The organism is Streptomyces lothianensis (assembly GCF_047779955.1).
Taxonomy (GTDB): Bacteria; Actinomycetota; Actinomycetes; order Streptomycetales; family Streptomycetaceae; genus Streptomyces.
Genome location: NZ_JBLMKT010000028.1, coordinates 173015 through 230142 on the forward strand (window position 1 = coordinate 173015; position 57128 = coordinate 230142).

48 protein-coding genes (2 of these 48 running past the window's edge) are annotated in these 57128 nt (G+C 71.4%); 18 read left to right on the forward strand and 30 right to left on the reverse strand.

Annotation, left to right across the window (positions count from 1 at the left end; translation table 11 throughout):
- Positions 1-984: the 5' portion of a diaminobutyrate--2-oxoglutarate transaminase family protein gene (locus ACLF6P_RS08760; RefSeq protein ID WP_415949347.1), read on the reverse strand. The gene continues 378 nt to the left of window position 1, outside the view; only the first 984 of its 1362 coding nucleotides appear in the window; it begins with the start codon at positions 982-984; its stop codon lies off the left edge, out of view.
- A gap of 458 nt (positions 985-1442) precedes the next feature.
- On the opposite strand from ACLF6P_RS08760, the gene ACLF6P_RS08765 reads away from it, so the two are divergent.
- Positions 1443-2666 (forward strand): trypsin-like serine peptidase, encoded by a 1224-nt coding sequence (locus ACLF6P_RS08765; RefSeq protein WP_415949290.1) that lies wholly within the window; start codon positions 1443-1445, stop codon positions 2664-2666.
- Positions 2667-2822: 156 nt separating this feature from the next.
- Positions 2823-4025 carry a trypsin-like serine peptidase gene (locus ACLF6P_RS08770; protein ID WP_415949291.1) on the forward strand — a complete coding sequence of 401 codons (1203 nt, stop codon included), beginning with the start codon at positions 2823-2825 and terminating at the stop codon, positions 4023-4025.
- A 97-nt stretch (positions 4026-4122) separates the two neighbouring features.
- On the opposite strand, the gene hflX is transcribed toward ACLF6P_RS08770, so the two are convergent.
- The 6 genes from hflX to miaA all read right to left on the reverse strand — a co-directional run bounded on the left by hflX (position 4123) and on the right by miaA (position 12595).
- Positions 4123-5634 carry a GTPase HflX gene (gene hflX, locus ACLF6P_RS08775; protein ID WP_415949292.1) on the reverse strand — a complete coding sequence of 504 codons (1512 nt, stop codon included), beginning with the start codon at positions 5632-5634 and terminating at the stop codon, positions 4123-4125.
- 241 nt (positions 5635-5875) lie between these two features.
- Complete coding sequence (locus ACLF6P_RS08780) at positions 5876-7348, reverse strand: M1 family metallopeptidase (protein ID WP_415949293.1); 1473 nt, start codon at positions 7346-7348, stop codon at positions 5876-5878.
- 235 nt (positions 7349-7583) lie between these two features.
- Positions 7584-9761, reverse strand: coding sequence for a RelA/SpoT family protein (locus ACLF6P_RS08785; protein ID WP_415949294.1), 2178 nt, complete (start codon positions 9759-9761; stop codon positions 7584-7586).
- A gap of 175 nt (positions 9762-9936) precedes the next feature.
- On the reverse strand, positions 9937-10881 hold the full coding sequence (gene dapF, locus ACLF6P_RS08790; RefSeq protein WP_415949295.1) for a diaminopimelate epimerase: 945 nt from the start codon (positions 10879-10881) through the stop codon (positions 9937-9939).
- Between the two features lie 94 nt (positions 10882-10975).
- Positions 10976-11539, reverse strand: coding sequence for a hypothetical protein (locus tag ACLF6P_RS08795; protein WP_415949348.1), 564 nt, complete (start codon positions 11537-11539; stop codon positions 10976-10978).
- A gap of 105 nt (positions 11540-11644) precedes the next feature.
- Positions 11645-12595: a tRNA (adenosine(37)-N6)-dimethylallyltransferase MiaA gene (gene miaA, locus ACLF6P_RS08800; protein ID WP_415949296.1), complete on the reverse strand. Its 951-nt coding sequence runs from the start codon at positions 12593-12595 to the stop codon at positions 11645-11647.
- 180 nt (positions 12596-12775) lie between these two features.
- Here miaA and ACLF6P_RS08805 point away from each other — a divergent pair, with 180 nt between their 5' ends.
- Positions 12776-13144: a hypothetical protein gene (locus ACLF6P_RS08805; protein WP_415949297.1), complete on the forward strand. Its 369-nt coding sequence runs from the start codon at positions 12776-12778 to the stop codon at positions 13142-13144.
- A 309-nt stretch (positions 13145-13453) separates the two neighbouring features.
- Here the strand turns inward: ACLF6P_RS08805 and ACLF6P_RS08810 are convergent, their stop codons facing one another.
- The 6 genes from ACLF6P_RS08810 to ACLF6P_RS08835 form a co-directional block, all read right to left on the reverse strand.
- Positions 13454-14155: a class III extradiol dioxygenase subunit B-like domain-containing protein gene (locus tag ACLF6P_RS08810; RefSeq protein WP_415949298.1), complete on the reverse strand. Its 702-nt coding sequence runs from the start codon at positions 14153-14155 to the stop codon at positions 13454-13456.
- Positions 14156-14338: 183 nt separating this feature from the next.
- The gene (gene miaB / locus ACLF6P_RS08815; protein ID WP_415949299.1) at positions 14339-15838 is read right to left on the reverse strand and encodes a tRNA (N6-isopentenyl adenosine(37)-C2)-methylthiotransferase MiaB; all 1500 of its coding nucleotides are present in this window, start codon (positions 15836-15838) and stop codon (positions 14339-14341) included.
- 276 nt (positions 15839-16114) lie between these two features.
- Positions 16115-17059: an amino acid ABC transporter permease gene (locus ACLF6P_RS08820; protein WP_415949300.1), complete on the reverse strand. Its 945-nt coding sequence runs from the start codon at positions 17057-17059 to the stop codon at positions 16115-16117.
- On the reverse strand, positions 17056-17724 hold the full coding sequence (locus ACLF6P_RS08825) for an amino acid ABC transporter permease (RefSeq protein WP_415949301.1): 669 nt from the start codon (positions 17722-17724) through the stop codon (positions 17056-17058). The genes ACLF6P_RS08820 and ACLF6P_RS08825 overlap by 4 nt, the downstream gene beginning before the upstream one ends.
- Before the next feature lie 129 nt (positions 17725-17853).
- On the reverse strand, positions 17854-18678 hold the full coding sequence (locus ACLF6P_RS08830) for a glutamate ABC transporter substrate-binding protein (protein ID WP_415949302.1): 825 nt from the start codon (positions 18676-18678) through the stop codon (positions 17854-17856).
- Positions 18679-18745: 67 nt separating this feature from the next.
- Positions 18746-19522: an amino acid ABC transporter ATP-binding protein gene (locus ACLF6P_RS08835; RefSeq protein WP_415949303.1), complete on the reverse strand. Its 777-nt coding sequence runs from the start codon at positions 19520-19522 to the stop codon at positions 18746-18748.
- Between the two features lie 282 nt (positions 19523-19804).
- On the opposite strand from ACLF6P_RS08835, the gene ACLF6P_RS08840 reads away from it, so the two are divergent.
- Positions 19805-20494 (forward strand): response regulator transcription factor, encoded by a 690-nt coding sequence (locus ACLF6P_RS08840; RefSeq protein ID WP_415949304.1) that lies wholly within the window; start codon positions 19805-19807, stop codon positions 20492-20494.
- A 9-nt stretch (positions 20495-20503) separates the two neighbouring features.
- On the forward strand, positions 20504-21907 hold the full coding sequence (locus ACLF6P_RS08845; RefSeq protein ID WP_415949305.1) for a sensor histidine kinase: 1404 nt from the start codon (positions 20504-20506) through the stop codon (positions 21905-21907).
- A 126-nt stretch (positions 21908-22033) separates the two neighbouring features.
- Here the strand turns inward: ACLF6P_RS08845 and ACLF6P_RS08850 are convergent, their stop codons facing one another.
- Positions 22034-23029: a TAXI family TRAP transporter solute-binding subunit gene (locus tag ACLF6P_RS08850; protein ID WP_415949306.1), complete on the reverse strand. Its 996-nt coding sequence runs from the start codon at positions 23027-23029 to the stop codon at positions 22034-22036.
- 284 nt (positions 23030-23313) lie between these two features.
- Here ACLF6P_RS08850 and ACLF6P_RS08855 point away from each other — a divergent pair, with 284 nt between their 5' ends.
- Complete coding sequence (locus tag ACLF6P_RS08855; protein WP_415949307.1) at positions 23314-25080, forward strand: FAD-dependent monooxygenase; 1767 nt, start codon at positions 23314-23316, stop codon at positions 25078-25080.
- A 13-nt stretch (positions 25081-25093) separates the two neighbouring features.
- Here ACLF6P_RS08855 and recX read toward each other — a convergent pair whose 3' ends face one another.
- Both recX and recA read right to left on the reverse strand, forming a co-directional pair.
- Positions 25094-25786, reverse strand: a complete 693-nt coding sequence (gene recX / locus ACLF6P_RS08860; protein ID WP_415949308.1) for a recombination regulator RecX — start codon at positions 25784-25786, stop codon at positions 25094-25096.
- Between the two features lie 3 nt (positions 25787-25789).
- On the reverse strand, positions 25790-26914 hold the full coding sequence (recA, locus tag ACLF6P_RS08865; RefSeq protein WP_415949309.1) for a recombinase RecA: 1125 nt from the start codon (positions 26912-26914) through the stop codon (positions 25790-25792).
- Positions 26915-27240: 326 nt separating this feature from the next.
- Between recA and ACLF6P_RS08870 the strand changes: the two genes are divergently transcribed.
- The 5 genes from ACLF6P_RS08870 (at position 27241) to ACLF6P_RS08890 (ending at position 33896) form a co-directional block, all read left to right on the forward strand.
- Complete coding sequence (locus ACLF6P_RS08870) at positions 27241-28479, forward strand: sensor histidine kinase (RefSeq protein WP_415949310.1); 1239 nt, start codon at positions 27241-27243, stop codon at positions 28477-28479.
- A gap of 20 nt (positions 28480-28499) precedes the next feature.
- The gene (locus tag ACLF6P_RS08875; RefSeq protein ID WP_415949350.1) at positions 28500-29213 is read left to right on the forward strand and encodes a response regulator; all 714 of its coding nucleotides are present in this window, start codon (positions 28500-28502) and stop codon (positions 29211-29213) included.
- A gap of 230 nt (positions 29214-29443) precedes the next feature.
- The gene (locus tag ACLF6P_RS08880; protein WP_415949311.1) at positions 29444-30715 is read left to right on the forward strand and encodes a cytochrome ubiquinol oxidase subunit I; all 1272 of its coding nucleotides are present in this window, start codon (positions 29444-29446) and stop codon (positions 30713-30715) included.
- Positions 30716-30727: 12 nt separating this feature from the next.
- Positions 30728-31624: a cytochrome d ubiquinol oxidase subunit II gene (locus ACLF6P_RS08885; RefSeq protein ID WP_415949312.1), complete on the forward strand. Its 897-nt coding sequence runs from the start codon at positions 30728-30730 to the stop codon at positions 31622-31624.
- A gap of 136 nt (positions 31625-31760) precedes the next feature.
- A complete protein-coding gene (locus ACLF6P_RS08890; RefSeq protein WP_415949313.1) occupies positions 31761-33896 on the forward strand; it encodes an MMPL family transporter in 2136 nt (711 codons plus the stop codon).
- A 50-nt stretch (positions 33897-33946) separates the two neighbouring features.
- On the opposite strand, the gene ACLF6P_RS08895 is transcribed toward ACLF6P_RS08890, so the two are convergent.
- Both ACLF6P_RS08895 and ACLF6P_RS08900 read right to left on the reverse strand, forming a co-directional pair.
- The gene (locus tag ACLF6P_RS08895) at positions 33947-35191 is read right to left on the reverse strand and encodes an AI-2E family transporter (protein ID WP_415949314.1); all 1245 of its coding nucleotides are present in this window, start codon (positions 35189-35191) and stop codon (positions 33947-33949) included.
- Positions 35192-35264: 73 nt separating this feature from the next.
- Complete coding sequence (locus tag ACLF6P_RS08900) at positions 35265-35459, reverse strand: DUF3046 domain-containing protein (RefSeq protein ID WP_415949315.1); 195 nt, start codon at positions 35457-35459, stop codon at positions 35265-35267.
- Positions 35460-35539: 80 nt separating this feature from the next.
- Between ACLF6P_RS08900 and ACLF6P_RS08905 the strand changes: the two genes are divergently transcribed.
- Entirely contained in the window at positions 35540-36601 is a 1062-nt protein-coding gene (locus ACLF6P_RS08905; protein ID WP_415949316.1) for a hypothetical protein, read from the forward strand.
- Positions 36602-36703: 102 nt separating this feature from the next.
- Here the strand turns inward: ACLF6P_RS08905 and ACLF6P_RS08910 are convergent, their stop codons facing one another.
- The 3 genes from ACLF6P_RS08910 to ACLF6P_RS08920 are packed head-to-tail and all read right to left on the reverse strand — an operon-like array spanning position 36704 to position 38825.
- Positions 36704-37012, reverse strand: coding sequence for an AzlD domain-containing protein (locus ACLF6P_RS08910; protein ID WP_415949317.1), 309 nt, complete (start codon positions 37010-37012; stop codon positions 36704-36706).
- Positions 37009-37743 carry an AzlC family ABC transporter permease gene (locus ACLF6P_RS08915; protein ID WP_415949318.1) on the reverse strand — a complete coding sequence of 245 codons (735 nt, stop codon included), beginning with the start codon at positions 37741-37743 and terminating at the stop codon, positions 37009-37011. The genes ACLF6P_RS08910 and ACLF6P_RS08915 overlap by 4 nt, the downstream gene beginning before the upstream one ends.
- Complete coding sequence (locus ACLF6P_RS08920) at positions 37740-38825, reverse strand: helix-turn-helix domain-containing protein (RefSeq protein ID WP_415949319.1); 1086 nt, start codon at positions 38823-38825, stop codon at positions 37740-37742. Before ACLF6P_RS08920 ends, ACLF6P_RS08915 begins: the two co-directional genes overlap by 4 nt.
- A gap of 61 nt (positions 38826-38886) precedes the next feature.
- On the opposite strand from ACLF6P_RS08920, the gene ACLF6P_RS08925 reads away from it, so the two are divergent.
- From ACLF6P_RS08925 to ACLF6P_RS08950, 6 genes are all read left to right on the forward strand, one after another.
- Positions 38887-39666 carry a MerR family transcriptional regulator gene (locus ACLF6P_RS08925; RefSeq protein WP_415949321.1) on the forward strand — a complete coding sequence of 260 codons (780 nt, stop codon included), beginning with the start codon at positions 38887-38889 and terminating at the stop codon, positions 39664-39666.
- Positions 39663-40046 (forward strand): VOC family protein, encoded by a 384-nt coding sequence (locus ACLF6P_RS08930; protein ID WP_415949322.1) that lies wholly within the window; start codon positions 39663-39665, stop codon positions 40044-40046. Before ACLF6P_RS08925 ends, ACLF6P_RS08930 begins: the two co-directional genes overlap by 4 nt.
- Positions 40047-40206: 160 nt before the next feature.
- Positions 40207-44991, forward strand: a complete 4785-nt coding sequence (locus tag ACLF6P_RS08935) for an ATP-dependent helicase (protein ID WP_415949323.1) — start codon at positions 40207-40209, stop codon at positions 44989-44991.
- A 129-nt stretch (positions 44992-45120) separates the two neighbouring features.
- Positions 45121-45918, forward strand: coding sequence for an Fpg/Nei family DNA glycosylase (locus tag ACLF6P_RS08940; RefSeq protein WP_415949324.1), 798 nt, complete (start codon positions 45121-45123; stop codon positions 45916-45918).
- Between the two features lie 110 nt (positions 45919-46028).
- Positions 46029-46796: an SDR family NAD(P)-dependent oxidoreductase gene (locus ACLF6P_RS08945; protein ID WP_415949325.1), complete on the forward strand. Its 768-nt coding sequence runs from the start codon at positions 46029-46031 to the stop codon at positions 46794-46796.
- 469 nt (positions 46797-47265) lie between these two features.
- Complete coding sequence (locus ACLF6P_RS08950) at positions 47266-47544, forward strand: DUF1876 domain-containing protein (protein WP_415949327.1); 279 nt, start codon at positions 47266-47268, stop codon at positions 47542-47544.
- 69 nt (positions 47545-47613) lie between these two features.
- Here ACLF6P_RS08950 and ACLF6P_RS08955 read toward each other — a convergent pair whose 3' ends face one another.
- The 9 genes from ACLF6P_RS08955 to ACLF6P_RS08995 all read right to left on the reverse strand — a co-directional run.
- Positions 47614-48084, reverse strand: a complete 471-nt coding sequence (locus ACLF6P_RS08955) for a Dps family protein (protein ID WP_415949328.1) — start codon at positions 48082-48084, stop codon at positions 47614-47616.
- Positions 48085-48263: 179 nt separating this feature from the next.
- Complete coding sequence (locus tag ACLF6P_RS08960; protein ID WP_415949329.1) at positions 48264-48662, reverse strand: helix-turn-helix domain-containing protein; 399 nt, start codon at positions 48660-48662, stop codon at positions 48264-48266.
- 109 nt (positions 48663-48771) lie between these two features.
- Positions 48772-49320 (reverse strand): CinA family protein, encoded by a 549-nt coding sequence (locus ACLF6P_RS08965; protein ID WP_415949330.1) that lies wholly within the window; start codon positions 49318-49320, stop codon positions 48772-48774.
- Positions 49317-49985, reverse strand: a complete 669-nt coding sequence (pgsA, locus tag ACLF6P_RS08970) for a CDP-diacylglycerol--glycerol-3-phosphate 3-phosphatidyltransferase (RefSeq protein ID WP_415949331.1) — start codon at positions 49983-49985, stop codon at positions 49317-49319. Before pgsA ends, ACLF6P_RS08965 begins: the two co-directional genes overlap by 4 nt.
- Entirely contained in the window at positions 49982-51466 is a 1485-nt protein-coding gene (gene rimO, locus ACLF6P_RS08975) for a 30S ribosomal protein S12 methylthiotransferase RimO (RefSeq protein ID WP_415949332.1), read from the reverse strand. The genes pgsA and rimO overlap by 4 nt, the downstream gene beginning before the upstream one ends.
- Before the next feature lie 213 nt (positions 51467-51679).
- Positions 51680-52549, reverse strand: a complete 870-nt coding sequence (locus ACLF6P_RS08980) for a helix-turn-helix domain-containing protein (RefSeq protein WP_415949333.1) — start codon at positions 52547-52549, stop codon at positions 51680-51682.
- 216 nt (positions 52550-52765) lie between these two features.
- Positions 52766-55552: a DNA translocase FtsK gene (locus ACLF6P_RS08985; protein ID WP_415949334.1), complete on the reverse strand. Its 2787-nt coding sequence runs from the start codon at positions 55550-55552 to the stop codon at positions 52766-52768.
- Positions 55553-55779: 227 nt separating this feature from the next.
- Complete coding sequence (locus ACLF6P_RS08990; protein WP_415949335.1) at positions 55780-56463, reverse strand: response regulator; 684 nt, start codon at positions 56461-56463, stop codon at positions 55780-55782.
- A 289-nt stretch (positions 56464-56752) separates the two neighbouring features.
- Positions 56753-57128 carry the 3' portion of a HAMP domain-containing protein gene (locus tag ACLF6P_RS08995; RefSeq protein ID WP_415949336.1) on the reverse strand. 5231 nt of this gene lie beyond the right edge of the window, so the window shows 376 of its 5607 coding nt (coding positions 5232-5607); its start codon lies off the right edge, out of view; the stop codon is at positions 56753-56755.

A 57128-nucleotide genomic window follows, 5' to 3' on the forward strand; every position in this document is an offset into this window, starting at 1 on the left:
CATCCGGGCGCCGAGGGAGGCGGCGCGTTCGGCAAGATGGTTCTCGCGTACGTGGGCGAGGGTGGCCGCGCCCGCGGCCATGGCGAGTTGGTTGCCGCGGAAGGTGCCGGCGTGGGCGCCGGGTTCCCAGACGTCGAGGTCGTCGCGGTACACGAGGACCGCGAGCGGCAGGCTGCCGCCGATGGCCTTGGAGAGCACCATGACATCGGGCACGATCCCGCTGTGCTCGACGGCCCAGAACGCGCCGGTGCGCCCCACACCGGTCTGCACCTCGTCGGCGATCAGCGGGATACCGCGCTCGGCTGTCAGTGCCCGCATCCGCCGCAGCCAGCCGTCGGGCGCGGGCAGCACCCCGCCCTCGCCCTGCACCGGTTCCACGATCATCCCGGCCGGCAGCCCCGTGCCCGACTTGGGATCGTCGAGCAGGGAGGCGGTCCAGCGGGCGGAGAGTTCGGCGCCCGCCTCGCCGCCGGTGCCGAAGGGGCAGCGGTAGTCCTGCGGGAACGGCAGCCGGGTGACCCGTACGTCCTGGGCACCGCCGGAGGCTTCCAGGGCGCCCGCGGTCATCCCGTGGTACGCACCGGTGAAGGCGAGCAGTCCGCTGCGTCCGGTCGCCGTGCGGGCCAGTTTCAGCGCGGCCTCGACCGCGTCCGTCCCGGCGGGACCGCAGAACTGCACGCGGGCGCGGTCGGCCAGTTGCTTCGGCAGCGTGGCGAAGAGTTCCGTGGTGAAGGCGTCCTTGACGGGGGTGGCCAGATCGAGGACGTGCAGCGGAGCACCCGAGTCGAGCACCTCGCGGATCGCTTCGAGCACGACCGGGTGGTTGTGCCCCAGCGCCAGGGTCCCCGCTCCGGACAGGCAGTCGAGATACCGCCGGCCGTCCGCGCCCTCGATGGTGAGCCCCCGTGCCCGCACCGGCACGATCGGCAGCGAGCGCGCGTATGTACGCGCGGCGGACTCGCGAGCACACTGGCGCCGCAGGATCCCTTCGGCGCCATGGGCCGCGGCCCCTTCATCGAAGGAGCCCTGCCGTACGACGGACGCTCCCTCCCCGGCTCTCCGTGGCGGCGCGTCGGCGCTCACCGTCGGCTCGGTCACGGCCACGGCGTTCGGTCCTCCCCTGGTGCGGCGTACGGAAACGGACGGAACGGGCCTCCCGTACGGCGGAAGACGACGGCAGACCGCGGATGTCCGTGGTGGGAAGGGGAGTTGAACGCGGACCGCGCACCCCCCGTAGGTACCAACGACGCACCGGGCGCGGGATCACGGGCGCGAAGAAGATCCTTGCCGTGACGGAACCGTTGCGGATCCGTCGGAAGTCCCCAACGGCACCGGCATAAGGTGGTTGCCGCCCGATCCGCCGAGGGGGGTCGGTCATGAGAGACGTACACAGCGAGCCGTACAACCGCCCGCAAAGCTTCCATTCAGGGGGAGATCCGGATATGCGACCCATACGCCCGTTGCACGCCGTACGCGCGGAAAGGGGCACGGGCAGAGCCGCACGCCGTCGCAGCACCCCCCTGTCCGCCCTCGCGCTCTGTGCCGCCCTGGCACTGACCGCCACCGCTTGCAATGGTGACGACGACGGTGGCGATGCGGGCAACAAGCCTCCGTCCAGCAGCGCCGACGGCGGCATCAGCATCCCCGACGGCGTCAAGGACCGGCTCAAGGAGCACGGGATCGACCTCGACGCCTGGAAGGGCGGCGCCTGGAAGGACTGGGACAAGGACGACTGGCTGCGCGAGGCCGGGGACTTCATCAACCCGATCATCGAAGACCTGTGGGACGAAGACCGCATGCGGGATGCGGACAAGCAGCCCGCGAAGCCGGTCGAGGACGACATCTCCGGCGACCAGGGCAAGACGGACCCGACCCCGGCTCCGGTCGAGGCGAAGCCGCTGAGCACGCCGTACACCGAGGCCTCCCCCGCCACCGGCAAGCTCTTCTTCGACGGCCCCGAGGGCTCCATGGTCTGCTCGGCCACGGTGGTCGAGGACCCGGCCCACCCGGGCAAGTCCAACCTGGTGTGGACCGCGGGGCACTGTGTGCACGCCGGCGCGGAGGGCGGCTGGTTCCGCAACATCATGTTCGTGCCCTCGTACAACAACCAGGGCAAGTCGGCCGCCGATCTCCAGGGTGCACCGCGCGAGGAGATCGCCCCGCACGGCCTGTACTGGGCCGACTGGGCGCAGACTTCGCAGCAGTGGATCGAGACCGGTGGTCCGACGGGTGGCGCGGGCGCCCCGTACGACTTCGCGGTGCTGCATGTGAAGCCGGAGAACGACAACGGCAAGTCCCTGGAGGAGACGGTGGGAGCGTCCCTGCCGGTCGAGTTCGACGCGCCGGCGGTGGCGAGCATCGACTCGATGACCGCCACCGGCTACCCGGCCGCGCCGCCGTACGACGGTCAGCGTCAGCTCTCCTGCGCCGACAAGCCGGGCCGGTTCTCGCTGAACGCCGAGGACCCGACGATGCACCGCATCGGCTGCACCATGACGGGCGGTTCGTCGGGCGGCGGCTGGGTCGCCAAGGGCAAGGACGGCAAGCCCGCGCTGGTCTCCAACACCTCGATCGGCCCGGTGACGGCCGGCTGGCTGGCCGGTCCCCGGCTCGGCTCCGAGGCCAAGGGGATCTATGACGCGGTGAGTGAGAAGTTCGCGGGCTGATCCTGAGGATCGGCCGGTGACCGGTCCCCCGCTCCGGCGGGGGACCGGGGCTCCGGCGTCCCACAGCCGGAGCCATCCGCCCATTGAACTGACGCATTCATGACACATACCGATTCCGCCGAAGCATCACGCCGAACCAACGGGGGTCACACCATCATGCGTTCCACCCGACCAACCGCCCTGCGGCTCGCCGCAGCAGGCCTCGTCTCGGCCCTGGCCCTGACGGCCTGCAACAGCGGGGACGATCCGAAGGCCGCCGACAAGCCGTCCGCGTCCCAGGGCTCCGGGCAGGGCTCCGACAAGGGCTCGGACGAACTGCCCGAGATTCCCGCCGAACTCACCGACCGGCTCAAGAAGCACGGCATCGATCTCGACGAGTGGAAGCAGGGCGGCTGGAAGGACTGGGACAAGGAGACCTGGCTGCGCGAGGCCAAGGACTTCGTCAACCCGGTCATCGAGGGCCTGTGGAAGCCGGAGCGGATGGCGAAGGCCGAGGACCCGGTCCAGACCATCGACACCAAGGCCGCCTCCGGGAGTGACGCGGGGGTGACCGATCCGCAGCCCCGCCCGGTCCAGGCCGTGGAGGAGGACAAGCCGTACTGGAAGCACGCGGCTCCCGTCGGGAAGATCTTCTTCGACACCCCCGAGGGTTCGGCCGTCTGCTCCGGCACGATCGTCAAGGACCCGGGCAACCCGGGCAAGTCCAACCTGGTGTGGACGGCAGGGCACTGTGTGCACGCCGGTGCGCAGGGCGGCTGGTACCGGAACATCGTGTTCATCCCCGCCTACAACCGCGAGGGCAAGTCCCCCGAGCAGCTGCAGGGGGCGCCCGCCGAGGAAGTCGCGCCCTACGGCAATTACTGGGCGGACTGGGTGTCCACCTCCGGTGAGTGGATCAACGGTTCCACGGCGGCTTCGTCCGGTGGCTCGTACGAGTACGACTACGCCGTGATGCACGTGAAGCCCGAGCGGGGCGGCAAGTCGCTCGAGGAGCGGGTGGGCGCCGCGCTGCCCGTCGACTTCTCCGCTCCGTCCGCCACGCAGGTCGGCACGATGGGGGCCTGGGGCTACCCGCAGGCACCGCCGTTCAACGGCGTGCAGATGTTCAAGTGCCTCGACAAGCCGGTGCGGCTCTCGCTGACGCGCACGGCGCCGACGATGTTCCGGATCGGCTGCACGATGACGGCCGGCTCGTCCGGCGGCGGCTGGTTCCACGTCAAGGCCGACAAGAAGACGTACCTCGTCTCCAATACCTCCATCGGCCCCGCCGGCAGCTCGGGATGGCTCGCCGGACCGCAGCTCGGTAAGGGCGCGGAGCGGATGTTCCAGCAGATGAGCAGGAAGTACGGCAGCAGCTAGTGCCGCGTCAGGGGCACCAGCAGTCCGCCCATGACTGAGGCCCGCCTCCCCGGAGGCGGGCCTCAGTCATGGCCGACGGTCAGTTCACGGCCGGTGGTCAGTGACTGGCCGGGACGAACGTGGAAAGTTCCGCGGCCAGCTCCTCGTGGACCAGGGCCTTGAGCCGCGTGCCCTCCTCCGTGTGCTCCTCCGAGAGGACCTCGCCCTCGGCATGGGCGCGGGCGATGAGGGCGCCCTGGGTGTACGGGACCAGGGCGTCGATCTCGACCGACGGACGCGGCAGCTCGGCGTCGATGAGGGCGAGGAGCTTGTCGATGCCCTCTCCCGTACGGGCCGAGACCGCGAAGGCGCGCTTCTCGATCCGCAGCAGGCGCTGCAGGACGAGCGGGTCCGCCAGATCCGCCTTGTTGATCACGACGATCTCCGGTACGTCGGTGGCGCCGACATCCCGGATCACCTCACGTACCGCCGCGAGCTGCTCCTCCGGCGCCGGGTGCGAGCCGTCCACCACGTGCAGGATGAGGTCGGACTCGCCGACCTCCTCCATCGTGGAGCGGAAGGCCTCGACCAGGTGGTGCGGCAGATGACGGACGAATCCGACGGTGTCCGCGAGGGTGTAGACCCGGCCGCTCGGCGTCTCCGCCTTGCGGACGGTGGGGTCGAGGGTGGCGAACAGGGCGTTCTCCACGAGGACACCCGCCCCCGTGAGCCGGTTGAGGAGCGAGGACTTGCCCGCGTTGGTGTAGCCCGCGATCGCGACCGAGGGCACCTTGTTGCGCTTGCGCTCCTGGCGCTTGATGTCGCGGCCCGTCTTCATCTCCGCGATCTCCCGGCGCATCTTCGCCATCTTCTCGCGGATCCGTCGCCGGTCCGTCTCGATCTTGGTCTCGCCGGGGCCACGCGTGGCCATGCCGCCACCGCCGCCGCCGCCCATCTGCCGGGAGAGCGACTGTCCCCAGCCGCGCAGCCGCGGCAGCATGTACTGCATCTGCGCGAGCGCCACCTGCGCCTTGCCCTCTCGGGACTTGGCGTGCTGGGCGAAGATGTCGAGGATCAGGGCGGTCCGGTCGACCACCTTGACCTTGACGACGTCCTCGAGGTGGATGAGCTGTCCCGGGCTGAGCTCACCGTCGCAGACGACGGTGTCGGCCCCGGTTTCGAGGACGATGTCGCGCAGCTCGAGCGCCTTGCCGGAGCCGATGTACGTGGCCGGGTCGGGCTTGTCGCGCCGCTGGAAGACACCGTCGAGCACCAGGGCACCCGCCGTCTCGGCGAGGGCGGCGAGCTCCGCGAGGGAGTTCTCCGCGTCCTGGAGGGTGCCCGTGGTCCACACACCGACGAGCACCACGCGCTCCAGGCGGAGCTGGCGGTACTCGACCTCGGTGACGTCCTCGAGCTCGGTGGACAGGCCCGCCACACGACGCAGGGCGGCTCGCTCGGAACGGTCGTACTGCTCACCGTCCCGCGCGGAGTCGATCTCCTGGCTCCAGGCGACGTCCTCTTCCATCAGGGCTTCGGCCCGAAGTCCTTCGGGGAGGCTCGGCGCGAGGTTGTTGCCTTCGGCGTGCTGCGGGTCCTGCGCGTCCTGGGAAGTGGAAGAGAAGGTCAAGTGGATCCTTTGGTCGAGATGGATGCGGGTGCCCCTGAGCGGGCGGCCCCGCGCTTATTGTCAACGATTGCCGTGGCCCCAGGATTCCCAGGGGCTCCGTGCGCCCTCGGCCCCGGGATGCCCGGGGCCTCGTACGCCCTCGCTCCCGGGATGCCCGGGGGCTCGGTGCGCCGTCGACGGGATCGATGGTGGCACGGCACGGGCCGTCTCGTCATCCGGCTTTTCCTCGGTACCGGGCACCTCATCCGGCCTTCTCGGCCGTCCACTCCGGGTGCCCCGGCATCGGTGGCGTCTTCTCCCCGTACAGCCACGCCTCGAAGAAGGCAGTGAGATCGCGGCCGGAGACGTCGGAGGCGAGGGCGATGAAGTCGGTCGTCCTCGCCACGCCGTCGGCGTGCAGGTCGACCCACATCCGCTCCAGGCTCTCGAAGGCCCGCTCGCCGATCTCCTGCCGCAGCGCGTACAGGACCAGCGCGCTCCCGTCGTACACGACCGGCCGGAAGAGGCTGATCTTCTGCCCGGGCGAAGGCGGCTCCGGCGCGGCCGGCGGGCCGCCCGCGGCGCGCCACCGGTCGGACTTCGCATAGGCCCGGCGCATCCGGTCCTCCAGGCGCAGCCCCGCCTTCTCCTCCGCGTACAGCGCCTCGTACCAGGTGGCATGGCCCTCGTTGAGCCACAGATCGGACCAGCGGTGGGGGGTGACGCTGTTGCCGAACCACTGGTGGGCCAGCTCATGGACCATGATCGACTCGACGTACCACTCGGGATAGCCGCGCGAGGTGAACAGCGCGCGTTCGAAGAGCGACAGCGTCTGCGTCTCCAGCGCGAAGCCCGTCTCCGCATCGGCGACGAGGATCCCGTACGTCGCGAACGGGTAGGGCCCGATCCTCCGCTCCATCCAGGAGATCTGCTCCGGCGTCTTCCGCAGCCAGGGTTCCAGCTCCACCCGGTCCGCCTCGGGCACCACATCCCGCAGCGGCAGCCCGTGCGGCCCTTCGCGCCGTACGACCGAGGAGCGGCCAATGGCCACCTGGGCGAGTTCGGTGGCCATGGGGTGCACGGTGCGGTACGTCCAGGTCGTGGCGGACCCGGAGTTCTCACGGCCGGCCGGCAGCCCGTTGGCGACCACGGTGTACGCGCGCGGTGCGGTCACGCGGAAGGTGAACTGCGCCTTGTCGGAGGGGTGGTCGTTGCTCGGGAAGACCAGGTGTGCGGCGTCCGCCTGGTTCGCCATGACCAGCCCGTCGCCGGTGCGCACCCAGCCGCCCTCGTAGGGTTCGTCGGGGGTGGGGTCGCTGGTGTGGCGGACGGTCACGCGCAGCGGGCTGCCGGCGGGCAGAGGGCTGCCGGGTGTGATGATCAGGTCCTCGTCCATGCTCCGGAACCGGGCCCGTGTCCCGTTGACCTCGACCGAGCGCACCTCGCCCTGGGCGAAGTCGAGATTGACCCGCTCCAGCGGCTCGGTGGTCACCGCGTCGATCTTCGTCACGGCGTCGAGCGGCGCGGTGCCGGTGCCGCGGTAGGTGAGCGCGATGTCGTAGGCGCGGACGTCGTAGCCGGGGTTGCCGAGGTGCGGGAACAGCGGATCGCCGATGCCGAGCGGCGCGGCGGGTGAGGGCGCGCTCGCGGCGAGCAGGGACAGCGAGGCGGCCGCCAGGAGCGCGGCCTTCGGGCCGGACCTGCGGCCCGGCTTGCGACGGAACGTGAGCAGCATGGACCACGGCTACCAGCGCGCGGCCCGCACGTGGCGACGGCGCGAGCGACACCCACCCGAACGGGGTGCGGAGGAAGGCACCGGGTCGACGCGTTCACGGCGGGCCCACCGGTTCAGGCGGATCCACGGGGCTTCAAGCGGATCTACGGGTCTTCATCTTCAAGCGGATCTACGGGTCTTCATCTTCAGGGGGATCTACGGGTCTTCAGGGGGATCTACAGGTCGGCTGCCCGACTCACGAGGTGGCCGCCGCCTGATGCTGCGCCCGGCTCACGTCGTACACGCCCCCGACCTTGCGCATGGCCCGCATCAGGCCGGGAAGCCGTGCGGCGTCCGGGAGTTGCAGCGTGTACGTATGGCGTACGCGGCCCTCGACGGGCGGGTCGACGGTCGCCGAGACGATCGCCACGCCCTCCAACGCGATGGCCTCGGTCAGATCGGCGAGCAGATGCGGCCGCCCGAAGGATTCCGCGGTCAGCGTCACCCGGCACTGCGCCGAATCGACCCAGCGCACGCCGACGGGCCCGCGCCCGACCGCGGCCATCCGGCCGACGGCGGGACAGCCGGTGCGGTGCACGGTCACGACATTGCCGCGGACCGCGAAGCCCGTGATGGCATCGGGCGGCACCGGTGTGCAGCAGCCCGCGAGACGCACGGTGGCGCCGGGCAGCTCGGCCACGGCGTTGGCGGCGCTGTGCCGTGCGCCCGCGACGGTGAGCCCGGGCCGGGGCTCGGCCGGTTCACCGGTGGGGGGTCCGTCGGGGTGTGCGGCCAGCCAGCCCTTGATGGCGATACGGGCCGCGGGCGTACGGGCGTGATCGAGCCACTCCGGATCGGGCCCGGAGCCGGCTTCGCGGGGGGCGAGCAGGATCTGTACGGTGTCGCCGTCGCGCAGGGCGGTGCTGAGCGCGGTCAGCCGGTCGTTGACGCGTACGCCGATGCAGCAGTGCGCGCCCTCGCCGTACTGCGCATAGGCCGCGTCCACGCAGGTCGCGCCCGCGGGCAGACCGAGAGTGCCGCCCTCGGCGCGGTAGACGGTGATCTCCCGGTCCTGGGCGAGCTCTTCGCGCAGCGAGCTCCAGAAGGTGTCGGGATCGGGCGCGGACTGCTGCCAGTCGAGCAGCCGGGACAACCAGCCGGGGCGGGTCGGGTCGGCGCGCTCGCCGTCGGCGCCTGCGGCCAGGGTCCCTCCGGTCGTCGCACCCCCGCCGTCGCCCTCCGGTCCCCCTGCGCCCGCCCCCGCGCCGCCGGGGAGCGCATCGGCCTCAACCGAGGGCGCGTAGGGATTGCCGAGCGCCACGACGCCCGCCTCCGCGACCTTGTGCATCTGCTGCGTACGGATGAGGACTTCGGCCACCTCGCCGCCGCGCCCCACCACAGCCGTGTGCAGCGACTGGTACAGGTTGAACTTCGGTGCCGCGATGAAGTCCTTGAACTCCGAGATCACCGGCGTGAAGCAGGTGTGCAGTTCGCCGAGCACCCCGTAGCAGTCGGCGTCCTCGCCCACGAGCACGAGCAGGCGCCCGAAGTCGGCGCCGCGCAGCTCGCCGCGCTTCATCCGCACCCGGTGCACCGAGACGAAGTGGCGCGGTCTGATGAGGACTTCGGCCTCGATCCCGGCCGCGCGCAGCACTTCGCGTACGTCGTCGGCGGTGGCGGCGAGCGGATCGGCGCCGCGCTCGTTCTCGACGATCAGGGCCTTCGTCCTCGCGTACTCCTCGGGGTGCAGGATCGCGAAGACCAGGTCCTCGAGTTCGGTCTTGAGGGCCTGGACACCGAGCCGTTCGGCGAGCGGGATCAGTACGTCCCTGGTCACCTTGGCGATCCGCGCCTGTTTCTCGGGGCGCATCACGCCGAGGGTGCGCATGTTGTGCAGCCGGTCGGCGAGTTTGATCGACATCACGCGTACGTCGTTGCCGGTGGCGACGAGCATCTTGCGGAAGGTCTCGGGCTCGGCTGCCGCGCCGTAGCCGACCTTCTCCAGCTTGGTGACGCCGTCGACGAGATAGCAGACCTCCTCGCCGAACTCCGCCCGCACCTGGTCGAGGGTCACCTCCGTGTCCTCGACCGTGTCATGCAGCAACGACGCCACCAGGGTGGTGGTCTCGGCGCCGAGCTGGGCCAGGATCAGGGTCACGGCGAGCGGATGCGTGATGTACGGCTCACCGCTCTTGCGCATCTGCCCGCGGTGCGAGGACTCGGCGAGCACATAGGCGCGGCGCAGCGCGTCGGTCCCGGCATCGGGGTGGTGGACGCGGTGTGCCTCGACCACATGGGCGATCGCATCGGGCAGCCGGTCACGCGCGGGCGAGCCGAGGAGCGCGGCCCAGCCGAGCCTGCGCAGGTCGAGCCGGGGGCGGCCGCGCCTGCGGGGCGCGCCCGGGCTCATGGGGCCTGTCGCCTCTGCACTCATGGGCACCTCCGGCTGCGTCGACCGGCACCCTCGGGAACGGGGCGACGTATCCATGGTGCGGACACTGATCCGGGGACCGCGCCGTCCGGGCCGGTGCTTGATGCTACCGACCCCATCACGCGGTGCTCACCGGCTCTCGCCGAGCGTGAAACGGATCACCCATTCGAGCGAACGTTCAGGCGTCAAGGGTTTCGAACCATTCAGAACTGATCTCGCCTTCGGCGACGATCGCCGCGGGCCCGGTCATCTCGATCTCGCCGTCGACCCCCTCGGTGATCACCAGGCGTCCGCCGGGGACATCGACGGTGTACGTGACGGGGGCACCCGTGACGGAGGGGTCGAGGCCGTCGCGGCGGGCCGTGGCGACGGCGACCGCACATGCCCCCGTGCCGCAGGAGCGGGTCTCGCCGACGCCTCGCTCGTGGACGCGCAACGCCACATGGCGCTTGCCGCGGTCGACGACGAACTCGATGTTCACGCCGTCCGGGTAGACCTCGGCGGGGGCGAAGGGCGGCGGGGTGAAGAGGTCGCCGGCCTGGTCGAGGTCGTCGATGAAGGCGACGGCGTGCGGATTGCCCATGTTCACATTGCGGGCGGGCCAGCTGTGTGCTCCGACGGTGACGGTGGCCTGCTCCTCGGGGAAGGCGGCCCTGCCCATGGCGACCGTGATGGCGGCCTCCTCGGCACCGTCGGTGCCTTCGCCGTCCGCGGCGCCCCGGTCGTCCCGGCTGCCCTGGCCGTCCCGGCTGCCCTGGCCGTCCTTGGCGATGTGCACGCGCTTGATGCCGCCGCGGGTGGCGACGGCGAGGTCACCGGCCTCGACATGGCCGGCGCGCCGCAGATAGTGGGCGAAGACGCGGACGCCGTTGCCGCACATCTCGGCGACGGAGCCGTCACCGTTGCGGTAGTCCATGAACCACTCGGCCTCGCCCGCCAGGTGCGCGGCCTCGGGGTGCGCGGCCGAGCGCACCACGTGGATGAGCCCGTCCCCGCCGATTCCGGCCCGCCGGTCGCAGAGCGCGGCAACGGCGCGCGGGCTCAGCGCGATGGCATTGTCCGGATCGGGCACGATCACGAAGTCGTTCTGCGTTCCGTGACCCTTGAGGAAGGGGATGCTCATTCCTCGATGGTACGCAACCGCCCCGCAGACCGGGCGCGGACCACCGCAGCCCACCGCGCCGACAGCTTGATCCCGGAAAGCCGGGGCACGCCCCCTAGCGCAGCCGCGCGACCCGCCATACGGCCAGCACGGCCAGCACGCCGACGACCGTGGTGTACGTGAGCACCACCCGCCAGTCCGGGCGGTTCCCGGAGCCGCGGGCCGGGAGCCCTGGCCAGGTGTGGCCGACGCGGCGGGCCGCCATGACACCCCAGCCGGCCGCGCAGCAGCTGATCAGCAGCCCGAGCATGGCGACCACGGCGCCGCCGTCGTCGAAGGCGAAGGCGAGCGGGAAGGCGAACATCAGTGAGCCGAGCGTGGCCAGGACCACGATCGGGGCGATCTGCCAGATCCGGAGCTTGCGCTGCGGGCGCAGCTCCACCTCGACCTCGGAGGCGGCGAGCGCGGCGGCTTCCTCCTCCGGGTCGGGCCCGTCGGGAACCACGGTGTCGCCCGTGGTGTCCTCCGACTCGTGCAGCCCGTCGCGCCCCTGCACGGACAGCGCTTCGGCGCCTTCGGGGTGCGTCTCGGAATCCGGACGCTCCTGAGCTCCGGGGCTCATCTGCCCTCGCCCCTGCCCCTGCTCGTCGTGTGCGGTGTCGCGAGGGCCGGCCTCCATCGCCACGTGCCCTCCCAACTGGCTTTCACGGTCGATCGAAGCTTGATGATGGCACGGGCGGTCACGCCCCGATGACCGCCGGAGCGTCCCGATGCCATCACGTGATCAGGCTGTAACCGCTCGTTCGATCAACGCCAGTGCATGGGTCGGGAGTTCCCCGCGATCACCGGCCGCCCCGCTGAGCCAGTGCACACGCGGATCGCGCCGGAACCAGGAGTCCTGGCGGCGCGCGAAACGCTTGGTGGCGCGCACGGTCTCGACGCGCGCCTCCTGTTCGGTGCACTCCCCGGCGAGCGCGGCCAGCACCTGCTGGTAACCGAGGGCCCGCGAGGCGGTCCTGCCCTCGCGCAGCCCCTGCGCCTCCAGGGCGCGCACCTCGTCGACGAGCCCGGCCTCCCACATCCGGTCGACCCGCAGCGCGATCCGCTCGTCGAGCTCGGGACGCGCCACGTCCACGCCGATCTGGACGGTGTCGTAGACGGAGTCGTGGCCGGGCAGGTTGGCGGTGAAGGGCTGTCCGGTGATCTCGATGACTTCGAGGGCGCGCACGATACGGCGACCGTTGCTCGGCAGGATCGCCCTGGCCGCATCGGGGTCGGCGGCGGCGAGGCGGGCGTGCAGCGCCCCGGAGCCGCGCAGGGCCAGCTCCTCCTCCAGACGCGCGCGCACCGCCGGATCCGTACCGGGGAATTCGAGCTGGTCGACCGCGCCGCGGATGTACAGGCCCGAGCCGCCGACGAGGATCGGCCAGCGGCCCGCGGCGAGCAGCCGGTCGATCTCGGCGCGGGCCAGCTTCTGGTACTCCGCGACACTGGCCGCCTCGGTGACGTCCCAGATGTCGAGAAGGTGGTGCGCGATGCCGCCGCGCTCCTCGAGCGTCAGCTTCGCGGTGCCGATGTCCATCCCGCGATAGAGCTGCATGGAGTCCGCGTTGACGACTTCGCCGCCGAGTTCGCGTGCGAGAAAGACGCCGAGATCCGATTTGCCGGCGGCGGTGGGCCCGACGACGGCGATGACGCGGGGCCCTGACTGGGGCGTGGCTGCTGCGGTACTCACCTGACCAGTCTCGCAGGCGCCGGGCACGTACTCGAACGAGCTACGTGACACCACGGGTTCGCCTTCGTTTGCCGTTGCGAGGTCCCAGCCGCCGGTTTCGAGAACCGGGGCCCCGGAGGACACAAGGAGACCCACCGGGCGGCGCGGGATTTCACTCGCATGACTAGGTTTGGAGTTGAAATGGGCGTTTTTGCACGGTTCCGTCGCAGGGGCAAGGAGACCGAGGCCGCGTCAACGGCCGAGACCGGCACTGCCACCCTGACGGCCGATCCGACGGCCGAGCCGGAGGCCGGTGCGGCCGCCGGGGCCGCCGGGACCGCCGCCGCGGGCACGACGGAACCGGCTTCGGAGACCACGGAGCAGCCCGCGGGCCAGGCCGCCGGGGCGGTCGCCGCCGCCGGCCCGGTCGAGATCCCGAAGCAGCAGTCGCCGGACCGGGCGCCGGACAACAAGGCCGGCGGCGAAACGACGGTCGGCCCTGGTGACGCGGCCGGTGACACGGCCGGTGACGAAGCCCGCGATGAGGCTGGTGACGCGGTCCGCAAGTAGGAGCGGTCCGAGCCGGGCTCTCCGGATGCCGACGGAACGCCGACGCCGCCGGCCTCCTGAGACCGCCGCCTGAGACGGCACACCGACCGACGGCCGTGGGATGGCACCCCCGGCCGTCGGTCGCTCAGGGATCGGGCCTCAGAGATCGGGGCTCGGGGCTCGGAAGCTCGGGCTCGGAAGCTCGGGGCTCGGGAGCTCGGGGCTCGGGAGCTCGGGGCCTTTGAGGCTCAAGGGCTCGGGCTCAGGGAGCAGGCCGCGCCTCGAAGCTCAGCTCAGGACCAGGAACCGGGCCGCGCCTCGAAGGCCAGCTCAGGACCAGGCCGCGACCATGTACCCGACCCCGTACGGAGCCTCGTCGTACAGCAGCGTGCCGCTCAGGCCCGCGCCCTCCGCGGCGCCCGCGAGCAGCTGCCACGCGGCGCGCCCGGCCGCCTGCAGCTCCTGGGCGAGCTCCGCGTCCAGTTCCTTGAGCGCGGAGACATCCGCGGCGCCTAGCGCACGGGCCGCCGCCGCGTCGAAGGCTTCCGCACGCTCGTCCAGATAGCCCGGCGCCTTGAGTGACCGGCGAGCGCTGCCGTCGCCCATCACCAGCAGCGCCACCCGCTCCGCCTGTCCGGCGAGATCGGCGCCCACCTCGAAACAGCGCTCGGGCGCGAGGGGTTCACCGACGCCGAGCCCCTCCACGGCCCCGGCCCAGCGCTCCCGCTGCAGCAGCCAGGCCGCCACGGCCAGCGAGCCCGGCAGGGCGCCCCTGGGCTCCCCCTCGCCCAGCTGTACGCGGAGATCCACGCCGAAGCCGTCGAACCCGCCCACTGTCCCCTGGGGATGCGGCCCGCGCCCGCCCTGCTCGGCGGGACCGACCACGATCAGCTTGTCCGGGCGGGCGGCGGCGAGCACGGCGATGGCATCGGCACAGGCCGTACGGACACCGTCGAGCTCGGACGCGGCACCGGCGGCGACGGCGGGCACCAGCAGGGGCGGGCAGGGACAGACGGCTGCGGCGACGAGCATGATCGGCAGGGTACTGGGTCGACCACCCCAACGGTGAGCCCGTGCGGCACCTCGAACCCGTTCGGCACCTCGAACCTGTGCGACAGCAGTCGTCCCGTCCCGCGTTCAGGGGTGCCCTCGTTCAGGGGTGCCCTCGTTCAGGGGTGTCCGCGTACAGGGGTGTCCGCGTTCAACGCGACAGGATCAGTCGCAACCGCACCCCGGCCCAGTCGGCGCGGCGACCGGCGCCGGCGCGCCGATACCCGGCAGCCCCAGCATCACGCCCGCGCCGGCCGGCGCCTTCGGCGCCGCGTTGCGCCGCTCCCACGCGTCCCCAGCCGCCGTCCGGCGCACCGCCCGCACCGGCCCCTCGGCCAGCAGATGGTGCGGCGCCGCGTACGTGACCTCGACGGTCACCACATCGCCGGGCCGCACCTCCTGCTCCGGCTTCGTGAAGTGCACGAGCCGGTTGTCGGGTGCCCGCCCGGACAGCCGGTGCGTGGAGTCGTCCTTGCGCCCCTCGCCCTCCGCGACCATCAGCTCGAGGACGCGCCCGACCTGCTTCTTGTTCTCCGCCCAGGAGATCTCCTCCTGGAGCGCGACGAGACGCTCGTAGCGCGCCTGCACGACCTCCTTGGGGATCTGTCCGTCCATCTCGGCCGCCGGCGTACCGGGACGCTTGGAGTACTGGAAGGTGAACGCGTTGGTGAAGCGGGCCTCGCGCACCACGTGCATCGTCTGCTCGAAGTCCTCCTCGGTCTCGCCGGGGAAGCCGACGATGATGTCCGTGGAGATCGCGGCGTCCGGCATCGCGGCCCGCACCTTCTCGATGATCCCGAGGAAACGCTCCTGCCGGTACGAGCGCCGCATCGCCTTGAGGACGGTGTCCGAGCCGGACTGCAGCGGCATGTGCAGCTGCGGCATCACGTTCGGCGTCTCGGCCATCGCCGCGATCACGTCGTCCGTGAAGTCGCGCGGGTGCGGCGAGGTGAAGCGCACCCGCTCCAGGCCCTCGATCTTCCCGCAGGCCCGCAGGAGCTTGCTGAACGCCTCTCGGTCGCCGATGTCCGACCCGTACGCGTTCACGTTCTGCCCGAGCAGCGTGATCTCCGAGACGCCCTCGGCGACCAGTGCCTCGATCTCGGCGAGGATGTCGCCGGTCCTGCGGTCCTTCTCCTTGCCGCGCAGGGCGGGGACGATGCAGAAGGTGCAGGTGTTGTTGCAGCCGACGGAGATCGACACCCATGCCGCGTAGGCGCTCTCACGGCGGGTCGGCAGCGTGGAGGGGAAGGCCTCCAGGGATTCGGCGATCTCGACCTGCGCCTCGTCCTGGACGCGGGCGCGCTCCAGGAGCACCGGCAGCTTGCCGATGTTGTGGGTGCCGAAGACGACATCCACCCACGGGGCCTTCTTGACGATGGTCTCGCGGTCCTTCTGCGCGAGGCAGCCGCCGACGGCGATCTGCATCCCGGGGCGCGTGGTCTTGCGGGGGGCGAGGCGTCCGAGGTTGCCGTACAGCTTGTTGTCGGCGTTCTCCCGTACCGCGCAGGTGTTGAACACGACCACGTCGGCATCGCCGTCGGCACCCTCGGGCGCGCGGACGTACCCCGCGTCCTCCAGGAGCCCGGAGAGGCGCTCGCTGTCGTGCACGTTCATCTGACAGCCGTAGGTCTTCACTTCGTACGTGCGCGGAGTTGCCGACATGCCAGAGATCAGTCCAAACGATGGTCTACGGGAGGTCCGGGGCCGCTCCGGAGGGGTCCGGGGCCGCGTCGGCCGACGCCTGCACACGACGGCCGGTCATCCAGTTTACGAGGCCGCGCGAGGCGGCAGCCCCGTACGGCGGGGACAGGGCCCCCAGGCATCGCCGGGGCGGCCCGGAACACGCACGGAGCACGCACGGAGCACGCACGGAGCACGCACGGAGGGCAACGGTGCGATCACCGTTGCCCTCCGTGGTTACCGCCGGATCGGACCCGGCTACTCCTTCTTCCCCGCGCTGCCCGGAGGCTCGACGCCGGGAATCCCGGGGGCGCCGGGGGCTCCGGCCGCACCGGCGATCGCGGCCTCCTCGACCGCGTCGGCGCCGAGCACCGCGCCGGTGCTCTTCTTGCGCTGCCGCAGCCGCTTCTCCAGCCAGGAGGCGAAGCTCGTCAGGATGAGGTTCAGGATGATGAAGATCACCGCGACGACGATGAAGCTCGGGATCACGTTGCCGTAGAACGCGGAGAGGGTCTTGCGCTCGTTGAGGAGCTCGGTGAAGGCGAGCATCGCGCCGCCGAGCGCCGTGTCCTTCACGACGACCACGAGCTGGCTGACGATGGCCGGCAGCATCGCGGTCACGGCCTGCGGCAGCAGGACGGCCCGCATCGTCTGGCCCTTGCGCAGGCCGATCGCCTTGGCCGCCTCGCTCTGGCCCTTGGGCAGGGAGAGGATGCCGGCCCGGACGATCTCCGCGAGCACCGAGGCGTTGTAGAGCACCAGACCGGTGACCACCGCGAACATCGGACGGTCCGCGGGGGCGATGGTCTGCGACCAGTACTCCGCGTAGTACTGGTTGGCGAACACCATGAGGATCAGGACCGGGATGGCCCGGAAGAGCTCCACGACGAAGGTGGCGGGAGCGCGCACCCAAGCGTGGTCCGAGAGCCGCGCGATGCCGAGGACGGCGCCGAGCGGCAGGGCGATCACCATCGACAGGCCGGCCGCCTTGAGCGTGTTCGCCAGGCCGGGCAGCAGGTACGTGGTCCAGGCGTCGGCGGTGGTGAACGGCTCCCACTTGGCCCAGTCCAGCTGGCCCTTGTCGGCGAAGACGCTGATCACCCACCACGCGAGGAGCGCGAGCAGGGCCAGGAAGACGACCGAGAAGATCAGGTTGCGCCGCTTGGCGCGGGGGCCGGGGATGTCGTACAGAACCGAGCTCATCGCTTCACCGCCACGCGCTTGCCGATCCAGCCGAGGAAGATGCCCGTCGGCAGGGTGAGAACTACGAATCCGAAGGCGAAGACCGCCGTGGTGAGCAGCAGCTGCGCCTCGGTCTCGATGATGTCCTTCATCAGGAGTGCGGCCTCGGTAACACCGATGGCCGCAGCGACCGTGGTGTTCTTCGTCAGCGCGATCAGGACGTTGGTGAGCGGGCCCACCACCGAACGGAACGCCTGGGGAAGCACCACCAGGGTCAGGACCTGGGTGAAGTTGAGCCCGATGGCGCGGGCCGCCTCGGCCTGGCCGACCGGCACGGTGTTGATGCCGGAGCGCAGCGATTCGCAGACGAACGTGGCGGTGTACGCGACGAGGCCGAGGATCGCGAGCCGGAAGCCCTGGAGCTGGAAGTCGTCGGCCGCGCCCATGGTCACACCGAGGGTGTCGGCGAGGCCGAGCGAGGTGAAGACGATGATGACGGTGAGCGGAATGTTCCGCACCACGTTCACGTACAGGGTCCCGAATCCGCGCATCAGCGGAACCGGGCTGACCCGCATGGCAGCCAGGATGGTGCCCCAGATCAGGGCGCCGATGCCGGAGAAGACGGTGAGCTGCACCGTCGTCCAGAACGCCCCGAGCAGGTCGTAGCCTTCAAGAAAGTCGAACACGATCTCCCGCGCTTCCGCGTGTCGATTGGTGCGGTGCGCCGCCCCGGTCGAGGGCGGCGCACCGTCAGATCAACGTGCCCTGCGGGCCGGCCGGGGGCCGGATGTTCCGCGAGGGCCGCCGGTCAGGGCCTACTTGACGATGTTGCCGATCTGCGGCGCCGGCTCGTTCTCGTAGGTGTCGCCGAAGTTCTTCGTGACGGCGTCCTGCCAGGCGCCGTCCTCGACCATCTTCTCGAGCGCCTTGTTGATCTTGTCCTGGAGTTCCTTGTCGCCGTCCTTGATGCCGATGCCGTAGTTCTCGTTGCTCAGCTCGAGACCGGCCAGCTTGAACTTGCCCTTGTACTGGTCCTGCGCGGCGTAGCCGGCGAGGATCGAGTCATCGGTGGTCAGCGCGTCGATGCTGCCGGCGGCCAGGCCCTCGAGGCACTCGGAGTAGGTGTTGACCGTCTTGAGGTTCGCATCGGGGGCGATGTCCTTCTTGACGTTCTGCGCCGAGGTGGAACCGCTGACCGAGCAGAGGTTCTTGCCGTTGAGGTCGGTGCCCTTGGAGATGTCCGAGTCGACCTTGACCAGCAGGTCCTGGTGGGCGAGCAGGTAAGGGCCGGCGAAGTCGACGAGCTTGTCGCGCTCGTCGGTGATCGAGTACGAGGCGGCGATGAACTTGACGTCACCGCGCTTGAGGGCGTTCTCGCGGTCGGGGCTCGGGGTCTCGACCCACTCGATCTGGTCGGCCTCGTAGCCGAGCTCCTTGGCCACGTAGGTGGCGACGTCGACATCGAAGCCGGTGAACCCGTCCGGCGTCTTCTGGCCGATGCCGGGCTGGTCGAACTTGATGCCGACCTTGATCTTGTCGCCGCCGTCGCCGCTGTCGTCGCCGCCGTCGCCGCAGGCGGAGGCGGTGAGCGCGAGGGTCAGAGCGGTAGCGGTGGCGAGGCCCGCCTTACGGAACTTCATGGTGAACATCCTTTGCGTTTCGGTGAGTTGCAGCAGCTCGGTCGTGCGAGCCCAGTGAAGCAGGGACTCAGTGGTGCAGGATCTTCGACAGGAAGTCCTTGGCCCGGTCACTGCGCGGTGCGGTGAAGAACTTCTCCGGGGTGGCCTGCTCGACGATCTGCCCGTCCGCCATGAAGACGACACGGTTGGCGGCGGAGCGGGCGAAGCCCATCTCGTGGGTGACGACAACCATGGTCATGCCGTCGCGGGCGAGCTGCTGCATGACCTCGAGCACCTCGTTGATCATCTCCGGGTCGAGCGCGGAGGTCGGCTCGTCGAAGAGCATCACCTTCGGCTCCATGGCCAGAGCGCGGGCGATCGCGACACGCTGCTGCTGGCCGCCGGAGAGCTGGGCCGGGTACTTGTCCGCCTGGGAGGCGACGCCGACCCGGTCGAGCAGTGTGCGCGCCTGCGTCTCGGCGTCCGCCTTGGACTTCTTGCGGACCTTGATCTGGCCCAGCGTGACGTTCTCCAGAACGGTCTTGTGGGCGAAGAGGTTGAAGGACTGGAAGACCATGCCGACGTCGGCGCGGAGCTTGGCCAGCTCCCGGCCTTCGGCGGGCAGGGGCTTTCCGTCGAGCGAGATGCTTCCTGAGTCGATGCCTTCCAGGCGGTTGATCGCCCTGCACAGCGTCGACTTGCCCGAGCCCGAGGGCCCGATCACGACGACGACCTCACCGCGGGCGATGGTCAGGTCGATGTCCTGGAGCACGTGCAACGCGCCGAAGTGCTTGTTGACGTTCTTCAGCACGACCAGTTCGTCCGCCGTCGGCGCGGCGTCCTTGGTCACCGATACTTCGGCCATGGGGGTTCCTGCTCCGTCCTCCTCGGTTGCGAGGACAGTAGTAACCGCTCCTCACAAGCGTCATTACATCTGAGGGGAAATTGAGCATAACGATCCGGCCGCAACCGGACACTCTGCGTGAAGGGGACACGCGTTTCGCGTACCGGCTGGATAACGGAACCCGCGTGCAGACCGAACGGCCTTGACGCCGTCGCCGTGCATCGGCGTGACTGCCTTGGTGCATCGTCGGCACCTCAGTACTGCATGGGCATCCGAGGGACGGGTGAACGGAAGGGGGACAGAATGAGACTACTGCTGGTCGAGGACGACGACCATGTGGCGGCCGCGCTGTCCGCCGTGCTCGCCCGGCACGGATTCGACGTCGTGCACGCCCGCAACGGCGAGGAGGCGCTGCACGCGCTGCTTCCCACGGACAAGCCGCCCTTCGGGGTCGTCCTGCTCGACCTCGGCCTGCCCGACCAGGACGGATACGAGGTCTGCGGCAAGATCCGCAAGCGCAGCACCACGCCGGTGATCATGGTGACGGCGCGTGGTGACATACGCAGCCGTATCCACGGGCTGAACCTCGGCGCCGACGACTATGTCGTGAAGCCGTACGACACCGGGGAGCTGCTCGCCCGTATCCACGCGGTGAGCCGGCGGACGCACCAGGACGACGCCACAGGCCCGGTCGAGACGGGCATCACGCTCGGGGACGTCCATGTGGAGCTGCCGACCCGCCGGGTCACGGTCTCGGGCGAGTCGGTGCAGCTGACCCGCAAGGAGTTCGACCTGCTCGCGCTGCTCGCCCAGCGCCCCGGGGTGGTGTTCCGGCGCGAGCAGATCATCAGCGAGGTCTGGCAGACCAGCTGGGAGGGCACCGGCCGGACCCTGGAGGTCCATGTGGCCTCGCTGCGCTCGAAACTGCGGATGCCCGCACTGATCGAGACGGTGCGCGGCGTCGGCTACCGGCTCGTCGCCCCTGCCGCCTAGGCCCGCCGCGTGCGTACGCGTCTGCTGCCGCTGCTCATCGTGCTCATGGCGGCCATCCTGCTGGCCCTGGGCTTTCCGCTCGCGGTGAGCCTGGCCGCGGCACAGCAGCAGCGGGTGGTCGTGGACCGTCTGGAGGACGCGACGCGTTTCGCCGGGCTCGCCCAGTTCGTCGCGGAACGCTCGAATGCGGCACGGACGGAGGGCGAGCGACTCAAGACCCTGCGCCGCGACCTGCAGCGCTATCACAGCGTGTACGGCATCCGGGCCGGTGTCTTCTACCGCGAGGGCGGTGTGATGGCCCGCTCGCACGACTGGGACGTCCCCGCCGAAGGCGCGGGCCGCGAGGCCTTCACCGACGCGCTCTACGGCCACAGCAACCAGGATCCGCGGCAGATCTGGCCCTGGCAGGGCGACCGCCTGTACGTGGCCGCCCCGGTGGTACGGGACGGCGATGTGATCGCGGTCGTCCTCACCGACTCCCCCACCGGCAAGATGCGCTCGAAGATCCTGCGCGGCTGGATCCTGATCGGGGCCGGCGAGACGGCGGCCATGTTCCTGGCGATCGGGGCGGCACTGCGGCTGACGGGGTGGGTGCTGCGTCCCGTACGGGATCTGGACGCGACGACGCACGACATCGCGACCGGGCGGCTGAAGTCGCGGGTCGCGGGCGCGGGCGGGCCGCCGGAGCTGCGGCGGCTGGCCCGCTCCTTCAACGAGATGGCCGATCATGTCGAGGACGTGCTGGAACAGCAGCGCGCGTTCGTCGCGGACGCCTCGCACCAGCTGCGCAATCCGCTCGCGGCGCTGCTCCTGCGGATCGAGCTTCTCGCGCTCGAGCTGCCCGAGGGCAACGAGGAGATCGCCTCCGTGCAGACGGAGGGCAAGCGCCTGGCGCGGGTCCTCGACGATCTGCTGGACCTGGCCCTTGCCGAGCACTCGGGCGCCGAGCCGCAGCTGACGGACCTCGGCGAGCTGGTCGCCGAGCGGGTCGCGGCCTGGGGGCCGCTCGCCGAGGACAAGGGGGTGGAGCTGCGCATGGCCGGGGCGGCAGCGGCCACGGCCTGGGCGGACCCGGTGACGCTGTCGAGCGCGCTCGACGCGGTCGTCGACAACGCGCTGAAGTTCACGCCCGCGGGAGAACGGGTCACGGTGACGGTCGCGGCCAACGGCTCCGCCACCACCGTCGAGATCGCGGACGGGGGGCCCGGCCTCACCGAGGAGGAACTCAACCGGATCGGCGACCGTTTCTGGCGCAGCAGCCGCCATCAGAACATCAAGGGCTCGGGGCTCGGGCTCTCCATCACGCGCGCCCTGCTGGCGGCCTGCGACGGCTCGATCACATACGTACCGAACGAGCCGCACGGCCTCAGGGTGATCCTCTCGGTGCCGCGCACCGGCCCGGCTGGGGCGTGAGGTCCGGGGGCAGACCAGTCCCGGCTTCACGGGTCCGGCGGCCCGGCGTCCGCTGTTCAGCAGTACGGCCTCACCGCCTCACGGCTTCACCGCTTCACCGCTTCACCGCTTCACGGCTTCACGGCTTCACGGCTTCACCGAGCGGTAGTACCGCCGAGCGCCCTCGTGCAGCTCCAGGGGATCCGTGAACAGCGCGGTCCGCAGGTCCACCACCTGCGCCGCGTGCACCTCGCTGCCGATGCTGTCGCGGTGGTCTATGACGACCCGGGTCAGCCACTCGATCAGACGGTCGTCCACCCGGTCCGCGGCAACCAGCAGGTTCGCCACGGCGATCGTGTCCACCGTGTGTCCGCGCTGCGCCCGGGGATACGCGTCGGCCGGCATCACCGAAGCCCGGTAGTACCCGGCGGATCCGGGCCGCGCGTGCAGCGCCTCGATCACGTCACCGAGCGGTACGAGGCTGATCTCCATCCGCTCGGACAGCTTCTCCACGAACGGTGTGGGCAGACCGCCCGACCAGAAGAACGCATCGACCTCGCCGCGCTCAAGGAGATCATCCGCGTCCTGCGAGGCGACACCCAGCGGCTGCAGGTCCCCGGCCGGATCGAGGCCCGCCGCCTGGAGCACCCGGTCCGCGATGATCCGTACGCCCGAGCCCTCGGGGCCGACGACGACCCGCTTGTCGCGCAGGTCGGCGGCCTTTTCGATGCCCGAGTCGGCGGCGACGACCAGATGGACGTAGTCGTCGTAGAGGCGGGCGCAGCCGCGCAGCACGTCGGCGCCGGGCGCCTCGCTGTCCTTGTACTGCTGTACGGCGTCGGCGGCCGCGATGGTGATGTCGGCGCGGCCGTCCGCCACCCGCTCGACGTTCTCCTTGGAGCCCTTGCTGGTGCGCAGGTCGATGTCGAGATCGGGGAGGTCCTTCACGGCCGCCCGGTCGAGCAGCTTGCCGTACTCCTCGTAGACGCCGCCGCGGCCGCCCGTGCTGAAGACGACCTGTCCGCCGGGCCGGTCCGCTCCCAGTGGCAGCAGCCACCACAGGAGCAGCCCGAACACCACGAGCGCGGCTGCCGTGCCCTGCAGGGCACGGCGCCTGCCGAGGCGCGCGAGGGTGGGTGACATGCGGGCGATCCTGCCAGGTCACACTCGGTGAGCACCAGGGGTGTCGGGCACATCGCGGACGCGGCCGGGCGCGCCCCGCCCCAACGGGTGCGCTTACATGAGCAGTCCACCGGAGGGAAGCCTTCCGTACGCGGGGAGGCCGCAGCTTGACTAGGGAGGCATGCACTCGGTTGCATACGTTCTGTGATCGTGCACACCGCGTCAACTGCCCGCTGCCGTAGGCCGCGTCCGGGCGCCCCTCAGCGCCGGCTCCGCAGGACCCAGTCGGCGGGAGGTCGGGCGCCGTGGATCCGGTAATCATCGTGGGAGCCGGGCCCGTGGGACTCACCTCGGCGCTGGCGCTCGCGCGGCACGGCATCCCCTCCGTCGTCCTCGACGAGGGCCCCGGCAAGGACGAGCAGCGGCCCGCGCGCACGGTGGTGCTGCGCGAGGACACGGCCGGTCTCACCGAACGCCTCACCGGCATCACCCTGAGTGACGCCCGCTGGGCCGGCTGGCGTTCGCTGCGCCGCAAGCAGGAGGTGCGGCGGATCACCTTCGACGAGGCGCGTCCCGGTCCGGTGCACCTCGCTCAGCACAGCCTCACCGCCGCCCTGCGCGCCGCCGTCGCGCAAGAACGCCTCATCAAGGTGGCCGTCGACAGCCGGCTCGGCTCGATCGAGCAGGACGCCGGCGGGGTCACCGCGCACGCCCGTGGGCCCAAGGGCACCTGGTGGCGGGGCAGCTATCTGATCGGCTGCGACGGCCCGCGGTCCACGGTGCGCAAGCTGCTCGACATCCGCTTTCCCGGGCGTACGGCGGTCGAACGGCACGCGGTCGCGGCGCTGCACGCCGAGCTGCCGTGGCCCGGTGAGGCGCTGCTGCACCGGATGGCGCCCTGGCGCGGCGCGCCCGCCGAGATCACCGCGCGTCCGCTGCCGGACGGCGCCTGGCGCCTCGACTGGCTGCTGCCCGCGCGCAGCGAACTCGTCACGCCCGAGCAGCTGGTGAGCCTCGTACGGGACACCCTGGCCGGCTGGTGCGGTGCCACGCCGCCGTACGAACTCGTCGACACCGGTGTGCAGACCGTGCACCACCGCCTCGCCCGGCGCTGGCGGGTGGGCCGCTGCTTCCTCGCCGGGGACGCGGCGCATCTGCTCGGCGCGCTCGGCACGCAGGGCGTGGACGAGGGGCTGCGGGATGCGGACAACCTCGCCTGGAAGCTGGCGCTCTGCCGCGATCACGGCGAGTCGGAGCTGCTGCTCGACAGCTATCAGGCGGAGCGGCGGACCGCGGTCGCAGCCCGGCTGCGCGCCGCCGACCAGGCGCTGCCGATACTGCGCGGCGGCGGGCTGCGGGCGTGTGTGCCGGGGACGGCGCGCGGGCAGGACACGCTGCTCACCGACGGACACCTCGGGCGCGGCCCGCTCGGCTCGCTGCCTTCGTACGCAGCGTCTCCGCTCGCCCTCGGCGAGGCCTCGGGTTCCCAGGTCACCGTGGGTACGGCGGCGGGCGAGCCGATCGCGGACGTCCCGGTGACCGCGCCGGACGGCTCCGAGGTGCGGCTGCGGGACCGGCTGGGGCGCGGGCGGATGCTGGTGGTCCTGGTCGCTCCGGGCACGGGGGTCTGGGAGCGGCGGCACTGGCTGCGGGCCGGTGTGATGCCCCGGCTCGCGGCGGCCGTCACTGCGCTGCCGCTGCCCGCGGAGCTCCTGGTCGCGGAGGGCTATCCGGGCGCCGTCGCCCACACCGTGCTTCTGGTGCGCCCCGACGGCCACCTGGTCACGGCCCTCACGGGCGTACGGCCCGCGGAACTGTACGCGGCCGCGGACACGGCCCGCGGCGGCCGGCCCGCACCGCCCTCGGGCGCTCGGCGCGGCGCGACGGTGGGCCGGGCGGAGGACGACGCCGTGGGCGCGCCGCGCTCGGCAGTGGATGGTGCGCGCGGTGCGACGGAGCCCGGGGCCTCCACCACGGCGGAAGTCCGGGGCCGGTCCGGCGAGGCGGAGGAGCACCGGGACGTATCCGGCGAGGCGGCCGCACGGGCGATCCACGCCGCGGAGACCGACTGAAGCCTGTCCCGCGTCATTCGAACCCCAGCTCGTCCACGTCCTCCCCCTCCTCCTCGAGCGCCCGCCGCACCACCCGCAGCGCCATCCCTTCGGGATAGCCCTTGCGGGCGAGCATGCCCGCGAGGCGGCGGATGCGCTTCTCGCGGTCGAGGCCGCGGGTCGCGCGGAGCTTGCGGGCGACAAGCTCGCGGGCCGTCTCCTCCTCCTGCTCGGAGTCGAGCTGCCCGACCGCCTCGTCGATGGTCCCGGAGTCGACCCCTCGCGTGCGCAGCTCGCGGGCCAGCGCGCGCCGGGCGAGGCCCCGGCCGTGGTGGCGGGACTCGACCCAGGCGTCGGCGAAGGCCGAGTCATTGATCAGCCCGACCTCCTCGAATCGGGAGAGCACCTCCTCGGCCACCTCGTCGGGGATCTCCCGTTTGCGCAGGGCGTCGGCGAGCTGCTTGCGGGTGCGCGGCGTGCCGGTGAGCAGGCGCAGGCAGATGTTCCGCGCCCGCTCGGCCGGATCGGCTGCCTGCTCCGGCGAGTCGGGCCCCCGTACGCCGCGGCCGCGGCGCGGTTCCCCCTCTCCGGCCCTCGACGGAGCGGGGGAACCGCTGTCCTGTTCACCGGATCCGCGTCGGCCGCCGCCCCCACGGCGCCTTCGCGGTTCCGGCGGCTCCGAGCCGGTGTCCGCCGCCTCTTCGGGCCAGTCGGTGCGACGTACCACGGATCAGCTCTTGGCCGCCGCGGCCTTGGTCGCCTTGCCCTTGGCGGCCGGGGCGGGAACGGACTTGGCGGCCGCGTCCTTCGCCTCGGCCGCGGGCCCCGCCGCATCGGCTTCCGGGTCGCCCTCGCCCGGCCGCACGCCGACGCCCAGCTTGTCCTTGATCTTCTTCTCGATCTCGTTGGCCAGGTCGGGGTTGTCCTTCAGGAAGTTGCGCGCGTTCTCCTTGCCCTGGCCGAGCTGGTCGCCCTCGTACGTGTACCAGGCACCGGCTTTGCGCACGAAGCCGTGCTCCACACCCATGTCGATCAGGCCGCCCTCGCGGGAGATGCCCTGCCCGTAGAGGATGTCGAACTCGGCCTGCTTGAAGGGCGGCGCGACCTTGTTCTTGACGACCTTGCAGCGGGTGCGGTTGCCGACCGCGTCCGTGCCGTCCTTCAGGGTCTCGATGCGGCGGATGTCGATGCGCACGGAGGCGTAGAACTTCAGCGCCCGGCCACCGGTCGTGGTCTCCGGCGAGCCGAACATCACGCCGATCTTCTCGCGGAGCTGGTTGATGAAGATGGCGGTGGTCTTGGACTGGTTGAGCGCGGAGGTGATCTTCCGCAGCGCCTGCGACATCAGGCGGGCCTGCAGACCCACGTGACTGTCGCCCATCTCGCCCTCGATCTCCGCGCGCGGCACGAGGGCGGCGACGGAGTCGATGACGATGAGATCGAGGGCGCCGGAGCGGACCAGCATGTCGACGATCTCGAGGGCCTGCTCACCGTTGTCCGGCTGGGACAGGATGAGGTTGTCGATGTCGACGCCGAGCTTCTTCGCGTACTCGGGGTCGAGTGCGTGCTCCGCGTCCACGAACGCGACCTGGCCGCCGGCCTTCTGCGCGTTCGCCACCGCGTGCAGGGTCAGCGTGGTCTTGCCGGAGGACTCCGGCCCGTACACCTCCACCACACGGCCGCGCGGGATACCGCCGACGCCGAGCGCGACGTCGAGCGCGGTCGACCCGGTGGGGATGACCTCGATGGGCTCGTTCGGCCGCTCGCCCATGCGCATCACTGCGCCCTTGCCGAATTGGCGTTCAATCTGTGCGAGCGCGGCGTCGAGCGCCTTCTCGCGGTCGGTTCCTGCCATGGGTTCCACCCGGTTTGCTTGAGTCGATCGCTTCACGTCAAAGACGCTATCGCCTGCCACTGACAATCCGCCCCGACGCCCGTCCGGCCTGTGGATAACTCCGCGCGGATCCCGGGAGTCACGGGCCTGCAGTGCTGCCAGAACACCCATGAGAATGGATGTTCGATTTTACTGTCAAGCGCGCCACGGCCGCACGTCCACACCGTCCGCACCGGCCACCGACGCCGCCCGCCCCCGGCCTCCCGGCCTTCCCGAGGGGCAGGCCCGGTCCGGGTCCAAGGCCGCCGTCCCGGCTCGGAGCGCCGCCCCGTGAATATCCTCGGACCATGTCTCACTCCCCGCCCCGCCCCTTCGTCGGCCGCTTGTCGGAACGCGGTCAGGACATCGCCGTAGCCGGGGCCGTGGCGGTGATCGTCGTGGCCGGCACGTTCTGGTCGATGCGCGGCAACAGCGAGACCTTCGGGCAGGCCGCGCTCGGCTGGGTACTCATCGCGGCCGTCTGCGGCGCGCTGTACTTCCGTCGCCGGCTGCCGGTCGCCGTCGCCCTGTTCACGCTCGCCGGCTGCGCCGTCTACTACCCGCTGAGCGCGTACGACGGCCCGCTCCTGATCGCCTTCGTCATCGCGCTGTACACGACCGCGGCCGAGGGCAGGTTCGCCGCCGCGGTCGCACTCGGCGTCGGGGTGATGCTGATCATCGCGTACGGGGAGACCCGCGGACAGCCGGGCCAGCGGAACATCGACGACGAGTCGATCATGATGCTGGCCGGCTGGCTGCTCAGTGTCCTGGTCCTCGCCCGCGCCCAGCGCACCCGCGCCGCATATCTGGAGGAGGTCCGCGCCCGCGCGCTCGCCGCGGAGCGCGAGCAGGCGGCGCGGGCGGAGCAGAGCGCGGCCGAGGAGCGGCTGCGGATCGCCCGCGAGGTGCACGATGTGCTCGGGCACAGCATTTCGCTGATCAACGTCCAGTCGAGCGCCGCCCTGCACAAACTGGGCAAGCAGCGGCCCGCCGAGGATCCGGCCGCCGCCCACGTCTCCGCCGAGACCGCCCTCGTATCCGCCGAAGAGGCCCTGGAGGCGGTGAAGTCGACCAGCAAGGATGCGCTGCGCGAGCTGCGCTCCACGCTCGGGATGCTGCGCGGCTCCGGTGAGGCCGCGCCGACCGCGCCCGCGTCCGGCCTGGCGCAGCTGCCGGAGCTGGTCGGGCGGGCCAGGAGCGCCGGGCTCGACGTGACGGCACGGACCACCGGCACCGCTCGTCCGCTGCCGCCGCCGCTCGACCTGGCCGCGTACCGGATCGTGCAGGAATCGCTGACCAATGTGGCCCGCCACGCACAGGCGACCGGTGCGAGGATCACTCTCGACTACGAGAAGCCCGACCTGCTGCGCCTCGTGATCGAGGACGATGGCCTGGGCGCGCCCGACGGGGCCGGCCAGGGCAGCGGGATCCGCGGGATGGCCGAACGGGCCAGGGCGTTCGGCGGCGAACTGACCACCGAGAACACGGCGGAAGGCTTCCGGGTCGTCGCCCGGCTGCCCTTCCACGACAACCAGGGGGCGCAATGAACGGCGGAACGAACGGCGGGATGAGCGGCGGAACGAGCCCGGCGGCACCGGACACCACGGCACCCGGCACGATCCGGGTCCTGCTCGCCGACGACCAGACGCTGGTGCGGGCCGGCTTCCGCTCGATGCTCGAGGACGAGGACGACATCGCCGTGGTCGGCGAGGCCTCGGACGGCGAGCAGGCCTGCGCGCTCGCCCGTCGACTGCGCCCCGACGTCGTCCTGATGGACATCCGGATGCCCGTGCTCGACGGCCTGGAAGCGACCGCTCGGATCACCGCGGACCCGGCGCTCGAGGGGGTTCGGGTGGTGATCCTGACGACCTTCGACATGGACGACTACGTGTACGGGGCGCTGCGCGCGGGCGCCTCGGGCTTCCTGGTCAAGGACACCGAGCCGATGGAACTCCTGCACGGGGTACGGGTGGTGGCGCGCGGCGACGCGCTGATCGCCCCGGCCGTGACGCGGCGCCTCATCGCGGAGTTCGCGGGCCGCAGCAAGCAGCCCGACCCGAGTCCGCGGCTCAACGCGCTCACCGAGCGCGAACGCGAGGTGATGGGCCTGGTCGGCGCCGGGCTGTCCAACGACGAGATCGCCAGGCGCCTGGTTCTGTCCCCCGCGACCGCGAAGACGCACGTCAGCCGGATCATGACCAAGCTCGACGTGCGCGACCGGGCGCAACTGGTCATCCTCGCCTACGAATCGGGGATGATCACACCGGGCTGGCTGGCCTGAGGGACCTCTGCCCGGGCACCACCTGCCCGGGCACTCCTCCCAGGCACCACCTCTCCCGCGCAGCACCTCCCGGCCCCCCCCGCGGTCACACGGGGCGCCCCTTAGGGGTGGTCCCGGCCGCCCCGCAACTCCGGTGGTACACATCCGCCCCGCCCCGCAACCCGGGTGGTACACCCACTGTCCACCGCCACCCGACGCGCCCGCCATAGTCGTACGACGACTGTGAGAGCGTGAATCCGGAAACGCTCGATCTCGCCCGCCTCCAGTTCGCGCTGACCGCCGGGGGCCACTTCCTCTTCGTCGCGCTCACCCTGGGCCTCGCGACCGTCGTGGCCTGCATCCAGACGGCCGCGACCGTGAGCGGCCGGCCGCTGTACGCCCGCATGGTGCGTTTCTGGGGCCGCCTGTACGTGATCAACTACGCGGTCGGCATCGTCACCGGCCTCGTCATGGAGTTCCAGTTCGGGCTGAGCTGGAGCGGGCTCACGCATCACGCGGGCGATGTCTTCGGTGCCTCGATGGCCCTGGAGACGGTGGTCGCGTTCTTCGTCGAGTCCACCTTCCTGGGTCTGTGGATCTTCGGCTGGCACCGCTTCTCCAAGTGGGTCCACCTGGCGTTGATCTGGGGCGTCACGCTCACCGCGTATGCCTCGGCCTACTGGATCCTGGTCGCCAACGGCTTCCTCAACAATCCCGTCGGCCACCGCGAGGAGGACGGCCGCCTCGTCCTCGACAAGTCGCTGGAGCTGTTCACCAACCCCAGTGCCCTGCTCGCCTTCGGGCACATCCTGGCCGGAGCGCTGCTCACGGCCGGCTTCTTCCTGGCGGGCGTCTCCGCGTACCACCTGTTCAAGCGCACGTCCGAGTGGGAGTTCTTCGGGAAGAGCCTGCGGATCGGCGTCTTCCTCTCGCTGCCCGCGCTGTTCGTGACCGCGGTCTTCGGCGGGCTGCAGTTCATCGCGATGCAGCCGATGAAGGAGGCGGTGTTCCGGGCGAAGACCGCCGAGATCGCCCGGCTGCAGGCGGAGATGACGGAGCGGTTCGGGCCCGGTGACTACGTGCCCTCCGAGGCGCTCACGCGCGGCGCCGGGATCCTGATGCTGCTCGCGTTCGCGCTCATGATGTACCTCTGCGTCGCCGGTGTGGTGCTGGCCGTCTTCCGCAAGGTCGTCTTCCGCTTCCGGCTCTGGCATGTGCTGCTCATGGCCGCGATGCCGCTGCCGTACATCGCGATGATCAGCGGCTGGGTGTTCCGCGAGGCGGGCCGTCAACCCTGGGTCGTCTACGGCCTGCTGAAGACCGAGGACGCCGTCTCGCCGGTCGCCCCGGACTCGATGCGCCTCTCCCTGATCGTCTTCACCTCGCTCTTCGCGCTGCTCGCCGCAGTCAACTTCTGGCTGCTCGCCCGCCACGCCCGCCTGGGCCCCGTCGAGACCGGCCTGGGCGTGGACGAGCGCGAAGCCGACGACCCCGCCGCCGCCCTGCCCGCCGCGCGTTACTAGGAGCCCGCCACCATGGAAACCCTCGCCATCGCCCTGCTCGGCTTCTTCGCCGTCGGCTACTTCGTGCTCGCGGGCGCCGATATCGGCACCGGGATGCTTGCCCCGTACCTGGGCCGTTCGGATCGTGAACGCCGCCTGGTGATCGCCTCGTTCGCCCCCTTCTTCCTCGGCAACGAGGTGTGGCTGGTGGCCACCGCGGGCCTGCTCATCGGCTGCTTCCCGGCGCTGGAGGGCGAGCTCCTCAGCGGACAGTTCCCGGTCGTCGTCACCCTGCTTGCGGGCTGGGTGGTGCGCGACATGGGGTTGTGGCTGCGCGGGCGCGTGGGCGGCGACAGGAGCGCGGGCGGCGACGGAAGCGCAGGCGCCAGTGCGGGCAGCAGTGCGGGAGGCGCGCGAGGCGGTACGGACGCCGGTGCACGCGGCCGTGCGGACGGACCCGAGGCGGGCGGCGGGCGCGGATGGCGTCTCGTCTGCGATACGGCGGTGGCGGGCGGCAGCTGGATTCTCGCCCTGGCCTGGGGCCGGCTGCTCGCCGGGCTGTTCAGCGGCTCGCCCGAATCCCCGGCCGGCGGTCCCGTCGCGGTCCTGATCACCCTCGCCGTCGCCGCACTGTTCGCCGTGCACGGGCTCGGCTTCGCCGTACTGCGCCTGACCGGCGATCCGTACGCCCGCGCGCGTGTCCTCGTCGGCGGCGCGGCCCGCACCTGGCAGTCCTTCGCCCTGACCTCCGCCCTCATGGCGGCCCTCCCGCTGCTCGGCGGGCTCCGCCTGCCCCTCGCGGAGTCGGCCGGCTCGTCCATCGGTCTGCTCGTGCCCGCCCTGCTCGTCGTCACGCCGCTCCTGGTTGCCGTCCAGGCGTGGATGTGGCGCACGTTCCGGGGCCGCGTGACCCGCCCCTCGTACCTCTGAGACCCCTCGTACCTCTGAGACCCCTCGAACGTCTGGGACCCCTCGTACGTCTGGGACCCCTCGTACCTCTGAGGCCCCTCGAACCTCCGAGCCCCGTTCGACTTCCGTCATCCGACACCTCTTCAGGAGGGACTCCATGTCCACCGACCAGCTCACACGCCCGGTCCACCGGCCGAGCGTCTTCGAGCGGCTCGCCGCCTTCTCGTATCGCCACCTATGGCGGGCCCTTGCCCTGTGGGTGGTGCTCGTCGCCGGGATCATCGGGCTGTCCACGGCGGTCGGCAGCGCGTACCACAACGATTTCTCACTGCCGGGCACCGATTCGCAGACCGCGCAGAGCGTCCTGGAGGAGCACGGCGCCAGCCAGGCCGATGCCTCCGTGCAGCTCGTGATCAGGAGCGAGGGCGGCATCCAAGACGCCGGCCTGCAGGGCCGCGTCGAGGAGGTGCTCGCCGAGGTCGAGGGCCTGCCGAGCGTAACCGGTGTGCACTCTCCTTACGAGGACGAGTCGGCCGTCTCGCGCGACGGAACCGTCGGCTACGCCACCGTGACGCTCGACGGGGCCGCCGAGAACGTACCCAAGGACGATGTCCTCAAGATCATCGAGGCCACGGACACCCTCGACGGGGACGGCGTCGAGGCCGCGGTCGGCGGGGACGCGGCACGCGGTGCCGAGGAGGCCGGGGGCGGTGCGGCCGAAGGCGCCGGGATCCTCGGTGCGCTGGTGATCCTCGTCTTCCTCTTCGGGTCGCTGGTCGCGGCGAGCCTGCCGGTGCTCACGGCGGTGTTCGCGGTGGCCTCGTCGATCGGCCTGATCGCGCTCGTCTCGCACTTCGCAAACGTCGCCGACTTCACCCCGCCGATCATGATGCTGGTCGGGCTCGGTGTCGGCATCGACTACGCGCTGCTGATCTTCTCGCGCTACCGCTCCGAGCTCCTGCACGGCGCCGGACCCGAGCAGGCGACGCGTTCCGCCCTGGACGCGGCGGGCCGCACCGTCTTCTTCGCCGGCTGCACCGTGATCATCGCCCTGATGGGCCTGGTCGCGCTCGGTCTCGGTTCGCTGCAGGGCGTGGCGCTCGCCGTCGCGCTCACCGTCCTGGTGACGATGGCCGCCTCGCTGACGCTGCTGCCCGCGCTGCTCGGGGTGTTCGGGCGGCGGATCCAGCGGCAGGTCGCCAAGCGCGCCGGGAAGAGGCAGCGGGTGGAGGGAGCCGGGTGGCGGCGCTGGGCGAGCGGGGTGCAGCGCAGGCCGTGGGCCGCGCTCGTGGTCTCCGTCGTGGCGCTCGGCGCGCTCGCGGCACCCGCCGCGGGGATGCGGCTCGGCTTCGCCGACGCGGGCAACGACGCCCCGACGAAGTCGAGCCGGCAGGCCTACGACATGCTCGCCGAGGGCTTCGGCCCCGGTTTCAACGGGCCGCTCTTCGTGATCGCCGAAGGCGCCTCGGACCTCGGATCCGTACGGACGGCTCTCGCCGACACCCCCGGTGTCGCCGCGGTCAGCGCACCGATCCCCTCGCAGGACGGCGAGGTCGGCACGCTGATGGTGTTCCCCGAGTCGGCGCCGCAGGACGAGGCCACCTCGGAGCTGGTCAAGGATCTGCGCAACGACGTACTGCCGCCCCTTGAGGACGAGGCCGGGGCGCAGCTCCTGGTCGGCGGCTCGACCGCGGCGACCGAGGACTTCGCGGCGACCGTCTCGGAGCGGATGCCGCTGTTCGTCGCCATCGTGGTCGGGCTCTCGGCGCTGCTGCTCCTGCTCGTCTTCCGCAGCGTCCTGATCCCCGTCAAGGCGGCCTTGCTCAACCTGGTCAGCATCGGTGCGGCGCTGGGCGCGATCACGCTGGTGTTCCAGCACGGCTGGTTCGGGGTCGAACCCGGGCCGATCGAGGCCTTCATCCCGGTGATGATCTTCGCGATCGTCTTCGGTCTGTCCATGGACTACGAGGTGTTCCTGCTCTCCCGGATCCACGAGGAGTGGGAGCGCACGAAGAACCCGCAGGAGGCGGTACGGGAGGGGCTCGCCGCGACCGGCAAGGTGATCACGGCGGCCGCTGCCATCATGATCGTCGTCTTCGCGGCGTTCATCCTCAGCCCCGACCGGATGCTGCAGCAGTTCGGCCTCGGGCTCGCCGTGGCGATCCTGCTCGACGCGGTGGTGATCCGCTGCCTGATCGTCCCCGCCGTGATGCAGCTGCTCGGGCGGCGCGCATGGTGGCTGCCGGCCTGGCTGCGGCGGGTGTTGCCGCGGGTGGAGCTGGAGCGGCACTGAGTGGTGGTGCGGCGGGGGCCGGGCCGAATCCACGGCCCGGCCCCCAGGCCCTATCCGTCCCGGACCTCCGCCGTCGCGTCGTCCAGCGGCCCGCCGGTCGGCTCGCCACGCAGGGCGTGGCGCAGGCGGGCGAGCGGCGGGCCGCTGCGGCGGCGGTGGCCGTGCACACGCGGGTCGTCCATCACGTCGTACCGCTTCACATACGCCCCCAGGAACGCCTGCAACGTGGCGACCGCCGGGATGGCGATCAGCGCGCCGACCGCACCGAGCAGCGCGGTGCCCGCGATCACCGAGCCGAACGCGACCGCCGGGTGGATGTCGACGGTCCTGGCGGTGAGCTTGGGCTGCAGCAGATAGTTCTCGAACTGCTGGTAGATCACCACGAAGCCGAGCACCCACAGCGCGTACCAGGGGTTCACGGTGAACGCGACCAGCATCGGCAGGGCGCCCGCCAGGTACGTACCGATCGTGGGGATGAACTGCGAGATCACGCCGACCCACACGGCGAGCGCCGGCGCGTAGGGCACATCGAGGAACTCGAAGAGGATGAAGTGCGCGATCCCGGAGATCAGCGCCATCAGGCCGCGCGAGTACAGATATCCGCCGGTCTTGTCGACGGCGATCTCCCAGGCCCGCAGCGCCTCCGCCTGCTTGGCGGGCGGCAGCACCGAGCAGACCGCGCGGCGCAGGCGCGGGCCGTCGGCGGCGAAGTAGAACGAGAACAGCAGGACCGTCAGCAGCCGGAACATGCCACCGAGCACCTGGGCGGAGACGTCCAGCACCCCCGAGGCGCTGTTCTGCACGTACTTCTGCAGCCACTCCGAGCGGACGAGGCTGTCCTGCAGCTCGACGCGGGACAGCTCGGTGTGGAACGTGGTGTTGATCCAGCTGATCACCGAATCGAGGTACTTGGGGAAGTCCTCGACCATCTCCACGATCTGCCCGGCGAGCATGGACCCGAGCAGCGTCACGAAACCGGCGCCCGCGATGATCACACCGAGGAAGACGATGGCGGTGGCCGCCCCGCGGCGGACCCCGTGCTGCGCCATCCAGCTGACCGCGGGCTCCACGGCGAGCGCCAGGAAGAACGCGATCAGGACGTTTATCAGCAGCCCGGTGAGCTGGTGGAAAGCCCAGCTGCCCAGCTGGAAGCAGGCGATCAGGGCCAGCGCGAGCACCATGGCACGCGGCAGCCAACGAGGCATCATCTGCGCCCGCCCGGATGCCGCCTCGGGCGGCACGTCGGCGGACGTTGTGGGGTCCTGCGCTGCTGGGGTGTCGTCGGTGGCGGGCACGGGGCCAGTCTCGCGTACGCGGAGCGCCTCCGGGCAGGTGTTTGAGTGACACCCGCGTCACATTCGGGCCCGCTCACCTCGACTCCGCAGGCACCCCCATCGCCGCGCAGACCGCGCGCCACACGTCCTTCGCCTCCCAGCCCGCGTCCAGTGCCTCGTGCACCGTCCGCCCGCCGAGCTCGGACATCACATGATCGCGCGCGAACGTCTCGGCGTATCCCGCACCGAAGTGCTCCGCCATCCGCTGCCAGAAGACCGTCAACCGCATGAGTCCAGTATCCAGCCCATGCGGGTGGGCCTTGCCCCGAAGCCCTTGCCCACGGCGCCGAGCAGCCTACGGTGCGGTGCATGGCTGAATCCGTAGCCCCGGGGCAGCCCCCCGGCACACCGCACACGGACACCCCAGCGCACCCGGCCAACCCGGCGCGCCCGGACACCCCGGGCACCCCGAACACCCCGGGCGCCCCGGCGCATCCGGACCGTTCGCCCGCCGAGCCGTCGCCGTACCGGTCCTCCGTTCTCGCCCGCGCCGAGGAGTTCGTGTGGCTGAACGCGCGGGTCCTCGAACAGCGCCGCTTCGCGTACCACTTCCTGGGCGCCGCGGCCGAGCCCGTCGAGACCGCGCTCGCCGCCTACCGCACCGAGGACCACGGCTACGGCCACGCGCTCGAACCCGACCTGCGCGGCCCGGTGAGCCAGCCGCTGCACACCGCCCACGCGCTGCGCGTCCTCGACTCGATCGGCCGCTGCGGCGGCCAGGGCGTCGAACGGGTCTGCCGCCACCTCTCCGAGGTCTCCACGCCGGACGGCGCCCTCCCCGCGATCCACCCCAGCCAGCGCGGCTATCCGTACGCCCCGTTCGTCCCGGTCGTCGACGACCCGCCGAGCGACCTGCTCGCCACCGGGCCCGTGGTCGGCCTGCTGCACCGCAACCAGGTCTGGCACGCCTGGCTGTTCCGGGCCACGGACTACTGCTGGGCGGCGATCGAGGCACTCGGCACATCACACCCGTACGAGATCCACGCGGCCCTGGCCTTCCTGGAAGGCGCCCCCGACCGCGCTCGGGCGCGCGCCGCCGCGAACCGGCTGGGCCGTCTCGTACGGGAGCAGCGTCTCGCCGTCCTCGACCCGCGCCGCCGCGGGGACTACCCCGTGGCCCCCGGATACGCGCCCGGCGAGCACCACTTCCCTCACGACTACGCGCCGGTACCGGACTCACCGGCCCGCTCCTGGTTCACCGACGAGGAGATGGCCCGCTCCCTCGACCACCTCGCCTCCCGACAGCAACAGGACGGCGGCTGGCCGGTCCCCTGGCACCAGTGGGCCCCGGGCCCGGCCCTGGAATGGCGCCCGATCCTGACCATCGAGGCCCTGCGGACGCTGCGGGCGCACGGGCGGGCGCTGGACTGAGCAGTGCCGGGGGGCAACGAGGGGAAACGCACAGTCCCCTCCCTCCCGGGGGCCGAAGCCCTTCCAAGGCTATCGGCGACCACTGACAGCCCCCTCCCCAACTCACCCCCCGAGCGCCCGCACCCCCGCCGTCACCACCACCGCAGCACCGATGATCAGCAGGAACGGTGCTCTCAGGATGAGTGCCACCGCCGCCGCGAGGAGGCCGGCCGCCTTCGCGTCCAGGATCAGGTGCTGGCCTTCGGCGAAGGTCTGCTGGGCGGTGAGGGCGGCGAGGAGCGCCACAGGCAGGAGCGCCGACAGGCGGCGGACCAGCGGTTTCTCCAGAACTCCTGCGGGGACGAGAAGGCCGAGGAGCTTGACGGCATAGCAGCCGGCCACCGTGACCGCGATCGCAAGCCAGATGTTCATCGGTCGGATCCTTCCCGGGAGACGTCCGCGCCCCGCGGCCTGCGGCCCTGCGCGAAGAGGATGAGGGGTGCCGCGAGCGCCGCCACCAGGACGGGCACACCGCTCGGCAGCACGGGAAGGAGCCCGAGCCCCAGGATCACGGCGAGCGCCGCGACCGCGCGCTCCGTCGCCGTGCGCAGCATGGGGGCGAGCAGGGCGAGGAAGGTCGCGGGTCCGGCCGCGTCCAGGCCCCAGGCCTCGGTGTCCCCGATGGCCTCGGCGCCCACGGCACCCAGCAGCGTGGTCAGGTTCCACAGCACGTACAGCGTGAGCCCGGTGACCACGAAGCCGATCCGGCGCGCCCGCCGTGTGGGCTGGGCGAGGGTCACCGCGGTGGTCTCGTCGATCACCCACTGCGCCGCGAACGGCCGGACCCAGCGCGGCAGCTGCAGCAGCTGCGAGAGCCGCAGCCCGTAGAACGCGTTGCGGACACCGAGGAAGAACGCGCCCGCCGCGGCCGTCATCGGGTTCCCGCCGCCCGCGAGCGCGCCGACCAGCGCGAACTGCGAGGCGCCGGTGAAGACGAGGAGGCTGAGCGCGCAGGTCTGCAGCAGGCTCAGCCCGTTGCTCGCGGAGGTGACGCCGAAGGCGAAGCCGGAGAGCCCGACGGCGAAGCCGACGCCCAGTGCGTCGCGCACGACGGCGGAGTCCGGCTTGCCCGCGTCGGGGGCCGTCGTGCCGGAGGCCGTCACCTGGTCGTTGGAGATGCCTTCGGCTGGTGATTCGGCACGTTCTTCGGCACGTACAGGTGCGGTAGGTGTGGGTGTCTGCTGTTCTGGCACGGGTCCGACGCTACGGGGGCGGATTCGGTCAGGTCTTGTACGTTCTTGCGGGCCCCGCCCGGCCCATGCGGCCCATCCGGCCCATCCGGCGCGCCCGGCCCGCCCGGCCCGCCCGCCGGGCCGCCGGTCTCGTACGGGCCCCCGGTTCCGTAGGCGATTCCGCGCCCCTTCCGGTACGCGCCCGGCGGCACCCCGACGATACGGCTGAAGTGCCGGTTGAGGTGCGGCTGGTCGGTGAAGCCGACGGAAGCGGCCGTCTCGGCGGGTGACCTCCCCGCGTCCAGGAGTTCCCGGGCCCTGCGCACCCGCGCGTTGGTGAGCCAGCTGTGCGGCGGCATCCCGTACTGCCGCTTGAAGGCCCGCAGCAGCGCGAAGGGGCTGGTTCCGAGCTCGGCGGCGAGCGCTTCGAGGCTGGGCGGCTCGGCCATCCGTTCTTCGAGCACGGCACGCGCCTGCGCGGCGTTCCGGGCCCCCGCCGCGAGCGGGGCGCGCGCGGGCAGCGCGCTGCCGTGCCGCCGGAGCATCCGGGCGACGAGCACCTTGAGCACGGTGTCGGCGGCGAGCGCGTTGCCCTCCTCGGCGGCGCGGTGCACCTCCCGTATGAGGCGCGCGCCCCCCGGGTCGGGCACGTCCACCTCGGCGAATCCGGGTGTACCGCGCAGTGCCGTGGTCTCCTCGGCGATCCGCGTGACCACCTCGGCGGACGGATAGAGCGTGGAGTACACCCAGCCCTCGGGCACCCCGGCCCGCGCGGCGTGCGGCACCTCGGGATTGATCAGGATCACGGATCCGGGCCCGGCGTGCACGGTCCCTGCGGGCAGGACGACATCCTCGACGCCGCCGCTCACCGCCCCGAACACATAGCCCTCATGGCTGTGCCGGGTGAAGGTGTGCCGCACGTAGTGCGCCTTGAGCAGGTCGACGCCCGGCAGCTGCTCGTGCTGCCAGAAGCGCGCCCACTCCCCCTTCGCCCTGCCCCCCATACCCGCCATGCCGAATATTCTCGCAGGCCGGGCTTGCTCCTCACGTTACGGAAAGTCCTAACGTGCCGTTATGGACGTCACGATCGGTGAGGTGGCCCACCGTACGGGAGTCACCGAACGCACCCTCCGCTATTACGAGGAGCTCGGCCTCCTCTCGCCCGCACGCGACAGCGGCGGCCGCCGTGTGTACGGCCCCGCCGAGATCGACCGGCTCTACCGGATCCGTCTGCTGCGCGAGCTCGGCACGCCCGTCGCCGAACTCGCACCGGACCGTACGGACCTCCTGAGCCTGACCAGCCGCCACCTCGCCGGCCTCGACCGCCGGATGGCCGAGCTCGCCCGGCAGCGGGAACGGGTCCGCACGGTGGAGGAACGGCTGATGAGCGGGCAGGCCCCGGCCGACGAGGAACTGCTCGGCGTGCTCACCGCGCTGGCCGACCCGGAGACCGCAGCCACCCGGCGGCTCACCCTCCTGGTCTACCGCGACATCGAGGCCGCCCAACGGCACCTCGTGGAGGTCTTCGGCTTCGGCCCGGGCGAGCTGAGCCGGGACGGGTCCGGCGCGATCGTGCACGGCGAGGTGTACGCGGGCGACGGGCTCATCTGGATGCACCGCGAGGCGCCCGAGTACGGCCTCGCCTCACCGGCCACCCTCGGCGGCGCGAGCCACTGCATGGCGGTGCACGTCGACGACGTCGAGGCGCACTGCGCGCGGGTGCGCGAGGCAGGGGGCGAGATCGTCTACGGGCCCATGGACATGCCGTACGGCGTCCGCGAGTACGGAGTACGGGACACCGAAGGCGGGCTGTGGTCGTTCATGCAGCCCCAGCACCCCGAGGAGGAGCGATGAGTGAGTTGACGCCGTACCTGTGCGTGGCCGATGCACGGGCCGCGATCACCTGGTACACCGAGGTGCTCGGCGCCGAGGTGACGTACGAGCCGATCGAGATGCCCGACGGGCGGATCGGACATGTGGAGCTGAGCGTCGACGGGGCCGGCTGGATGATGGCCGAGGACTTCCCGGAGGTGGGCGTCGCGCCGCCGGAGCCGGGGCGGGGCGCGGCGGTGTCGCTGCATCTGACGGTGGCGGACGTGGATGCCGTCTGCGCGCGGGTCACGGGCGCGGGTGTCGCGCTGGACCGGGGGCCGGAGGACTCCGAGTACGCCGGACGGGTGGCGATCTTCCATGATCCGTTCGGGCACCGGTGGTACCTCAGCACGCCGAAGTGAGCGGCGGGCGGCCCGGGCTCAGCGGGCCGGGTGGCGGCTCGGCCCGCTGCCCCGGGCCACGTGGGCGCACCCGCCCCCGGGCCGCCCGCATGCAGCCCTCCCACCTGCACAAACGACGACCTCCACCCCGATTGTCAGTCCCGGCGTGCACGATGGACCCATGACGACCGGGACAGCGCTCGACACGTTCTCCCCCGCGACCCGCAGCTGGTTCAAGGGGGCCTTCTCCGCGCCCACCACCGCCCAGGAGGGCGCGTGGCGGGCGATCGCGGAGGGTTCGGACGTGCTCGTGGTCGCCCCGACCGGCTCCGGAAAGACCCTCGCCGCCTTCCTTTCCGCCCTCGACTCCCTGGCGAGCACCCCGCCGCCGGCCGAGACGAAGAAACGCTGCCGGGTCCTGTACGTATCGCCCCTGAAGGCCCTCGCGGTGGATGTCGAACGCAATCTGCGCAGCCCGCTCACCGGCATCCGCCAGGAATCCGTCCGCCTCGGCCTGCCCGAGCCGGAGATCAGGGTCGGCATCCGCTCCGGTGACACCCCGGCCGCCGAGCGCCGGGCGCTGAGCACCCGCCCGCCGGACATCCTGATCACCACCCCCGAGTCGCTGTTCCTGATGCTGACCTCGGCCACCCGGGAGGCCCTGGCCGGTATCGAGACGGTGATCCTCGACGAGGTGCACGCGGTCGCCGGCACCAAGCGCGGCGCCCATCTCGCGCTCTCCCTGGAGCGGCTGGACGAGCTCCTGCCGCGTCCGGCCCGCCGGATCGGGCTCTCGGCGACCGTACGGCCGGTGGACGAGGTGGCCCGCTATCTGTCACCGCAGCGCCGCGTCGAGATCGTGCAGCCGCCGTCGGGCAAGGAGTTCGATCTCTCCGTGGTCGTCCCGGTCGAGGACATGGGCGAGCTGGCGGGTTCCCCGGTCGGCGATTCGGACGGTGGCGGCCAGGCGGAGCGCCCCTCGATCTGGCCGCATGTCGAGGAGAAGATCACCGACCTCGTCCAGGCGCACCGGTCCACGATCGTCTTCGCCAACTCCCGGCGCCTGGCCGAGCGCCTGTGCAACCGGCTCAACGAGATCGCGTACGAGCGCGCCACGGGCGCCGTGCTCGATCCGCGTGCCTCCGGCACGACCGTCCCCGAGGCGCATTCCCCGGCGGAGCTGATGGGCGCCTCGGGAGCGGCCCGGGGCGCCCCGCCCGTCCTCGCCCGGGCGCACCACGGCTCCGTGTCGAAGGAGCAGCGCGCCCTGGTCGAGGAGGATCTGAAGGCCGGGCGGCTGCCCGCCGTGGTCGCCACGTCCTCGCTGGAGCTGGGCATCGACATGGGCGCGGTGGACCTCGTGGTGCAGGTCGAATCGCCGCCGTCGGTGGCCTCGGGCCTGCAGCGCGTCGGCCGCGCGGGGCACCAGGTGGGCGCGGTGTCGACCGGTGTGGTCTTCCCGAAGTACCGCGGCGACCTCGTCCAGGCGGCCGTGGTCACCGAGCGGATGCGTACGGGCGGCATCGAGTCCCTGCGCATCCCGGCCAACCCCCTGGACGTGCTGGCCCAGCAGCTCGTCGCCATGGTCGCCCTGGACAGCCGGCAGGTCGACGACCTGCTGGCCCTCGTCCGCCGCGCGGCCCCCTTCGCCTCCCTGCCCGAGTCGGCGTTCACCGCGGTCCTCGACATGCTCGCGGGCCGTTATCCGTCGGATGCCTTCGCGGAGCTGCGCCCGCGTGTGGTGTGGGACCGCGTGGCCGGGACCGTCACCGGCCGCCCGGGCGCCCAGCGCCTGGCCGTGACCTCCGGGGGGACCATCCCCGACCGCGGCCTCTTCGGCGTCTTCCTCGCCGGGTCCGATCCGAAGAAGGGCGGGGGAAGGGTCGGTGAGCTGGACGAGGAGATGGTGTACGAGTCGAGGGTCGGCGATGTGTTCACCCTCGGCACGAGTTCCTGGCGTATCGAGGACATCACCCGGGACCGGGTGCTCGTCTCCCCCGCTCCCGGAGTCCCTGGGCGGCTCCCGTTCTGGAAGGGCGACCAGCTGGGCCGCCCGCTCGAACTCGGCCGCGCGCTCGGCGCGTTCCTGCGCGAGATCGGCGGACTGAGCGCCGACGAAGCCCGCGCCCGCCTCGCCGCCGCGGGCCTGGACCCGTGGGCGGCGGGCAATGTGCTCGCGTATCTCGACGAACAGCGCGAGGCCTGCGGTCATGTCCCCGACGACCGCACCATCGTCGTCGAACGCTTCCGCGACGAGCTCGGCGACTGGCGCGTGGTCGTCCACTCGCCGTTCGGTGCCCAGGTGCACGCGCCCTGGGCGCTGGCGCTCGGCGCCAAGCTCGCCGAGAAGTACGGCATGGACGCCCAGGTCATGCACGCCGACGACGGCATCGTGCTGCGCCTGCCCGATGCCGATCTGATGGGCATGGACCTGCTCGACCAGGAGCCGCTGAATCTCGGCACCGACTTCGACTCCGAACAGGCCCCGGTCGGTGCGGCCGATGTCGTCTTCGACCGGGGCGAGGTCAACCAGCTGGTGACGGACCAGGTGGGCGGCTCGGCCCTGTTCGCCTCCCGCTTCCGCGAATGCGCCGCCCGCGCCCTGCTGCTTCCCCGCCGCAGCCCGGGCCGCCGCACACCCCTGTGGCAGCAGCGCCAGCGCGCCGCGCAGCTGCTCGAGGTGGCGAGCGAGTTCGGCTCGTTCCCGATCGTCCTCGAAGCCGTCCGCGAGTGCCTGCAGGACGTCTTCGACGTGCCGGGCCTCACCGAGCTGATGGGCGACATCGAATCCCGCCGGGTCCGCCTCGTCGAGGTCACCACCCCCGAGCCCTCCCCCTTCGCCCGCTCGCTGCTCTTCGGATACGTGGCCCAGTTCCTGTACGAGGGCGACTCACCGCTCGCCGAGCGCCGGGCGGCGGCCCTGTCCCTGGACTCCCGCCTGCTCGCCGAACTGCTCGGCCAGGCGGAGCTGCGCGAGCTCCTGGACGCCGATGTGCTCGCCGAGCTGGAGCAGGAGCTGCAGTGGCGCACCGAGGACCGGCGGGTCAAGGACGCGGAAGGCGTCGCGGACCTGCTGCGTCTGCTCGGGCCGCTGACCACCGAGGAGCTGGCCGAGCGCGGCGCCGAACCCGCCTGGGCCGAGGAGCTGGCGAAGGCCCGCCGTGCCATCGAGGTCCGTATCGCCGGAGCCGAGCACTGGGCGGCCGTCGAGGACGCGGGCCGGCTGCGGGACGCACTCGGCACCGCCCTGCCCGTCGGCGTTCCCGAGGCCTTCACCGAACCGGTCAAGGACCCGCTCGGCGATCTGCTCGCCCGCTACGCCCGCACCCACGGACCCTTCACCTCGGCGACCGCGGCCGCGCGCTTCGGCCTGGGCATCGCGGTCACGGAGGGCGCACTGCACCGCCTGGCCGCGAACGGCAGGGTCGTCCAAGGGGAGTTCCGCCCACCCGTCGCCCACCACCACCCTTCCAACGAGGCGCTACGCGCCACACCTCCTGATGTCGCCCACCACCACCCTTCCAACGAGGCGCTACGCGTCACACCTCCTGATTTGGACATCGGCCAGGAGTGGTGCGATGCCACGGTCCTGCGCCGGCTGCGCCGCCGTTCCCTGGCCGCACTCCGCCAGGAGCTCGAACCCGTACCCCCGGCCGCCCTCGCCGGCTTCCTGCCGCAGTGGCAGCACCTCGGCAGCGGCCACGGCCTGCGCGGAGCGGACGGCCTGATCCGCGCCGTCGAACAGCTCCAGGGCGCCTCCGTCCCCGCATCCGCCCTGGAGAAACTCGTCCTGCCCTCCCGCGTCCAGGGCTACCACCCCGCCCTCCTCGACGAACTCACCACCACCGGCGAGGTGCTGTGGGCGGGCGCGGGCGCCCTCCCCGGCAAGGACGGCTGGATCTCCCTCTACCTCGCGGACGCCGCCCCTCTCCTGCTGCCCGAACCACACCCGATGGAGCCGACCGCCCTCCAGGAATCGATCATGACCGCCCTGTCCGGGGGCTACGGACTGTTCTTCCGCCAGATCGCCGACCAGGTACGAGCCACCACCCACCCCGACGCCACCGACCCCCAGCTCGCCGACGCCCTCTGGGAACTCGCCTGGTCCGGCCGCCTCACCAACGACACCCTCGCCCCGCTGCGCGCACTGCTCGGCTCGGGCCGCACGGCGGGCTCCACCGCACACCGCGCCAAGCGCCAGGTGCCCCGCGGCCGTTACGGAGCCCTGACCGGCACCACCCGGCCCGCCTCCCGCACCGGACCGCCCACCGTCGCGGGCCGCTGGTCCCTGATCCCGGCCCGCGAACCCGATCCCACGGTCCGTGCACACGCGCTGGCCCGCACCCTCCTCGACCGCCACGGCGTCGTCACCCGCGGCGCCGTGGCCGCCGAGGGCGTCGAGGGCGGCTTCTCCGCGGTCTACCGCATCCTGTCCGCCTTCGAGGACAGCGGCCAGGCCCGTCGCGGGTACGTGGTGGAGGGCCTGGGCGCGGCCCAGTTCGCGATGGACGGCGCGGTGGACCGGCTGCGGGCCGCCGCCACGGCCCGCGAGCGCGAGACCGACACCGAGACCGGCCGGGCGGTGGTCCTCGCGGCAGCCGACCCCGCGAACGCATACGGCGCGGCGCTCGGCTGGCCCGAACCTCCCACGGGTGCGGGCCACAAGCCCGGCCGCAAGGCCGGCGCCCTGGTCGTCCTGGTCAACGGCGAACTGGCCCTGTACATGGAGCGCGGCGGCAAAACACTGCTCGCCTGGCCTTCCACCCCCGAGGAACCACCGGCTCCCGACGATCCCCGCCTGCACACCGCAGCCACCGCCCTCGCGGAAGCGGCCGCGGCGGGCAGCCTGGGCACGGTCACGGTGGAACGGATCAACGGCGTCTCCTCCCTGACCTCGCCCCTGGGCCGCCTCCTGGAAGAGGCAGGCTTCCTGGCCACCCCGAGAGGCCTCCGCCTGAGAGCCTGACCCCGAACCCGCGCACACACCCGACCCCGGCCCGGACCGTTCCTCGCCCCGAACCGCATCCCGGCCCGGCCTCTCACCAAGCCAGTCCCCCGCCCACAAACCACCCCCTCCACGAAGATCGATCCGTCCATGCCCGAAGGCGACACCGTCCACCGGACAGCCACCCGGCTCCACCGAGCCCTGGCCGACAGCACCCTGACCCGCAGCGACCTCCGCGTTCCCAGATACGCCACCACCGATCTCACCGGCCGCAAGGTCTTCGACGTCACCCCGCGCGGCAAACACCTGCTCACCCGCATCGAGGGCGGCCTCACTCTGCACTCCCATCTCAAGATGGACGGCGCCTGGAGGGTCTTCACCCCCGGCGAACGCTGGACGGGCGGCGCCGCCCACCAGATCCGCGCGATCCTCGGCAACGCACACCACACCGCGGTCGGCTACCGCCTCCCCGTCCTGGAGCTCCTGCGCACAGCGGACGAGGACAAGGCAGTCGGCCACCTGGGCCCCGATCTCCTCGGCCCGGACTGGGACCCGGACCGGGCCCTGGCCAACCTCCTCGCGGACCCGGCCCGTGAAATCGGCGAAGCCCTCCTGGACCAGCGCAACCTCGCGGGCATCGGCAACATCTACAAGAGCGAGCTCTGCTTCATGGCCGCCGTCACCCCGTGGACCCCGGTCGGCGACCTCCCCGAGACCCTCGCACCCCGCCTGATCGCCGCCGCCCACCGCCTCCTCGAAGCCAACCGCGAACAGCCGGTCCGCACCACCACCAGCCGCCGCGACCAGCGCCTCTACGTCTACGGCCGCCAGTCCCGCCCCTGCCTGCGCTGCGGCACCGGCATCCGCACCGCCCAACAGGGCGACGGCAGCCGCGACCGCCCCACGTACTGGTGCCCACGTTGCCAGTCGGGCCCCTCGCCCCAGTAGTACGACACCGCCGCGGCCGACCCCGTACGAGCAAAGCCGCAGCCGACTCCGTACGAGCAATCCGGTCCCCATAATTGACGGACCGTCAGGCCACTCCGTACCGTCCCCCCATGCCCGTCATCCAGGCGTACGACCTCACCGGCCGCACCGCGTTCATCACCGGAGCCGCCAGCGGAATCGGCCGCGAAAGCGCCCTCCTCCTGGCCCGCGCGGGCGCCACCGTGCACTGCGCGGACCGGGACACGGAAGGCCTCGAAGCGACCGCGGCCGCCGTCAAGGCCGAGAACGGCACCGCCCACGCCCACGCCCTCGACGTCACGAACCGCGAGCAGCTCGAAACAGCCATCACCCAGGCGCAGCCGGACATCCTCGCCGCGGTGGCCGGCGTCATGCACAGCAGCCCGGTCCTCGAAACCTCCGACGAGGACCTCGAGCGGGTCATGGCCATCAACTTCAAGGGCATCCTGTACGCCTGCCAGGAGGCCGCCCGGGTGATGATCGCCAACGGCACGAAGGGCAGCATCATCACCATGGCCTCGGGCGCCGTCGACACCGGCGGCCCCGGCCTGCTCTGCTACGGAGCCGCGAAAGCCGCGGTCGTCCAGCTCACCAAGACCCTCGCCACCGAGATCGGCCACCACGGCATCCGGGTGAACGCGGTCGCGCCCGGCTGGATCCGTACGCCGATGACGCTGCGCCACAACAACAGCGAGGTCCAGGCCCACACCGAGGCCCTCATGTCGAAGATGTCCCCGCTGGGCCGGGTCGGCCTGCCCGAGGAGATCGCCCACGCGGTCCTGCACCTGGCATCGGATGCCGCGTCCTTCACGACGGGCCAGATCCTCCGCCCGAACGGCGGCGTCGCCATGCCCTGGTGACCCGCCGCCGTCGGGCTCGCCTGCGCGCCTGCACCCGGTACGCGGCCCGCACCCGGCGCACGCCCACCGCCCGCGCCCAGGGCACCGCATGCACGGGTATCAGACTCACGCCCCACCCTCCGGCGGCCACGGACACCTCCAACGCGCCGACCTCTCCCAGCGGCGCGAACACCACCCGCCCCATCGCCCACCACCACGCGCATCCCCCTACGACACCCGCAGCGACCGCCAGGCTCCACAGCACCCTCCCGCCGACCACAGCAACCACCTCCAAACCCAGGCTGGGGCGTGCCGCTGCACCCACCCAGGGGCGCGCTCCGGGATCGTTCCGGTCGTCGCCGAAAATTCCACAGCGCCAGGTTCGCCCGACGCCCCCGTACCGCATCCAGAACTCGGAGCCGGTTGATCTGCCGTACTGGGGCCTGCACCATCAGAAGTAGACCCAGGGGGGTCCTGGAGGTGGTGGATCATGCGCACTCTCGTCGGATGGCACGTGGAGATCGAGTTCACCGAAGACGAGGAGGGGCATCGTACGAGTGCCGCGGCCCTGGTCAGGCTCTCGGACGGGACCGAGATGCGGGCGCGTGGAAATGCCATGAGGCATCCTTCCGACCCGGATCAGCTGAGAGTCGGCGAGGAGATCGCCGGCGCGCGGGCGCTGATGGATCTCGCCTCGCAGATGCTGCAGAAGGCGCACACCGAGATCGACGAAGTGTCCGGGCGGCATTCGCATCCGCTGACGCGGTGACGGGCGACCGGGGTGCCGGTGTCCGGGCGACACCGGCACCCACCCACGCCACAAGGCGCTCCGACGAGCTCAGCCGTTCTCCGCCTGGAACATCCAATGGTGCTTTTCAAGATCCGCGGTGATCCCGATGAAGATGTCCTGGCTCACCGGATCCGCCTCCCCCGTCGCTCCCACACGCTCCCGCATCCGGGTGATCACCGCCCCGAGCGCGTCCACCAGCGTCCGTACAGCGTCGGCGTCCTTGATCCACCCTTCGGGCACCGCCCCGATACCGCTCGTTCCCGCCACCGTCTTCGCCCGCCCGTCGGGTGACACACCGAGGGTCGAGGCACGCTCGGCCACCGTGTCGGAGTGCAGCCGGGCCGTGTCGACGACCTCGTCGAGCTGAAGGTGGACGGAACGAAAGCGGGGCCCGACCACGTTCCAGTGGATCTGCTTGGCCACCAGGGACAGGTCCACCAGGTCGACCAGGGCTCCTTGCAGCGCCTCGGACACAACCTTGAGATCCGTATCGGACAGCGGGCTCTTCACAACGTACATGTGCCTCTTCGCCTCTCGGAACGACAGTCCGGCACATCCCACCTTGGCAGCCCGCACCCAGGAAGGCATGTCGGGAGAGCCGGGCACCAAGCCCCACAACGCACCGAACCCCGGCCGGTGGACCCGGCCGGGGTTCGCCACACAACTCGTGCGCACGCTCGTCGTGCGCAGGCGCGCTCTCAGGCGGCGACCACATCCACCGCCTCGGAGGGCGCCTTGATCGTGACCCGCTCCGGCGGCACCCCGGCCACCGAGACGGATCCCAGCATGGGACGCACGCCGGCGGAAACACCCGCAGGCACCGGCTCACGGGCGGTCTCTCCCGCGGCAGCCGACTGGGCCAGCTCGGCGAGCGAGAGCTCGTCGCTGACCTCGCGCATCAACTCGGACATCCGTACGTCAAGCGCGTCGCAGATCGCGGACAGCAGCTCGGAGGAAGCCTCCTTCTGCCCCCGCTCCACCTCGGAGAGATAGCCGAGCGAGACTCGGGCGGACGAGGAGACTTCGCGCAGAGTACGGCCCTGGCGCTGGCGCTGCCGACGCAGCACGTCACCCAGCAGGCGACGGAGCAGAATCATCGGTGGCTCCCTCCTCGGACCGCGCAGCCGCATCCTTCACGCCCCACCGTACCGCCTCGCGGGGCGGCCGTGCGGGGAGCGATGTCGTGTTCACTCAGGGCTGCAAACATCAATTCCCCCCGTTCTGTTCCGTATCCTGTGCCCGCGCATTCACCGCCAGCTCGCTCAGCAGCAGACCGAGCACGCTCCGTACACTCTCCCTACGGATTTCCGCACGATCGCCGTTCAACCGCAGAACAGCGATTTTCCCATCTTCCGCAGCCGCGCCACCGGCCACTGCCACGAACACCGTGCCGACCGCCTGCCCGTCCTGCGGCTCGGGCCCGGCCACCCCGGTGGTCGCGATCCCCCAGTCCGCGCCGAGCAGTCGGCGCACTCCGAGGGCCATCTGCCGGGCGACCTCGCCGTCGACCGCACCGCGCTCGGCGAGCAGTGCGGCGTCCACTCCGAGCACCGAGTGCTTGATCGCGGTGGCGTACGCGGTGACGGAGCCGCGAAGGACCCGGGAGGCGCCGGGGACGGCTGTGAGCTCCGCCGCGACCATACCGCCGGTCAGGGACTCGGCGACCGCCAGCGTTTCATCCCGTGAGACGAGCAGCTCCTGCACTCGGGCCGCGGCGTCCGTGGTCACGAGCGCTCCGGCGGCGTCCGCGGTCACGAGCGCTCCAGCGCCTCGGCCCGCTCCTTCTCGCGGCCCTGGCGGCGCAGCACGATCGCCTGCCGCACATAGTCGAGCCCGGTCACGACGGTGAGCACGACCGCGACGGCCATCACCCAGAACCGCAGTGTGGCCAGCGGTCCGGTGAGCGCCAGGACGTACATCCCGACCGCGGTGCCCTGCGCGAGCGTCTTCATCTTGCCGCCGCGGCTGGCCGGGATCACCCCGTACCGGATGACGATGAAACGAAGCAGAGTGATGCCGAGTTCCCGGCCGAGGATCACGCCGGTGACCCACCAGGGCAGGTCGCCGAGCGAGGAGAGGCAGATCAGCGCGGCGCCCATGATCGCCTTGTCGGCGATCGGGTCGGCGATCTTCCCGAAGTCGGTGACGAGGTTGTACGTACGGGCCAGATGCCCGTCGAACAGGTCCGTGATCATGGCGATCGCGAAGGCCGCCCAGGCCAGCGAGCGCCAGGCGGGGTCGTAGCCGCCGTCCGCAAGCAGCAGCATGACGAAGCCCGGCACGAGCAGCAGCCGGATCATGGTGAGGATGTTGGCGATGTTCCAGAGGCTGGCCTGATTGACGGCCGCAGCACCCAGCTTGCCGCCGGGCACCGGCTTGCCGCCGGCCCCGCCCGCCGCCGATGCCGGGACTCCCGTCATCTGCCCGCCTCCTCAAGACTCTCGACCACCAGGTCGACGCCTTCGGTTCCGACGACCTTTGCCTCGACCATACGACCGACAGTCAAGCCCTCGCCCGTGGTGAAGACCACCTGGCCGTCCGTCTCCGGCGCCTGGTGCGCACCGCGGCCGGTCGCGCCTTCGCCGTCCTCCGCGCCGTCTGTCGAGTCGGCCGACTCGACGGACTCGACGAGCACCCGCAGGGTCTCGCCGACGCGCTCCTCGGCGCGCTGCGCGGTCAGCTCCTCGGCGAGACGCGAGATCCGGGCCAGGCGCCGGTCGACGACGTCCTGCTCCAGCTTGTCCCCGTACGTGGCGGCCTCGGTGCCGTCCTCGTCGGAGTAGCCGAAGACGCCGATCGCATCGAGCCGCGCACCGGTGAGGAAACGCTCCAGCTCGTCCACATCGGCCTCGGTCTCGCCGGGGAAGCCCACGATGAAGTTGGAGCGGATGCCTGCGGTGGGCGCCTTGGCGCGGATCTGGTCGAGCAGTTCCAGGAAGCGGTCGGTGTCGCCGAAGCGGCGCATGGCGCGCAGCACGTTCGGCGCGGAGTGCTGGAAGGAGAGGTCGAAGTACGGGGCGACCTTCTCGGTGGAGGTCAGCACGTCGATCAGGCCGGGGCGCATCTCGGCGGGCTGCAGGTAGCTGACGCGGACCCGCTCGATGCCGTCGACGGCCGCGAGCTCGGGCAGCAGGGTCTCCAGGAGGCGGATGTCGCCCAGGTCCTTGCCGTACGAGGTGTTGTTCTCGGAGACCAGCATGATCTCCTTGACGCCCTGCTCGGCCAGCCAGCGGGTCTCGCCGAGCACGTCGGAGGGGCGCCGGGAGATGAAGGAGCCGCGGAAGGACGGGATCGCGCAGAAGGAGCAGCGGCGGTCGCAGCCGGAGGCGAGCTTCACCGAGGCGACGGGCGAGCTGCCCATGCGGCGGCGCAGGGGCGCGCGCGGCCCGGAGGCAGGCGCGAGCCCGTCGGGCAGGTCCTCGGGGGCCTGGGCGTGCCCGGGCAGGGCGGTGCCCTCGGCGGCGGCCTGGCGCTCGGCGGGCGTGACGGGCAGCAGCTTGCGGCGGTCGCGCGGAGTGTGCGCCTCGACGTTGCCGCCGCTCAGGATGACGTTCAGGCGGGTGGAGATGTCGGCGTAATCGTCGAAGCCGAGCACGCCGTCGGCCTCGGGCAGGGCGTCGGCGAGTTCCTTGCCGTAGCGCTCGGCCATACAGCCGACCGCGACGACGGCCTGGGTCTTTCCATGGTCCTTGAGGTCGTTGGCCTCGAGGAGGGCGTCGACGGAGTCCTTCTTGGCGGCATCGACGAATCCGCAGGTGTTGACGACGGCGACATCGGCATCCGAGGCTTCCTCGACGAGCTCCCAGCCGTCCGCCTCCAAGCGGCCTGCGAGCTCCTCCGAGTCCACCTCGTTACGGGCGCAGCCAAGCGTGACAAGGGCGACGGTACGGCGTTCGGGCATAACGTCCAGAGTATCTGGTTCATCTGCCGTCCCTCGCCGCGAGGCCTGAGCGCCGCTTCCGCGTGCTGCGGGAACGGGCCGCGAGGCGCTCCGGCACGCCCCGGACACGGCCCTGGAGCCTTCCGGACACGCCCCCGGAACGCCCGCGTACGAACGCCGACGCCCCCACCGGCCGGCAGCCGGTGGGGGCGTGGAAGGCGCGTGCGGAGGGGCTCAGCCCGCCTCGGCTGCGGTCCCCTGGTCCTCCTTGGTGTAGGAGAGCCGTTCGACCGCGCCGGGGCGGAAGTCGTCCTTGATCTCCTTGCCGTTCACGAAGAGCTTTATGGCTCCCGCGTTCCCGAGCACGAGATCGATGCGCTCGTCGTCGGTGAAGGTCTTGGTCTGCCCTTCCTTGAGCATCCCGTCGAACATGCTGGCTCCGGTGTGGCCCTTGACCGAGACCCAGCTCTCCCCCTCGTCGGCGCTGATCAGGACGGTGACCTTGTCCTTGGGCGCGCCGGCGATGGCGCTGTCGGCCGGGTCCGGCCTGGGGTCGGCCGGCTTCTTGGGCGCGGGCTTGCCGGTGGACTCGCTCGGGGTGGCGCTGGGCGAGCCTTCGGCGACGGGGTCCTTGCTGCCCTGGTCGGGATCGCTGAACAGCGTGAACCCGACGAAGCCGACCACGGCGACGATGGCCGCGACCATGGCCGCGGTCCAGTTGGGGCGGCGCGGCTCGGGGCGGATGCGCTCGGCCTCGAACAGCGGTGTCGCGGGGCTCGGCGCGTCCTTGCCGCCGTGTTCCTCGGTGAACTGGGCGAGCAGCGGAGCGGGGTCGGTGTCGACGGCGCGGGCGATGGAGCGGATGTGCCCGCGTGCGTAGACATCGCCGCCGCAGCGCGAGAAATCGTCCTGTTCGATCGCGTGCACGATCGGGACGCGGACCCGAGTGGCCGCACTGACCTCGTCGACGGTGAGCCGCGCTTCGAGGCGGGCAAGCTGCAGGGCGCGTCCGACCGAGGGACGCTCTTCATCGGTGTCCGGAGTCAAGGGAAGGTCGTCTTCAATCGAAGGGCGGTCGTCTTCATGGGAGTTGCCGATGGACACGGGAGCGCCTTTCGAGCGTGTAGCCACCTGCTGGACGTTCAGTCTAGGGGGGGTACGAAAGGGTGAGGCAACCGGGCGGCAGCACTTTGTACGCCATCAGGTTGTCCGGTCGGTCCGGCAGCCCGCACGACCGGACGGGCCGGCCGCGGGGCGGGTCACCCTCTCCCTCCATCCAACTTGACGTAGCCGGAAGAGAAACGGTTGCCCCTTGTTCCCTTACGGGTGAGCCTCCCCGCGGATGACCGCGAGCACTCCATCCAGTTCGTCCGGCTTGACCAGAACATCCCTCGCCTTCGAGCCTTCGCTCGGCCCGACGATGTTCCGCGACTCCATCAGGTCCATCAGCCGCCCCGCCTTCGCGAACCCGACGCGCAGCTTGCGCTGGAGCATCGAGGTCGATCCGAACTGGGTCGAGACGACCAGCTCGGCCGCCTGGCACAGCAGGTCCAGGTCGTCACCGATCTCCTCGTCGATCTCCTTCTTCTGCTTGGCGCCGACGGTGACGTCGTCCCGGAAGACCGGCGCCATCTGGTCCTTGCAGTGCTGGACGACCGCGCCGATCTCGTGCTCGGTCACGAAGGCGCCCTGCATACGGGTCGGCTTGTTCGCCCCCATCGGCAGGAAGAGCCCGTCGCCCTTGCCGATCAGCTTCTCGGCTCCCGGCTGGTCGAGGATCACGCGGCTGTCGGCGAGCGAGGAGGTGGCGAACGCGAGCCGCGAGGGCACGTTCGCCTTGATCAGACCGGTCACGACGTCCACGGACGGCCGCTGGGTCGCCAGCACGAGATGGATACCGGCGGCGCGCGCGAGCTGGGTGATGCGGACGATCGCGTCCTCGACATCGCGCGGCGCGACCATCATCAGGTCCGCGAGCTCGTCGACGATCACCAGGAGATACGGGTACGGCTGCAGCTCCCGCTCACTGCCGAGCGGCGGGGTGACCTTGCCGTTGCGTACCGCCTCGTTGAAGTCGTCGATATGCCTGAAGCCGTAGGCCGCGAGGTCGTCGTAGCGCAGGTCCATCTCCCGCACGACCCACTGCAGCGCCTCGGCGGCCCGCTTGGGATTGGTGATGATCGGGGTGATCAGGTGCGGGATGCCCTCGTACGCGGTGAGCTCCACGCGCTTGGGGTCGACGAGCACCATCCGTACGTCCTCGGGGGTCGCCCGCATCATGATCGAGGTGATCAGACAGTTGATGCAGGAGGACTTGCCGGAGCCGGTGGCGCCGGCGACGAGGATGTGCGGCATCTTCGCGATGTTCGCCATCACATAGCCGCCCTCGACGTCCTTGCCGAGCGCGACCAGCATCGGATGGGCGTCCTCGGCGGCGTCCGCGAGGCGCAGCACGTCGCCGACGTTGACCATCTCGCGGTCGGTGTTCGGGATCTCGATGCCGACCGCGGACTTGCCGGGGATCGGGCTGATGATCCGGACATCCGGCGAGGCGACCGCGTACGCGATGTTCTTGGCGAGCGCGGTGATCTTCTCGACCTTCACGGCCGGTCCGAGCTCGACCTCGTACCGCGTGACCGTCGGGCCGCGCGTGAAGCCGGTGACCTGGGCGTCGACCTTGAACTCACTGAAGACGTTGGTGAGCGAGGCCACCACGGCGTCGTTGGCGGCGCTGCGCGATTTGCCGGGCCCGCCTCGCTCCAGGAGGTCGAGCGAGGGCAGCGCGTAGGTGATGTCGCCGGAGAGCTGGAGCTGCTCGGCGCGCGGCGGCAGATCGCGGGGTTCGTCCCGCGCGGGCTTGGTGAGGTCGGGTACGGCGCCCCCGCCGGACGCATCGTCCCCCTCCGGATTCCCACCAGGCGTCCTGCTCCCGGCCGGCTTCTTACTCCCGGCCGGGGGCTGCTCCTGGCTGCGCGCGCCCGGCACCGGTGTCGGTGCCGGATCGGGGCGCTCCACGGTGACGCCCTGGGTGAGGTCGGCGACGAGCGGGGAGGGCGGCATCCCGTTCATCACCGCCCCGTCGAGCGCGGCCGCGGCGGCCGCGGCCACGTCGATCGCGTCGAGCGAAGGCTCCATCTCCGGCTGCACGCTGCTGCGCCGGGGCCTGCGCCGCTTGGTGAGCGCCTCCTCCTCGGCCTGCTCCGGATCGTACGGCTGCGAGGCGGGGCTCTGCCTGCGGCGGCCCGGGGACGCGGGCAGCGCCTCGCGCCACTGCTCCTCGTAGCGTGCGTCGTCCTCGCCGAACTCCGTCTCGGATACGGCGTCGGGCTCAAGGATGCCGAGCTTCTGGCCGAGCAGTCTGAGCCGCTGCGGCACGGCGTTCACCGGCGTCGCGGTGACGACGAGGAGGCCGAAGACGGTGAGCAGAACGAGCAGCGGCAGGGCGAGGACCTCGCCCATCGTGAAGATGAGGGGGCGGGAGGCGGCCCAGCCGATCAGCCCGCCGGCATCCCTTATGGCCTCGGTGCCCTCACCGCGCCCGGGCGCCCCGCAGGCCATGTGCACCTGACCGAGCACGCCGATGACCAGGGCGGAAAGCCCGATGACGATACGGCCGTTGGCCTCCGGCTGCTCGGGGTGGCGGATGAGCCGTACCGCCATGCCGCCGAGCAGCAGCGGCACGAGCAGATCGAGCCGGCCGAAAGCGCCGGTCACGAGCAGCTCGACCAGATCGCCCACGGGACCGCGGAGTTGGGACCAGGTACCGGCTGCGACGATCAGGGCGAGCCCGATGAGGAGCAGCGCGAGGCCGTCCTTGCGGTGGGCCGGGTCGAGCCCCTTGGCGCCGCGCCCTATGCCGCGGAAGGCGGCGCCGACCGCGTGGGCGAGGCCGAGCCAGACGGCGCGGGCGAGCTTGTAGACGCCACCGGTGGGATTCGGGGCGGGCTTCGGTGCCGGCTTGGCCGCGGCCTTCTTGGCGGGGGCCTTTTTGGCCGGTGCCTTCTTGGCGGGCGCCTTGGATGCAGCGGCCTTCTTCGCCGGAGCCTTCTTGGGCGCCGCCGCCTTCTTGGCGGGCGGCTTCTTGGCTGCGGAGGGACGTGAGGCCATGGGGGTGAGGTTACCGGTGCGACTGCCTGTGGACACGTGTGCCTACTGCCTCACCCGTACGTGTCGGCGCACAGCGGCGCGAAACTGACGTGCGCTCAGTTCCATGCCCGCAGGTCGGTGCCGTGCAGCCTGGACCGCTCTGTGTGGGCAGTTCAGTTCTGTGCAGCCGGCACAGCGCGGCCCGGCTGCACAGTTCTGCGAGGGCAGCTCAGTTCTGCGCGAACAGCTCAGTTCTGTGCGGGCATGGAGGGCGCGCCCTGGCCCGCACCCGGCTCCAGGGCGTCAAGTGCGCGGCGCAGCCCGGTGAGTTTGCGCTCGAGGTGGGCCGCCGTGGCCACGGCGGCGGCATCCGCGGACTCCTCGTCCAGTTGCTTGGAGAGCGCCTCGGCCTGCTCCTCCACGGCCGCCAGCCGCGCCGAGAGCTCGGCGAGCAGACCGGCGGACTCGCCCTTGTCGCCGAGCGGTGTCTTGCCGCCGCCTTCGAGCTGCAGCCGCAGCAGGGCCGCCTGCTCGCGCAGTTGGCAGTTCTTCATGTACAGCTCGACGAACACCGAGACCTTGGCGCGCAGGACCCACGGGTCGAAGGGCTTCGAGATGTAGTCCACCGCACCGGCCGCATAGCCGCGGAAGGTGTGGTGCGGACCGTGGTTGATCGCGGTGAGGAAGATGATCGGGATGTCCCGGGTCCGCTCGCGGCGCTTGATGTGCGCCGCGGTCTCGAATCCGTCCATGCCCGGCATCTGGACGTCCAGCAGGATGACCGCGAAGTCATCCGTGAGCAGTGCCTTGAGCGCTTCCTCCCCGGACGATGCCCGGACCAGTGTCTGATCGAGCGCAGAGAGGATGGCCTCGAGCGCCAACAGATTCTCCGGCCGGTCATCGACCAGGAGGATCTTGGCCTTCTGCACCATGGCCCGTCCTCCTCGCCCCGACATGGGGCCTCCCCTGTCCGAAGGACTCGGGGCAGCACCTGCCGCCGCCCCGGGGGACGGCTCCGTCCTGCCGCCCGTCCTTGTGCCGGTCATGGTAGCCGCACCCCGCCTGTCGCCACACCCTGTCACCGCGATGTCACTGTGCACGTAGCAGAAACGCGGTGGGAGACCAGAAGGTTCCCCGAATCCCGCGCTTTTACACGACCTCGCACACGTTCCGTCAGCACGAGCCCTGCCGGGGTGGGGGCGGAAGCCGCCCCCACCCCGGTCAGGACTCGTCCATCCAGTTCTGCATCACCGTCAGCAGATGGTCGGGGTCGACCGGCTTGGTGACGTAGTCGGAGGCGCCGGATTCGATGGCCTTCTCCCGGTCCCCCTTCATCGCCTTCGCCGTGAGCGCGATGATCGGCAGGCCCGCGAACTGCGGCATCCGGCGGATCGCCGTGGTCGTCGCATAGCCGTCCATCTCCGGCATCATGATGTCCATCAGGACGAGCGTGACGTCATCGTGCTGCTCGAGGACCTCGATGCCTTCACGCCCGTTCTCCGCGTACAGCACCGCCAGCCCGTGCTGTTCGAGCACGCTGGTCAGCGCGAACACGTTGCGGATGTCGTCGTCGACGATGAGCACCTTCTCGCCGCCG

Excerpts from the sequence above, each read along its gene's own strand:
- ACLF6P_RS08765 (WP_415949290.1), top strand. The coding sequence starts at position 1,443 with ATGCGACCCATACGCCCGTTGCACGCCGTACGCGCGGAAAGGGGCACG.
- ACLF6P_RS08770 (WP_415949291.1), top strand. The coding sequence starts at position 2,823 with ATGCGTTCCACCCGACCAACCGCCCTGCGGCTCGCCGCAGCAGGCCTC.
- ACLF6P_RS08780 (WP_415949293.1), bottom strand. The coding sequence starts at position 7,348 with ATGCTGCTCACGTTCCGTCGCAAGCCGGGCCGCAGGTCCGGCCCGAAG.
- ACLF6P_RS08785 (WP_415949294.1), bottom strand. The coding sequence starts at position 9,761 with ATGAGTGCAGAGGCGACAGGCCCCATGAGCCCGGGCGCGCCCCGCAGG.
- dapF (WP_415949295.1), bottom strand. The coding sequence starts at position 10,881 with ATGAGCATCCCCTTCCTCAAGGGTCACGGAACGCAGAACGACTTCGTG.
- ACLF6P_RS08795 (WP_415949348.1), bottom strand. The coding sequence starts at position 11,539 with ATGGAGGCCGGCCCTCGCGACACCGCACACGACGAGCAGGGGCAGGGG.
- ACLF6P_RS08805 (WP_415949297.1), top strand. The coding sequence starts at position 12,776 with ATGGGCGTTTTTGCACGGTTCCGTCGCAGGGGCAAGGAGACCGAGGCC.
- ACLF6P_RS08810 (WP_415949298.1), bottom strand. The coding sequence starts at position 14,155 with ATGCTCGTCGCCGCAGCCGTCTGTCCCTGCCCGCCCCTGCTGGTGCCC.
- miaB (WP_415949299.1), bottom strand. The coding sequence starts at position 15,838 with ATGTCGGCAACTCCGCGCACGTACGAAGTGAAGACCTACGGCTGTCAG.
- ACLF6P_RS08820 (WP_415949300.1), bottom strand. The coding sequence starts at position 17,059 with ATGAGCTCGGTTCTGTACGACATCCCCGGCCCCCGCGCCAAGCGGCGC.
- ACLF6P_RS08830 (WP_415949302.1), bottom strand. The coding sequence starts at position 18,678 with ATGAAGTTCCGTAAGGCGGGCCTCGCCACCGCTACCGCTCTGACCCTC.
- ACLF6P_RS08835 (WP_415949303.1), bottom strand. The coding sequence starts at position 19,522 with ATGGCCGAAGTATCGGTGACCAAGGACGCCGCGCCGACGGCGGACGAA.
- ACLF6P_RS08840 (WP_415949304.1), top strand. The coding sequence starts at position 19,805 with ATGAGACTACTGCTGGTCGAGGACGACGACCATGTGGCGGCCGCGCTG.
- ACLF6P_RS08850 (WP_415949306.1), bottom strand. The coding sequence starts at position 23,029 with ATGTCACCCACCCTCGCGCGCCTCGGCAGGCGCCGTGCCCTGCAGGGC.
- recA (WP_415949309.1), bottom strand. The coding sequence starts at position 26,914 with ATGGCAGGAACCGACCGCGAGAAGGCGCTCGACGCCGCGCTCGCACAG.
- ACLF6P_RS08870 (WP_415949310.1), top strand. The coding sequence starts at position 27,241 with ATGTCTCACTCCCCGCCCCGCCCCTTCGTCGGCCGCTTGTCGGAACGC.
- ACLF6P_RS08875 (WP_415949350.1), top strand. The coding sequence starts at position 28,500 with ATGAGCGGCGGAACGAGCCCGGCGGCACCGGACACCACGGCACCCGGC.
- ACLF6P_RS08885 (WP_415949312.1), top strand. The coding sequence starts at position 30,728 with ATGGAAACCCTCGCCATCGCCCTGCTCGGCTTCTTCGCCGTCGGCTAC.
- ACLF6P_RS08890 (WP_415949313.1), top strand. The coding sequence starts at position 31,761 with ATGTCCACCGACCAGCTCACACGCCCGGTCCACCGGCCGAGCGTCTTC.
- ACLF6P_RS08900 (WP_415949315.1), bottom strand. The coding sequence starts at position 35,459 with ATGCGGTTGACGGTCTTCTGGCAGCGGATGGCGGAGCACTTCGGTGCG.
- ACLF6P_RS08905 (WP_415949316.1), top strand. The coding sequence starts at position 35,540 with ATGGCTGAATCCGTAGCCCCGGGGCAGCCCCCCGGCACACCGCACACG.
- ACLF6P_RS08910 (WP_415949317.1), bottom strand. The coding sequence starts at position 37,012 with ATGAACATCTGGCTTGCGATCGCGGTCACGGTGGCCGGCTGCTATGCC.
- ACLF6P_RS08920 (WP_415949319.1), bottom strand. The coding sequence starts at position 38,825 with ATGGCGGGTATGGGGGGCAGGGCGAAGGGGGAGTGGGCGCGCTTCTGG.
- ACLF6P_RS08925 (WP_415949321.1), top strand. The coding sequence starts at position 38,887 with ATGGACGTCACGATCGGTGAGGTGGCCCACCGTACGGGAGTCACCGAA.
- ACLF6P_RS08930 (WP_415949322.1), top strand. The coding sequence starts at position 39,663 with ATGAGTGAGTTGACGCCGTACCTGTGCGTGGCCGATGCACGGGCCGCG.
- ACLF6P_RS08935 (WP_415949323.1), top strand. The coding sequence starts at position 40,207 with ATGACGACCGGGACAGCGCTCGACACGTTCTCCCCCGCGACCCGCAGC.
- ACLF6P_RS08940 (WP_415949324.1), top strand. The coding sequence starts at position 45,121 with ATGCCCGAAGGCGACACCGTCCACCGGACAGCCACCCGGCTCCACCGA.
- ACLF6P_RS08945 (WP_415949325.1), top strand. The coding sequence starts at position 46,029 with ATGCCCGTCATCCAGGCGTACGACCTCACCGGCCGCACCGCGTTCATC.
- ACLF6P_RS08950 (WP_415949327.1), top strand. The coding sequence starts at position 47,266 with ATGCGCACTCTCGTCGGATGGCACGTGGAGATCGAGTTCACCGAAGAC.
- ACLF6P_RS08955 (WP_415949328.1), bottom strand. The coding sequence starts at position 48,084 with ATGTACGTTGTGAAGAGCCCGCTGTCCGATACGGATCTCAAGGTTGTG.
- ACLF6P_RS08960 (WP_415949329.1), bottom strand. The coding sequence starts at position 48,662 with ATGATTCTGCTCCGTCGCCTGCTGGGTGACGTGCTGCGTCGGCAGCGC.
- pgsA (WP_415949331.1), bottom strand. The coding sequence starts at position 49,985 with ATGACGGGAGTCCCGGCATCGGCGGCGGGCGGGGCCGGCGGCAAGCCG.
- rimO (WP_415949332.1), bottom strand. The coding sequence starts at position 51,466 with ATGCCCGAACGCCGTACCGTCGCCCTTGTCACGCTTGGCTGCGCCCGT.
- ACLF6P_RS08985 (WP_415949334.1), bottom strand. The coding sequence starts at position 55,552 with ATGGCCTCACGTCCCTCCGCAGCCAAGAAGCCGCCCGCCAAGAAGGCG.
- ACLF6P_RS08990 (WP_415949335.1), bottom strand. The coding sequence starts at position 56,463 with ATGGTGCAGAAGGCCAAGATCCTCCTGGTCGATGACCGGCCGGAGAAT.